Origin of the sequence: Bradyrhizobium acaciae, from assembly GCF_020889785.1 — a bacterium.
GTDB classification, from domain to species: Bacteria; Pseudomonadota; Alphaproteobacteria; order Rhizobiales; family Xanthobacteraceae; genus Bradyrhizobium; species Bradyrhizobium acaciae.
The window spans coordinates 1-41,553 of the sequence record NZ_JACMYK010000061.1; the positions used below are offsets into that span (position 1 = coordinate 1).

Annotated in this window: 35 protein-coding genes; 16 read left to right on the top strand and 19 right to left on the bottom strand. The window is 65.3% G+C overall.

Going from position 1 to position 41,553, the window contains the following annotated elements:
- Positions 1-693: 693 nt before the first annotated feature.
- Together H8A92_RS22305 and H8A92_RS22310 are read left to right on the top strand one after the other, a co-directional pair.
- On the top strand, positions 694-1,425 hold the full coding sequence (locus H8A92_RS22305; protein WP_229197742.1) for a cytochrome c biogenesis CcdA family protein: 732 nt from the start codon (positions 694-696) through the stop codon (positions 1,423-1,425).
- 97 nt (positions 1,426-1,522) lie between these two features.
- Complete coding sequence (locus H8A92_RS22310) at positions 1,523-3,211, top strand: SulP family inorganic anion transporter (RefSeq protein ID WP_229197743.1); 1,689 nt, start codon at positions 1,523-1,525, stop codon at positions 3,209-3,211.
- A 318-nt stretch (positions 3,212-3,529) separates the two neighbouring features.
- Here the strand turns inward: H8A92_RS22310 and H8A92_RS22315 are convergent, their stop codons facing one another.
- Positions 3,530-3,949 (bottom strand): hypothetical protein, encoded by a 420-nt coding sequence (locus H8A92_RS22315; RefSeq protein ID WP_420831353.1) that lies wholly within the window; start codon positions 3,947-3,949, stop codon positions 3,530-3,532.
- A 171-nt stretch (positions 3,950-4,120) separates the two neighbouring features.
- Positions 4,121-5,545 carry an FAD-binding oxidoreductase gene (locus H8A92_RS22320; protein WP_229197744.1) on the bottom strand — a complete coding sequence of 475 codons (1,425 nt, stop codon included), beginning with the start codon at positions 5,543-5,545 and terminating at the stop codon, positions 4,121-4,123.
- A gap of 134 nt (positions 5,546-5,679) precedes the next feature.
- Between H8A92_RS22320 and H8A92_RS22325 the strand changes: the two genes are divergently transcribed.
- Positions 5,680-6,171 carry a thioesterase family protein gene (locus tag H8A92_RS22325; RefSeq protein ID WP_229197780.1) on the top strand — a complete coding sequence of 164 codons (492 nt, stop codon included), beginning with the start codon at positions 5,680-5,682 and terminating at the stop codon, positions 6,169-6,171.
- Between the two features lie 15 nt (positions 6,172-6,186).
- On the opposite strand, the gene H8A92_RS22330 is transcribed toward H8A92_RS22325, so the two are convergent.
- Positions 6,187-6,360 carry a DUF1328 domain-containing protein gene (locus H8A92_RS22330; RefSeq protein WP_021077209.1) on the bottom strand — a complete coding sequence of 58 codons (174 nt, stop codon included), beginning with the start codon at positions 6,358-6,360 and terminating at the stop codon, positions 6,187-6,189.
- 293 nt (positions 6,361-6,653) lie between these two features.
- Here H8A92_RS22330 and H8A92_RS22335 point away from each other — a divergent pair, with 293 nt between their 5' ends.
- The 5 genes from H8A92_RS22335 to H8A92_RS22355 all read left to right on the top strand — a co-directional run bounded on the left by H8A92_RS22335 (position 6,654) and on the right by H8A92_RS22355 (position 12,343).
- Positions 6,654-9,188, top strand: coding sequence for an ATP-dependent helicase (locus tag H8A92_RS22335; RefSeq protein WP_229197745.1), 2,535 nt, complete (start codon positions 6,654-6,656; stop codon positions 9,186-9,188).
- A 63-nt stretch (positions 9,189-9,251) separates the two neighbouring features.
- On the top strand, positions 9,252-9,665 hold the full coding sequence (locus H8A92_RS22340; protein WP_338026595.1) for a hypothetical protein: 414 nt from the start codon (positions 9,252-9,254) through the stop codon (positions 9,663-9,665).
- A complete protein-coding gene (locus H8A92_RS22345) occupies positions 9,662-10,348 on the top strand; it encodes an OmpA family protein (protein ID WP_229197748.1) in 687 nt (228 codons plus the stop codon). The genes H8A92_RS22340 and H8A92_RS22345 overlap by 4 nt, the downstream gene beginning before the upstream one ends.
- Before the next feature lie 150 nt (positions 10,349-10,498).
- On the top strand, positions 10,499-11,422 hold the full coding sequence (locus tag H8A92_RS22350) for an ABC transporter ATP-binding protein (RefSeq protein ID WP_229197750.1): 924 nt from the start codon (positions 10,499-10,501) through the stop codon (positions 11,420-11,422).
- A 159-nt stretch (positions 11,423-11,581) separates the two neighbouring features.
- Positions 11,582-12,343 carry an ABC transporter permease gene (locus tag H8A92_RS22355; protein WP_229197752.1) on the top strand — a complete coding sequence of 254 codons (762 nt, stop codon included), beginning with the start codon at positions 11,582-11,584 and terminating at the stop codon, positions 12,341-12,343.
- Positions 12,344-12,402: 59 nt separating this feature from the next.
- Here the strand turns inward: H8A92_RS22355 and H8A92_RS22360 are convergent, their stop codons facing one another.
- Complete coding sequence (locus tag H8A92_RS22360) at positions 12,403-12,672, bottom strand: hypothetical protein (protein WP_229197782.1); 270 nt, start codon at positions 12,670-12,672, stop codon at positions 12,403-12,405.
- Between the two features lie 348 nt (positions 12,673-13,020).
- Here H8A92_RS22360 and H8A92_RS22365 point away from each other — a divergent pair, with 348 nt between their 5' ends.
- Together H8A92_RS22365 and H8A92_RS22370 are read left to right on the top strand one after the other, a co-directional pair.
- Positions 13,021-13,821, top strand: coding sequence for a L,D-transpeptidase (locus H8A92_RS22365; protein ID WP_229197754.1), 801 nt, complete (start codon positions 13,021-13,023; stop codon positions 13,819-13,821).
- A gap of 257 nt (positions 13,822-14,078) precedes the next feature.
- Complete coding sequence (locus tag H8A92_RS22370) at positions 14,079-14,927, top strand: alpha/beta hydrolase family protein (protein ID WP_229197756.1); 849 nt, start codon at positions 14,079-14,081, stop codon at positions 14,925-14,927.
- Between the two features lie 13 nt (positions 14,928-14,940).
- Here the strand turns inward: H8A92_RS22370 and H8A92_RS22375 are convergent, their stop codons facing one another.
- Complete coding sequence (locus H8A92_RS22375; protein ID WP_229197758.1) at positions 14,941-15,498, bottom strand: DUF308 domain-containing protein; 558 nt, start codon at positions 15,496-15,498, stop codon at positions 14,941-14,943.
- Between the two features lie 140 nt (positions 15,499-15,638).
- Between H8A92_RS22375 and H8A92_RS22380 the strand changes: the two genes are divergently transcribed.
- The gene (locus H8A92_RS22380; protein WP_229197760.1) at positions 15,639-16,226 is read left to right on the top strand and encodes a TetR/AcrR family transcriptional regulator; all 588 of its coding nucleotides are present in this window, start codon (positions 15,639-15,641) and stop codon (positions 16,224-16,226) included.
- Positions 16,227-16,251: 25 nt separating this feature from the next.
- Here H8A92_RS22380 and H8A92_RS22385 read toward each other — a convergent pair whose 3' ends face one another.
- Positions 16,252-18,516 (bottom strand): fused MFS/spermidine synthase, encoded by a 2,265-nt coding sequence (locus tag H8A92_RS22385; RefSeq protein WP_229197761.1) that lies wholly within the window; start codon positions 18,514-18,516, stop codon positions 16,252-16,254.
- Positions 18,517-18,753: 237 nt separating this feature from the next.
- Between H8A92_RS22385 and H8A92_RS22390 the strand changes: the two genes are divergently transcribed.
- Positions 18,754-20,355: a phytoene desaturase family protein gene (locus tag H8A92_RS22390; protein WP_229197762.1), complete on the top strand. Its 1,602-nt coding sequence runs from the start codon at positions 18,754-18,756 to the stop codon at positions 20,353-20,355.
- Positions 20,356-20,626: 271 nt separating this feature from the next.
- On the opposite strand, the gene H8A92_RS22395 is transcribed toward H8A92_RS22390, so the two are convergent.
- Entirely contained in the window at positions 20,627-20,791 is a 165-nt protein-coding gene (locus H8A92_RS22395; RefSeq protein ID WP_229197763.1) for a Flp family type IVb pilin, read from the bottom strand.
- Positions 20,792-20,962: 171 nt separating this feature from the next.
- Between H8A92_RS22395 and H8A92_RS22400 the strand changes: the two genes are divergently transcribed.
- Both H8A92_RS22400 and H8A92_RS22405 read left to right on the top strand, forming a co-directional pair.
- Positions 20,963-21,847, top strand: a complete 885-nt coding sequence (locus tag H8A92_RS22400) for a 50S ribosomal protein L11 methyltransferase (RefSeq protein ID WP_229197764.1) — start codon at positions 20,963-20,965, stop codon at positions 21,845-21,847.
- An 86-nt stretch (positions 21,848-21,933) separates the two neighbouring features.
- Positions 21,934-22,440 (top strand): YkgJ family cysteine cluster protein, encoded by a 507-nt coding sequence (locus H8A92_RS22405; protein ID WP_229197765.1) that lies wholly within the window; start codon positions 21,934-21,936, stop codon positions 22,438-22,440.
- A gap of 18 nt (positions 22,441-22,458) precedes the next feature.
- Here the strand turns inward: H8A92_RS22405 and H8A92_RS22410 are convergent, their stop codons facing one another.
- Positions 22,459-22,644 carry a hypothetical protein gene (locus H8A92_RS22410; protein WP_163151870.1) on the bottom strand — a complete coding sequence of 62 codons (186 nt, stop codon included), beginning with the start codon at positions 22,642-22,644 and terminating at the stop codon, positions 22,459-22,461.
- A 191-nt stretch (positions 22,645-22,835) separates the two neighbouring features.
- On the opposite strand from H8A92_RS22410, the gene H8A92_RS22415 reads away from it, so the two are divergent.
- Positions 22,836-24,665, top strand: a complete 1,830-nt coding sequence (locus tag H8A92_RS22415; RefSeq protein ID WP_229197766.1) for an aminopeptidase P family protein — start codon at positions 22,836-22,838, stop codon at positions 24,663-24,665.
- A 291-nt stretch (positions 24,666-24,956) separates the two neighbouring features.
- Positions 24,957-26,234: a multidrug effflux MFS transporter gene (locus H8A92_RS22420; protein WP_229197767.1), complete on the top strand. Its 1,278-nt coding sequence runs from the start codon at positions 24,957-24,959 to the stop codon at positions 26,232-26,234.
- A gap of 150 nt (positions 26,235-26,384) precedes the next feature.
- Here H8A92_RS22420 and ligA read toward each other — a convergent pair whose 3' ends face one another.
- The 11 genes from ligA to H8A92_RS22475 all read right to left on the bottom strand — a co-directional run.
- The gene (ligA, locus tag H8A92_RS22425) at positions 26,385-28,532 is read right to left on the bottom strand and encodes an NAD-dependent DNA ligase LigA (RefSeq protein ID WP_229197768.1); all 2,148 of its coding nucleotides are present in this window, start codon (positions 28,530-28,532) and stop codon (positions 26,385-26,387) included.
- A gap of 7 nt (positions 28,533-28,539) precedes the next feature.
- Positions 28,540-30,210 carry a DNA repair protein RecN gene (gene recN / locus H8A92_RS22430; protein WP_229197769.1) on the bottom strand — a complete coding sequence of 557 codons (1,671 nt, stop codon included), beginning with the start codon at positions 30,208-30,210 and terminating at the stop codon, positions 28,540-28,542.
- 13 nt (positions 30,211-30,223) lie between these two features.
- Complete coding sequence (locus H8A92_RS22435; RefSeq protein WP_229197770.1) at positions 30,224-31,132, bottom strand: outer membrane protein assembly factor BamD; 909 nt, start codon at positions 31,130-31,132, stop codon at positions 30,224-30,226.
- A 259-nt stretch (positions 31,133-31,391) separates the two neighbouring features.
- Complete coding sequence (gene lpxC, locus H8A92_RS22440; protein ID WP_229197771.1) at positions 31,392-32,354, bottom strand: UDP-3-O-acyl-N-acetylglucosamine deacetylase; 963 nt, start codon at positions 32,352-32,354, stop codon at positions 31,392-31,394.
- Between the two features lie 349 nt (positions 32,355-32,703).
- The gene (gene ftsZ, locus H8A92_RS22445; protein WP_229197772.1) at positions 32,704-34,491 is read right to left on the bottom strand and encodes a cell division protein FtsZ; all 1,788 of its coding nucleotides are present in this window, start codon (positions 34,489-34,491) and stop codon (positions 32,704-32,706) included.
- Positions 34,492-34,580: 89 nt separating this feature from the next.
- Entirely contained in the window at positions 34,581-35,897 is a 1,317-nt protein-coding gene (ftsA, locus tag H8A92_RS22450) for a cell division protein FtsA (RefSeq protein ID WP_229197774.1), read from the bottom strand.
- Positions 35,894-36,904 (bottom strand): cell division protein FtsQ/DivIB, encoded by a 1,011-nt coding sequence (locus H8A92_RS22455; protein WP_229197775.1) that lies wholly within the window; start codon positions 36,902-36,904, stop codon positions 35,894-35,896. Before H8A92_RS22455 ends, ftsA begins: the two co-directional genes overlap by 4 nt.
- 330 nt (positions 36,905-37,234) lie before the next feature.
- Complete coding sequence (locus H8A92_RS22460) at positions 37,235-38,221, bottom strand: D-alanine--D-alanine ligase family protein (RefSeq protein WP_229197776.1); 987 nt, start codon at positions 38,219-38,221, stop codon at positions 37,235-37,237.
- Positions 38,221-39,138, bottom strand: coding sequence for a UDP-N-acetylmuramate dehydrogenase (gene murB, locus H8A92_RS22465; protein WP_229197777.1), 918 nt, complete (start codon positions 39,136-39,138; stop codon positions 38,221-38,223). The genes H8A92_RS22460 and murB overlap by 1 nt, the downstream gene beginning before the upstream one ends.
- Before the next feature lie 271 nt (positions 39,139-39,409).
- Entirely contained in the window at positions 39,410-40,813 is a 1,404-nt protein-coding gene (gene murC, locus H8A92_RS22470) for a UDP-N-acetylmuramate--L-alanine ligase (protein WP_229197778.1), read from the bottom strand.
- 120 nt (positions 40,814-40,933) lie between these two features.
- On the bottom strand, positions 40,934-41,553 hold a 620-nt coding region (locus H8A92_RS22475), incomplete at its 5' end, for a glycosyltransferase (protein WP_274613446.1).

Consider the following 41,553-nt stretch of genomic DNA (forward strand, 5'->3'; position numbering starts at 1 on the left):
CGCAGAGGCCGCGCGCGCGGCCACGGTGGTGCTGTTGGCGCATTCCGCCGACGATCTGGTGCGGATTCGCGGCCGGGAGTTCGAGACGCCGTCGCCACGAGACGCGCGCAAGCGGTAACGAGCGGGCAACTCTCTCGCCGTCGTCGTCCCGGCGAAAGCCGGGACGACCGCGAGGATGGTTTTCGATCCAACGTCTCAAACACGCGGTGTCATCACCCGTGACGGTGCGAACGATCTCTCCGGTATCGTATTCGACCTTCGGATAGGGTTCGGCATGGCGCGAGCTGCGGAGGCTTGGCGCTTTTTTGCTGAATTGCCCGTCGGGCAACTCAATGATCCGTGTGAGGCAACCACCAGCGGCAGGGTTCCCTCCCCCCTTGCGGGGGAGGGTTAGGGAGAGGGGTGCCACACGACGTGCGCTTTCCGTATTCGACACGACGACAAGCGAACAATTTGCGCTGGCGATACACTCATCGATCACCTCGCCCGGGGCCACCCCTCTCCCCTGCCCTCCCCCGCAAGGGGGGAGGGAGCCTCAGCGGCCTGCTCACCTCACCGTCGTTCCTTGCAACCCGCAGCGCCCGCCCCCGCACACGGGCCTGTGACCATAGTTGAAGACCGGGCTGACGAAACTTCTGGATTGTTGGCTGCGTAGACGCCAAGACAGCACGGTAATTCCGCGAAGGTTCTTTGATGCACGACGTCTCGATTCCGGCGGCCCTGATCGCGGGCCTGGTCAGCTTCCTGTCACCTTGCGTGCTGCCGCTGGTGCCGCCCTACCTGATCTATTTGACCGGCGCGACCATCGAGCAGGTCAACCAGGACGGCGACACCGCCGCCTCCAAGCGCGCGGTGATGATGGCGGCGCTCATGTTCGTGCTCGGCTTCTCCACCGTGTTCGTCGCACTCGGCGCCAGTGCGTCCATCGTCGGCGGGTTGGTGCGCGCCTGGTCGGCCGAGTTCTCGATCCTGGCCGGCATCGTCATCATCATCATGGGCCTGCATTTCCTCGGCATCACGCGGATCGGCCTTCTGATGCGCGAGGGGCGACTGACCGCGCCCAAGCCGGTCGGGTTGTGGGGCGCCTACGTCATGGGCCTTGCGTTCGCTTTCGGCTGGACGCCGTGCATCGGGCCGATCCTCGCCGCGATCCTCTCGATCGCGGCCGCGGAGGCCACGGTGACAAAGGGCGCCGGCCTGCTCGCAGTCTATTCCGCCGGGCTCGGCATCCCGTTCCTGCTCGCAGCCTTCCTGGTCGAGCAGTTCTCCTCGCTGTTCGCACGGATGAAGCGTCATCTCGACACCGTCGAGCGCGTGATGGGCGTGCTGATGGTGGTCACCGGCATCGGCTTCCTGACCGGCGCGGTCTCCGGCGTCAGCGTCTGGCTGCTGGAGACCTTCCCGGCGCTGCAGAATATCGGCTAGGCCTTCGCACCTGCACAGGGGCGTGTCCGCTGGCTTTTGGCCAAGCGATAGCGGACTATTTCTGCAAGCATCGCAACCGCCAGGTGAGTCGAGACCGATGGCCGAAGTTCATCCGACACCCGCCAACTGGCCGATCTTCCGTTCGCTCAGGGCGTTCCGGCCGAGCGACCTGCCGGGTGACCTGATCGCCGGATTGACACTTGCCGCGATCGCAATCCCGGAGCAGATGGCGACCGCGCGGCTTGGCGGCTTCTCGCCGCAGATCGGCTTCTTCGCCTTCATGGCCGGCTCGCTCGGCTTTGCGATGTTCGGCGCCAATCGCTTCCTGTCCTGCGGCGCCGACTCCACGATCACGCCGATCTTCGCGGGCGGACTGGCGCTGACGGCGACGGCAGGCTCGCCCGAGTATCAGGCGTTCGCGATGGCGCTGGCGCTGATGGTCGGCGTCATCATGATCGCCGGCGGCCTGTTCAAGCTCGGCTGGATCGCCAATCTGCTGTCGACACCGGTAACGGTCGGCTTCCTCGCCGGCATCTCGGTCCACATCCTGGTCTCGCAACTGCCCGGCGTGCTCGGCCTGACCACGCCGGACGGGCCGACGCTCTACAAGCTCGGGGTGCTCACCGGGAAGATCGGCCAGACCAATCTCTACACGCTGGGGATCGGCCTCGGCGTGCTGGCGCTGGTCGCCGGATCGGAAAAGATCAGCGCGCGGATTCCGGGTGCCCTGATCGGCCTTGTCGCAGCCACCATCGCGGTGATCGCCGGCCATCTCGAAACCCAGGGCGTCAAGGTGGTCGGCACGGTGCCCGGCACGCTGCCGACGCCCTCTTTTCCCGACATCGCGCCGGAGCGATGGGTGAAGCTGCTGTCGCTGGCAATCCTGATTGCCGTCGTCGTCATGGTGCAGACCGCGGCAACGACGCGTTCGTTCCTGTCAGATCCGAACAAGCCGGCCGACGTCGATCGCGACTTTCTCGGCGCCGGCGCCGGCAGCGTTCTGTCGGGGCTGTTCGGCGCCTTTCCCGTCAACGCCAGTCCGCCACGGACCGGCATCGTCTCGGAGACCGGCGGACAAACGCAGCTCTCGGGGCTGTTTGCCGCGGCCATCGTGCTCGCACTGCTCGCCTTCGGCGCGACACTGCTGCAGCACGTGCCTGATGCAGCACTCGGCGGCGTCCTGCTGTTCGTGGCGCTGCGCATCATCCGCGTCAAGCAGATCGTCACGATCTTCCGCCAGTCGTTCTATGAATTCCTGCTGGTGGTGGCGACGGCAGCCGCGATCATCGTGCTGCCGATCGAGCAAGGCGTCGCCGTCGGCATCGCCCTGTCGCTGCTGCACGGCATCTGGACCACGACGCAGGGCCGGCTGGTGGAATTCGTCCACGTGCCCGGCACCACGATCTGGTGGCCGACGGGTCCGCACGTCACCGGCGAACGCAAGCCCGGCATTGCCGTCGTCGGCCTGCAGGCGCCATTGTCATTCCTCAACGCGGAAGGTTTTCACAGCGGCGTGCTCAAGACCATCGGCGGGGCGACCTCCAAGCCGCGGCTACTGGTGATCGAGGCTAGCGGCATGGTGGAGATCGATTTCACGGCGGCGCAGACGCTGCGCGACCTGTTTCGCGAGTGCCGCGATGACGGCGTGACGGTGGCGGTGGCGCGGCTCGAATCCGCCCGCGCGCAGGACGCGTTCGAGCGCTTCGATCTCTACGATGTGCTGCAGCGGGACCGCGTCTTCCACAGCGTCGACGAGGCGGTCCGCACGCTCGGCGGGCAGAGCTAGATTTGATGAAGTCGTGGCCCGGATGAAGCGCAGCGCAATCCGGGATCCTCTCGCACGCCGATGAACACCCCGGACTTCGCGGAGCCTGTCATCGGGCGCGCGTTCGCGCGACCCGTTGGCTCCATCCGGCCGACGGGGACTGGGACGAGCGCGCATCTGCGTGATTTCGGAATACTGGAAAAATATCCGTGAGTTGCCCGACGTGTCAAGTAGCCTGGTCGAACGCCGGCCACCGCCGGCTCCTTTGCATGGGGTTGTTTTCGATATTTTGGCAACGCGCCTCCCCGCAAGCGGGCGAGGCGCGCCGGGTCAACCGACTCAAGCCTGCTCACCCTCCAGCGTCGGATACTCCCTCAGCAGCTCGGCCTTGATCGAGCCCGCGTGGATGGCACGGAACAGCGCCCGCCCCGTCTTGATGTTGTTGGCCTTCATGCAGAGGCCGACGATCTCGCGCACCGCGGAATCCCGCACCAGCTGGTCGGATATCTTCATCGCGGTCTCCATCGCGGCCTTGGCGGCACGCTCGTAGCGATCGCGCTCGATCTGTTGCTGCTTCGGCGAACGCTTGTCGGGTGAGCTGATCGCCTCGGCACAGCCGGCCGCATCGCGGCAGATCGCACGAATCCTGTGCGCAGCCTCGATGTCGCCGAGCGGCTGCTCAGTGGGATCGTCCCAGATGTCCTTGCGCTTGGCCTTGTTGAACAACCACATCGCCGTACCCAAAAGCGGGGCAAGCATAGCTGTCTATGGTGCAACCTGTGAACGGCAGAGTCTGTGCGACGCCGATCAAGCGGCGAACTATGGCGTTGAGGTCACACCAAACCGGCTGCTCCACGCGCAATGTGCGCCCGGAGCGAGGAGCCGCGGTCACACTGCGTCACACACGCCGCGCAGGAAAGTGCTGCGCGCTCAGGCCGCAGGAACGATCTTTCCGGGGTTGAAGATGTTCTGCGGATCGAGCGCGAGCTTCAGCGCCCGCATCGCGTCGAGCGCCTCCGGGCCGAGCTCGGCCTTCAGATATTTCTGCTTGCCCTGGCCGATGCCGTGCTCGCCGGTGCAGGTACCGTCCATCGATTGCGCGCGCTCGACCAGGCGGTGCATGAACTCCTCGCCGCGCGCCATCTCGTCCTCGTTGTTGACGTCGCACAGCAGCGAACAGTGGAAATTGCCGTCGCCGACATGGCCGACGATCGGTGACAGCAGATTGAGCCGCTTCAGGTCGTCCTCGGTCTCGGTGACGCAGTCGGCAAGCCGCGAGATCGGCACGCAGACGTCGGTTGCAACGACGCCGATGCTGTCGCCGGGACGCAGCGCCTTGACCGACCAGTAGGCGTCATGCCGGGCCTGCCACAGCTTGGTCCGGTCTTCCGGCTTGGTGGTCCAGGTGAAGTCGCCGCCGCCGCATTCGGCGGCGATATCGCGGAAGTTCTTCGACTGCTCGGCGACCTCGACCTCGCTGCCGTGGAATTCCAGCAGCAGCAGCGGCGTCTCCGGCAGCGACAGTTTCGAGTAGCTGTTGCAGGCTTTCACCTGCGCGGCATTGAGCAGCTCGATCCGGGCGACCGGAATGCCGGTCTGGATCGCGAGGATGGTGGCCTGACAGGCGCCAGCCACCGTCTCGAACGAACAGGCGGCGGCCGCGATCGTGTCCGGGATGCCGCGCAGGCGGATGGTCAGTTCGGAGATGATGCCGAGCGTACCCTCGGCGCCGACGAACAGATGCGTCAGGTCGTAGCCGGCCGACGACTTCTTGGCGCGCGTGCCGGTCGTGATGATCTCGCCGTCGCCGCGCACCACCTTCAGCGCCAGCACGTTCTCGCGCATGGTGCCGTAGCGCACCGCGTTGGTGCCGGAGGCGCGGGTCGAGGTCATGCCGCCGAGCGAGGCGTCGGCGCCGGGATCGATCGGGAAGAACAGGCCCTGGTCGCGCAGATGCTCGTTCAGCGCCTTCCGCGTCACGCCGGGCTGGATCACACAGTCGAGGTCCTCGGCATGCACCTCGAGCACCTTGTTCATGTCGCGCAGATCGATGCAGACACCGCCCGCGGGCGCGTTGACCTGGCCCTCGAGCGAGGTTCCGGTACCGAACGCGATGACCGGCACGCGATTGGCCGAGCAAATCCGCACCACGTCCTGGATGTCGGCGGTTTCCTGCGCCATCACCACCGCGTCCGGCGGCTGGGTCGGCAGCCACGTGGTGGTATGGGCGTGCTGTTCGCGCACCGCCTGCGACGTGACGAGCCGGTTGCCGAACCGCGCCGCCAGCGCGTCGATCGCGCGCTTCAGGGCCTGCGGCTCAGGTCGCGTCACATTGCTCGAAATCGTTGTCGCCACGTCAAATTTCCTCCCGGCTTTAGCCGACCGTGGCAAAGCTTGTATAAGGGGTCAAGAGAGCCTGACTTGAAAAAAGTTCATGCTCAAGCGCCAACAGACCGGCATGGGAGATGACTTCAGTGACCGCCAGCGAGATGCCTATTCCGGCCGCCCCGTTCAAATCTTCGGTGATGCAGATCGACCCGCAATGGATCGATTACAACGGCCATCTCAACATGGCCTACTACAATGTGATGTTCGACCGCGCCATCGACGAGATGTGGCTGCAGCTCGGCATCGGCCCGGCCTACATGAAGGCGCGGCATTGCTCGACCTTCACCGCCGAGTGCCATGTCCGCTATCTGAGGGAAATTCATCTCGGCGATCCCGTGCAGGTCTCGGTCTTCCTGCTCGGCGCCGACGAGAAGCGGCTACACACATTCGAGGAGCTGCGCCACGCCACCGAGGGCTGGCTGTCGGCGACCTCGGAAAACCTCACGCTGCACATCGACATGGAAGCGCGCAAGGTGGCGCCATTTCCGCCTGATATCCGCGCCCGGGCGCAAACGATCGTGGCGAGCTATGCGGGGGTGCCGCGTCCCGAGGGCATCGGCCGCAACGTGGCGATGCCCTCAACAAAGACGTGACCGAACGAACGTCCGCTACACTCTCGTGCGGCCGCGCGCCAATCCGACCACCGCCGACACCAGGAACAGGATGATGGCGATGAAGAAGATCGCCTTGGCGATTTCGATCGAGGCGCCGGCGATGCCGCCGAAGCCCAAAATGCCCGCAATCAGGGCGATGACCAGGAATGTGACGACCCAGCTCAGCATGATCAAACCTCTGCTTTGTTTCCCTGTCTGCTTTCTTGCGCGGGCCGCTGCCCGACGCCGCACCTGTCGAAACAATCCGGCGGGGAAACGCTGGTTCCTGAGCCCGAAACGGCGAAATTTCCGTCGAGTTTTGGAACCAGGCCGACTGCAAGGCTGCTGCCAAAAGCGTTCCTGCCGACCGCGATAAAACCTGTCAAAACGGCCGGTCAGGCCCTATATGGCCTTCAATCCCTGTTAAGAAGGCTCCCCTTCACCGTCCCACGGTGCCATCGTGGGGCCGAGACGATTCGCCAATGACCGAGCCGAGCAAATTGCCCCATCACGGCGTTCCCGAGCACCAGCCGGTGGCTGGCGGCATCGCCGCGCGTGCGCGGGCAGCCGCAGGTCCGCAATATCTCAACGGCCTCAATCCGGAGCAGCGCGAGGCGGTCGAGACGCTCGACGGTCCCGTGCTGGTGCTCGCCGGCGCCGGCACCGGCAAGACGCGTGTGCTGACCACACGCATCGCGCATATCCTGAGTCAGGGCCGCGCGCGGCCGCAAGAGATCCTGTCGGTGACCTTCACCAACAAGGCGGCGCGCGAGATGAAGCTGCGGCTCGGCCAGATGCTGGGCCAGGCGGTCGAGGGCATGCCGTGGCTCGGCACCTTCCACTCCATCGGCGGCCGCATCCTGCGCATCCATGCCGAGCTCGTGCAGCTCAAATCCAACTTCACGGTGCTCGACGTCGACGACCAGGTGCGGCTTCTGAAGCAATTGCTGCAGGCCGAGAACATCGACGACAAGCGCTGGCCGGCGCGGATGCTGGCCGGCCTGATCGACAGCTGGAAGAACCGCGGGCTGTCGCCGTCGCAGGTGCCCGCGGGCGAGGCCGCTTCATTCGGCAACGGCAAGGGCGGCAAGATCTACGCGACCTATCAGGAGCGGCTGAAGATCCTCAACGCCGCCGATTTCGGCGACCTGCTGCTCGAGAACATCAGGCTGTTCCGCGAGAACCCCGATGTTCTCCGGCAGTACCAGAACCGCTTCAAGTTCATCCTGGTCGACGAATATCAGGACACCAACGTCGCGCAGTATCTGTGGCTGCGCCTGCTGTCGCAGGCGCCGTCGCGGCCGGGTCTTCCGATCTCGGCAATCATTCCCGGAGCGACCGACGCTGAACCGGCGAAGGAAGACGCTACCGCCCAGCCGGCGCTGACTCCGCCTTCCGCTCCTCCCCGAAACATCTGCTGCGTCGGCGACGACGACCAGTCGATCTATGGCTGGCGCGGCGCCGAGGTCGACAACATCCTGCGCTTCGATCATGATTTTCCCGGCGCCAAGGTGATCCGGCTCGAACGCAATTACCGCTCCACCGGCCACATCCTGGCCGCGGCCTCGCATCTGATCGCGCATAACGAAGGCCGGCTCGGCAAGACGCTGCGCACAGAGGATGTCGACGGCGAGAAGGTCACCGTCACCGGCTCCTGGGATTCGGAAGAGGAAGCGCGCGGGATCGGCGAGGAGCTCGAGGAGCTGCAGCGATCGGGCGAGAATCTCAACAACGTCGCCATCCTGGTCCGCGCCTCGTTCCAGATGCGCGAATTTGAAGACCGCTTCGTCACGCTCGGCCTGCCCTATCGCGTGATCGGCGGCCCCCGATTCTATGAGCGCGCCGAAATCCGCGACGCGCTGGCCTATCTGCGCACGATCAATTCGCCGGCCGACGATCTCGCCTTCGAGCGCATCGTCAACGTGCCCAAGCGGGGGCTCGGCGACGCCACCGTGCAGCTGCTGCACGACCATGCCCGCAAGCGCCGCATTCCGCTGTTCGAGGCGGCGCGTGCCGTGGTCGAGACCGACGAGCTGAAGCCGAAGGCGCGCGGCTCCCTGCGCGACCTCGTGATGCAGTTCGACCGCTGGCGCGCCCAGCGCGAGGTCACCTCGCACACGGAGCTCGCCGAGATCGTGCTCGACGAGAGCGGCTATACCGAGATGTGGCAGAAGGACCGCTCGGCCGACGCCGCGGGCCGGCTCGACAACCTCAAGGAACTGGTGCGGTCGATGGAGGAATTCGAGAACCTGCAAGGGTTTCTCGAACATATCTCGCTGGTGATGGACCGCGACGGCGACGCCGGCGACGAGGCGGTGTCGCTGATGACGCTGCATTCGGCCAAGGGCCTGGAGTTCGACAATGTGTTCCTGCCGGGCTGGGAGGAAGGCCTGTTCCCGAGCCAGCGCACGCTCGACGAACAGGGCCGCGCCGGGCTCGAGGAGGAGCGCCGCCTCGCCCATGTCGGGCTCACGCGGGCACGCCGCCGCGCAAAAATCTATTTCGCGACCAACCGCCGCATCCATGGCACCTGGTCGACCACGATCCCCTCGCGCTTCCTCGACGAGCTGCCGGCGCACAATGTCGAGATCACCGAGTCCAAGGGCGGATCGGGCTGGGGCGGCAGCGGCGGCTATGGCGCCTCGCGCTTCGACAACCTCGAATCATTCGGCTCGAGCTATTCGACCCCGGGCTGGCAGCGCGCCCAGGCCAACCGCAACCGTGGCGGCGGGGGACGCAGCGGCGGGTTCGAGGAGCGGCAGTCGTCGTTTACAGGCTCGCGAAGCGATGCCTCTTCCGATAGCTTCGGCCGCACCAAACGCGGCCCCATGGTCATCGAAGGCGAGCTGGTGGCGAAGTCCACGGGCACGACGTCGGAATTTTCGCTGGACGACCGGGTGTTTCACCAGAAATTCGGCTACGGCCATGTGGTGAAGATCGACGGCAACAAGCTGACCATCGCCTTCGAAAAGGCCGGCGAGAAGAAGGTGGTCGACAGCTTTGTGGAACGGGCGTGACAGAGAGGCCTTCTCTGTTCGTAGCTCTTGACCCCAGTTGATTTCATGGGTTGAGATACACCCATGGTCCGGGGCGGGTTTTTCCTTTTTGTCGTTGCGCTCACTGCGCCGTCGCTTGCGGTCGCGGAGACAATGAGCTTTGGCGATTCGGCAGCGCAGCTCGCCAAGGCGTGCGGCGCCGACATCACCGCAAACTGCCGCGGCGTCAATCTCGACTCCAACCGCCTCAAGGAATGCCTGTCGCGCAACCGCGACGTGATATCGCCGCAGTGCAAGGAGAGCTACTTCTCCACCCTCGACGCGATCCAGAAGCGGATCGCGGCGCGCGTCACCGTGGCGAACGCCTGCACCCGCGAGATCGTCAAGGTCTGCGGCGGCTCGACCAAGGAGACCAGCAAGTCGGTCCCCTGCCTCGTCAGCGCCAAGGGCCTCAGCCGCAATTGCGCCCAGGCGATCAACGATGCGGGGTATCAATGATGCGGCCGTCGACGCGAGGCCTGCGCGACATTGGTCTTTTGGGCCTGCTCGGCACGCTGGCCTTGCTGGCGATGCCGACCGCGCATGCGCAGACCGCCATCACGCGCGACGACGTCATCGCCAAGCTGAATCACTACGAGACAGACACCGAAATCGATGTCCCCGCGCTGCGCCAGCAGGCGGCCGAACGATCGAAGTCACGCTCGAAGAACGAGCCGCCGCCCTCGAAGCGCCCGCCGATCGCCCCTGACCTCACCAAGCTGCCGACGTTCAACGCCGACATCCAGTTCGACGTCGACACGCCGATCGTGCTGCCGGACTCCTACCAGACCGTCGGGCGCATCGCCGATGCGCTGACGCAGTCCTCGCTGCTGCCGTACACGTTCCTGATCGTCGGCCACATCGAATCGACCGGACGGCGCGAGAACAACGTGCTGCTGAGCCAGCGGCGGGCCGACGCCATCCGCGACATCCTGATCAACACCTTCAAGATTACGCCGAAGCGCCTGCAATCGGTCGGTCTCGGCGAAGAACAGTTGCTCGACCCCGCCCGGCCCAATGCACCTGTCAACAACCAGGTGCAGATCATGCTGGTCGGCAAGCTCGCCGACACCGCGCCGCCCGCGCATCCTGCGCCAGCGGCCGCCGCCAAGAAGCCGGCGAAACCCGCGAAGAGGCATTAGCGCGGCCTTTCCGCCACACGCAGAACGAATTTTCTGCCCCAGCGGGTGATTGCAGAACGGATTATGCGTCCCTATCTGCGGTTGACCCCGCATCGTGCCGCGCCCGGGCTCCAATCCGCGCGCGCCCTTTCCTCACGCTTCCGATCCTCCATGTCGCCGATCATTTCCGTATCCAATCTTTCGAAGACCTATGGCTCCGGCTTCAAGGCGCTGAAGGGCATCAATCTGGACATCAATCGCGGCGAGATCTTCGCGCTGCTCGGGCCGAACGGCGCCGGCAAGACCACGCTGATCAGCATCATCTGCGGCATTGCCAATCCGAGCGAGGGCCGCGTTGCGATCGGCGGCCACGACATCATCAGGGATTATCGCGCGGCACGGTCGATGATCGGGCTGGTTCCACAGGAACTGCACACCGACGCCTTCGAGTCGGTGTGGGCGACCGTCAGCTTCAGCCGCGGCCTGTTCGGCAAGCCGAAGAACCCCGCCCATATCGAGAAGGTGCTGAAGGACCTGTCGCTGTGGGACAAGAAGGACAACAAGATCATCACGCTGTCCGGCGGCATGAAGCGCCGCGTGATGATCGCCAAGGCGCTGTCGCATGAACCGCAAATCCTGTTCCTCGACGAGCCCACCGCAGGCGTCGACGTCGAACTGCGCAAGGGCATGTGGGAAGTGGTCCGTACGCTGCAGGCCTCTGGCGTCACCATCATCCTGACCACGCACTACATCGAGGAAGCCGAGGAGATGGCCGACCGCATCGGCGTCATCAACAAGGGCGAGATCATCCTGATCGAGGACAAGGCGACCTTGATGCAGAAGCTCGGCAAGAAGCAATTGACGCTGCAATTGCAGAGCAGGCTCGACGCCGTTCCGCTGGCGCTCGCCGCCTACAATCTCGAACTCTCCGACGACGGCCACGCGGTGACCTACGACTACGACACCAAGGGCGATCGCACCGGCATCACCAGCCTGCTCAACGATCTGCGCAATGCCGGCGTCCGGATCTCCGATCTCGATACCAGGCAATCCTCGCTTGAAGATATTTTCGTCAGCCTGGTGCGGCAAGTTTGAAGTTCCTATCAGTTTTGCCGCTCCCTCTTCATAGGAACTTCAAACTCTAATGCCGCACCAGAATCATAAGTTTTCTAGCGCTCCTTCGATTTCGAAGTTCGCATCGGAGGCTCCGCAGAAGCATGCGAACTTCGAAATCAGAGCGCTAGTGAGGGCGCCATGAACTACCGCGCAATCCGGGCGATCTATCTGTTCGAAATGGCGCGCACCTGGCGTACGCTGCTGCAGAGCATCGTCTCGCCCGTGGTCTCGACATCGCTGTATTTCGTGGTGTTCGGCGCAGCGATCGGCTCGCGCATCACCGAGGTCGAGGGCGTCAGCTACGGCACGTTCATCGTGCCCGGGCTCGTGATGCTGTCGGTGCTGACGCAGAGCATTTCCAACGCCTCGTTCGGCATCTACTTCCCGAAATTCGCCGGCACGATCTACGAGATCCTGTCGGCGCCGATCTCCTATTTCGAGATCGTCATCGGCTATGTCGGCGCGGCCGCCACCAAGTCGATCATCCTCGGCCTGATCATCCTGGCGACCGCCGGACTTTTTGTGCCTCTGCACATCCAGCATCCGGTGTGGATGCTGACCTTCCTGGTGCTGACCGCCGTCACCTTCAGCCTGTTCGGTTTCATCATCGGCATCTGGGCCGACGGATTCGAGAAGCTGCAGATGATTCCGATGCTGGTGGTGACGCCGCTGACCTTCCTCGGCGGCAGCTTCTATTCGGTGAACATGCTGCCGTCGGGCTGGCGCACCATCACGCTGTTCAATCCGGTGGTCTATCTGATCTCCGGCTTCCGCTGGAGTTTCTACGAGATCGCCGATGTCAGCGTCGGGCTCAGCCTCGGCATGACTGCGGGCTTTCTGATCGCCTGCATGGTGATCGTGGCCTGGATTTTCAGAACGGGTTACCGGCTCAAGAACTGACTTGCGAAGCAAGTCATTCCGGGGCTCGCCTTAGCGCGAACCCGGACTGACGATCCCGATCAGTAGCAATGGAAATGGCCGTGGCGGTAATAGCCGCGGCAGCGGTGGCCGCGGCGGTAGCCGCGATCCGGGATGCCGAACACGCCCTTCACCGCGCCCATGGCCCCACCAACACCGGCGCCGACGGCGCCGCCAACCACACCGCCTACCGGCCCGGCGACCCGATTGCCCTCATAGGCGCCCTCGTGGGCCCCGCGGACGATGCCCTGGGCCTGGCCGGCATGGGGCACTGCGACCAGCGTCAATGCGAGGGCTGCGGCCGCAAGCAGGAGCGCGCGGAGAGGCCGGCTGGGACGATGGCCGCGGTCTTGACCTTGTAGTTGTTCATTGAGGTTCCTTGATGCGCGGCGCGAATGCGCCGCCGGGCGGGATTTGTGAAACGCCCATGCGGCCAAATGGTTGCCTGTCGATGACCAATTGGCGACGCGGTCGCGCCCTGCTCGCGAAAAAGTCAGCCCACCGTGACGGGCCGGCCCGGCTTCGGCCTTGTTTGCGCCGTGCGCGGGATTAACGATGCCCCGGGTCCGTCACTGGAACCAAATTCGGATTCCGTGCATATTGGTTGCCGGGGACGGAGAGCCGCGGCTTTGCGATCAGGCCTGGAGGCCAAAGGTAAAATGCGTTCGTTCCTCATTGCGTTCACTTCCGTGATGCTTTTCACGGCCGGCGCCGCGCAGGCCAAGGTCGATATCACCATCGACAAGGACAACCAGCAGATGACCGTCGCGGTCGACGGCGTCGCCCGCTATCACTGGCCAGTCTCGACCGGCATCCCTTCGCGCGAGACTCCCAACGGCAGCTTCCGCGCCTTCCGCATGGAAGAGGATCACTACTCCAAGGAATTCGACGACGCGCCGATGCCGCATTCGATCTTCTTCACCAAGATCGGTCACGCGATTCACGGCACCGACTCGGTGAATCGCTTGGGTACCCCGGCCTCGCATGGTTGCGTGCGGCTGTCGCGCGACAACGCGACGACGCTCTACGCGCTGGTCCAGAAGGAAGGCGTGCTCAACACCACGGTGACGCTGACCGGATCGTCCCAGGTCGCGCTGGCGCGCAATCCGCGCGGGCGCAACGCCACGGCTGTCGCTCGCTCTGCGCCGCAGCAATATGACGGGCAGTACGGCACCGCTGCCGCCGGCGACCCTGTCGTGCTGACACCGCAGCCGCGCGAATATCCTGCGCAGGCCCGGGCCGACGACGGCTACATCTATCCGGCCGACGGCAGTTCGACCGACCAGCGCTACCCCGCACCCCCGTCAAGCCGCCGCGTCTACGGCGCGCAGGCCTACGGCCAGCAGCAATATTACGGCAACCAGGGCTACGCGGCGGCACCGCAGGGCTACTATCAGCCGCGGCCTTACTATCAGCAGCAGCAGCGCGGCGGCTTCTACGGCAACAGCTACCAAGACTGAGACGCGCTCCTGATCCACTGACGGCGCCGCAGACAGTGCGCCGTCAGTTCACACGCCCCTCACCCGCTTGTGACCGCCGCAAAGGGCCCGTGCCGCCGCACGCCGTGGCTGGTCGTCACGCCGTCATCTGATTGTAAAATTAGCCCGATATTCGGCGGCAAAAGCGCCCGCCTGGCCTCTGGAGGCCGATTCACGCGGAATGCCCGACGAGATCAGGGCCAAAGCGCGGGTCAGTTAGGGCAAGATCAGAGGTCGAAATGAAACGGGGCATCATTGTCCTATGCCTGTGCGTCGTGACGATGGCCGGCTACTTCACCACGGACAGATGGGCCGTCAGTCACACGACCATGACGTTCCACGACGTGCTGCGCGACGACCGCAACGTCACGGTCGAGGTCGCGGTCCGTCGCGACCGGCAAATGCAGGCGATGGCGGAGATGATCGAGCTGCCGGTCGCGATCCTGAGCCACGGCAACACCGTCAGGAACACGGAGTACTCGTTCCTCACCAATTTGTTCGCATCGCGCGGCTACCTCGTGGTCAGCATCCAGCGCGATCTCGACACCGATGCGCCGATGGTGACCAAGGTCGGCGAGGAATATGTCGGGCGCCGCATGCAGTACAATCGCGGCGTCTTCAACATCATGTATGCGATCGACGAGCTCAAGAAGCGTTATCCGAACGCCAACTATCGCCAGCTGACCTTGATCGGCCACTCCAACGGCGGCGACATCTCGATGTTCTTCGCCAAGCAGCATCCCGACCTGGTCAAGAAGGTCGTGACGCTGGACAATCTGCGCGTGCCCTTCATCACCGACAGCAAGATCAAGATCCTGTCGTTCCGCTCCAAGGACCCGGTGTTCAAGGCCGATCCGGGCGTCGTGCCCGACGACGACACCTGCGCCAAGCTCGGCATCAAGGTGGTCCGGACCGAATTCCATCACAACGACCTCAGCGACCGCGGCCCGGACAGCGCGAAATCATCGATCCAGGCGGGGGTGGAGCAATTCCTCGACGAGGACGCCGGCGAGACGACGCCGACGATGCCGCTGATTGCCGCGTCGGCGCCCACTGCAACGAATGCAGCGCTGCCGGAGAAGAAATAGCCGTCGCGGACGGTTACGCACGCGCGCTGCGATAGGCCGTGGCAAAGAGCCAGATCGCTGACAGCAGGAAATAGAACGCGCCGAAGCCCGCATAGGGAGCGACGTCGAGAATCGTCGGCGCGACGGTGCCGACGGATCGGCTGATCATGTAGCCGCCGGCGAGTGCCGACTGGGCGCCGCTCAGGATCATCGCCCATTGCGCGCCATCAAGGCGCCAGCGCCTGACGCCGGTGGACGATTGCAATACACCCGCGAGGATCGCCCAAATCCCAAACACGCCGAGAACGGCAAAGCTGCTGTGGCTGATCGCCACGATCACGGCGAGTGCCGTTATCGCGCTGACCACGACATTCAATGCCTGGGACGGGTTGGCCTTCAGCCCGCCGCTGACCCGGGCGTCAGCCAGATTGGCGACGGCGTCCCATGCCGGGTAGATCACGAGCAGGAACGCTGCGGGACCGATTTGCCCGCTGAAAACGACGGCGGCGGCAACCCAGGCGATCGAGAAGATCGCGCGCCCGAAATAGTAGGATTGCAGCCAGCTGGATTGGGCCGAAAGTCGGCTTTGCATTGATGAGCTCCTGTGTTTATCTATCTACTAGTAGGTAGACACGCCTCTCGGGTCAATCCGGCGCTCGGACACCTTGTTGTGTCAGACTGGGGTGCCGCGCTGGCTTGACAAGCTACCTACCGGAAGGTAGGCGCGCGAACATGAAACCGGTGGCTTCGACCTCAGAACAGATTCTCGACGTCGCGCAGTCGCTCATCGTCGCGGGGGGCTATAACGGCTTCAGCTATGCCGATATTGCCGATGCGATCGGCATCCGGAAGGCGAGCATCCACCATCACTTCCCGACCAAGGCCGAGCTGGTTTCGGCGCTGGTGGATCGCTACAGGCAGCGGACGGAGCTGGGCCTGAAGTCACTTCGGGAGCAGTCCGCAAGCCCGGCCGCCCAACTGCAGTCTTACGTGGACTTCTGGAAGGCGTGCATTGGAAATGCTTCGCTGCCCTTCTGCGTCTGCGCGATGCTTGCCGGCGAGATACCGATGTTGCCGGACGAGGTCGCATCACGCGTCCGCGGCCATTTCCATCATCTCGCGGAATGGCTGACCTCGGTGCTGCAAGCGGGCGCGAAGCAGCACCTGCTCCGGCTGGACCAGCGGCCGGAACAGGAGGCCCAGATGCTGATGGCGGCGGTTCACGGCGCGATGCTCTCTGCGCGGGCTTTCGACGATCCCGGGCTGTTTGCCGCAATCGTCGAGCCGCAGATCGCCAGGCTGCGGGCACCGGTTCGCTAGAGAAGTCTGGGGCAGCCGCTCGCGCCTACTGTTCGCCGTCGCGCAGGCGCCGGTAGACGGCGCCAAGCACGTTCGAATAGTCGTCGGTCCAGACCCGCTGCTTCTCATCGGCATCGGTCTCGGTCCAGAGGTTTGACGATGCGAGCTTGCCGACATCGGCGTCCTCGCGCGCGGAGACCACGACCGAGGTCGAGAAGATATACTCGTTGTCGCGCCCGGAATCCTCGCTATAGACCCAGCTCTTCATGTCGTTGGCATCGGCGATGCCGACCACGACGCTGGCGAGTTCGAGATGGCGGTTGGAGACGTGCATCACGACCGCGCCCTGCGGCGCCAGCTTCTGCTTGTAGATCGCCATCGCCTCTTCGGTCGCGAGATGGATCGGGATCGCGTCCGACGAATAGGCGTCGACGATGATGAGATCGTAGACCCCGTCCGGCTCCTTGGCGAAGGTCAGCCGCGCGTCGCCAATCACCGGCTTCAGGTTCGGCTCGCAGTTCTGGATGTAGGTGAAGTATTTCGGGTCGCGCGCGGTATCGACCATCGACTGGTCGATCTCGAAGAACTTCCAGTCCTCGCCGGGCGCTGATGAACAGGTCAGCGTCCCCGAGCCGAGCCCGATGACGGCGACCTTCAGCGGCGCGCCCTTGCGCTCGCGGATTGCCGTGATCGCCTGCCCGATGCCGCCGTCCTTGTGGTAGTAGCTGATCGGTTCGGGCCTTCCGGTGACCGGCGTGCCGTTGTCGTTCTTGAACTTCTCGGCGCCGTGGATCGTGGTGCCGTGCATCAGCACGTGATACTGCCCGTTCGACGTCACCACGATCTTGTGCACGCCAAAGAAGCTGCGCACGGTTTCGACGCGGCCCTCGTCGGACGGATAGGCGCGCAGCACCACCAACGCAACCACGACGGTGGCGAAGATCTTCCAGCGATTGGCATTGAGCGCAAGCGCGAGCAGCGCCGAGAGCACGCCGACCGCACCGATCACCCAGACCCGGTGATCGTCGAGCCAGTTGAAGGTGCCGCCGGCCGAATAACTCGGCGCGATCAGCCCAACCGCCAGCACCGCAAGGAACGGCCAGTACCAGGCGCTCCAACGCGGCAACCGCTCCGCGCCGCCGGGCGGACGGCACAGCGCCGCGAGCGCCAGCAGGATCGGATATTCGGCGACCCACGAGAAAGTAAAAGGCGCAATGAGCCCCGCGAACAGGCCGCCGACCATGCCGCCGAACGACAGCGCGACATAGAAGCCGGTGAGATATTTCGCCGCGGGACGGGTGCGCGCGAGTTCGCCATGACATGCCATCGCGATGATGAAGAAGCAGAGCTGATGGCCGCCGAGCGTCAGCAGCAGATTCTGCTCGCCGCCGACTGCGAGCAGGATCACGACGCCGGCGATCGCCAGCGGCTGCGCCCGCAGCATCCATTTGTGCGGCAGCAGCGGCCGCGACTGGAACACCAGCACCCAGGTCAACAGATACAGCGACAGCGGCAGAACCCAGAGCAGCGGCGCGGCGGCGACGTCGGTCGAGATATGCGCGGTCACCGCGATCAGCAGGCCGGACGGCACGGCAGCGAGGAAGATCCAGCGCGCCCGCAGCGACCAGGACGGTGCCGGCGCTTTGGCGTCATCGACCTGCATGTTGAGCGCGCCGGCATTGGCCGGCGACCGCAGCAGCAACAGGCCGCAACCCGCGATCAGCACGATCAGCAGGCCATAGCCGCCGGTCCAGATCAGGTTCTGGGTGCGCAAGGTGAACATCGGCTCGAGCAGCACCGGATAGGACAGCAGCGCCAGGAAGCTGCCGATGTTCGAGGACGCGTAGAGGAAATACGGGTCGGGGCCGTTGGGATGGCCTGATCGCACGAACCAGGCCTGCAGCAGCGGATTGTTAGCGGCGAGCGCGAAGAACGGCAGGCCGATCGAGACCGCGAACAAGCCGAGCAGCCAGACCGCATAGCCCGAATTCGGCGGCTCGCCCCAGCCGCTCCTGATCGACAGCGGCAACGTCAGCAAGGCTATGACGAGCAGCACCAGATGCACCGCGATCGGCACGATGCGGCTGTTCAGCTTCATCAGGAGATGCGCATAGGCATAGCCGCCGAGCAGCAGCGACTGGAAGAACACCATCGCCACCGACCACACCGCCGGCGAACCGCCGAGCCTCGGCAGCACCATCTTGGTGAACAGCGGCTGCACCGAGAACAGCAGCAGTGCACTGACGAAGATCGCAGCGGTGTAGACAACCAGCACCAGCCGGTTTCGCGAGGGGGACGGCTCAGATGTCATGAAAGCTCCGGCATGGACCCGGCGGGCGCCGGAGGCGGACGGTCCGGCGGCACCGCACCGGAGGAATTGAACTGAGCATATGGCAGTATCACGGACAAGAAACCGCGGTCACGTGGACTTGACGACGCGCCGCTGCGGCGCCACAGCACGCTGGATCCTTTCTCGAGCATGATCCTTTCGGAAAACCGGTTTCCACTTTTCCGGGTCATGCTTTAATCACTGCTTCTTGAAGCGGACATGAACGAAACAGACGTCGTCATCATCGGTGCGGGGCACAACGGCCTCACCTGCGCGACCTATCTCGCGATGGCAGGGCTGCGGGTAAAGGTCGTGGAACGCCGCAAGGTGGTCGGCGGTGCCGCCGTCACCGAGGAGTTCTGTCCGGGCTTCCGCAATTCGGTCGCCGCCTACACGGTGAGCCTGCTCAACCCGCAGATCATTTCCGACCTGAAACTTGCCGATCAGGGCCTCAAGATCGTCGAGCGCCGCGCGCAGAACTTCCTCCCCGCACCCGACGGCGGCTACCTCTTGACCGGCGAAGGCCGGACCCAGCAGTCGGTCGCGAAACTCAGCCGGCGCGACGCAACCACAATCGGCGTGTTCTCGGCGGAACTCGAAGCCATCGCCGACGTGCTGCGCCAGTTCGTGCTGCGCGCGCCGCCGAACCTCGTCGAGGGTTTCGGCATCGGCGCGATGAGCGAGGCCTTCAACGCGCTTGGCACCGCCAACATCCTGCGTCGGCTGTCGCTGGAACAGCAACGCAATCTGCTCGACCTGTTCACACGCTCGGCCGGCGAGATGCTCGACGAGCGTTTCGAGAGCGACCTCGTCAAGGCGCTGTTCGGCTTCGATGCCATCGTCGGCAATTACGCCAGCCCCTACGCGGCCGGCTCCGCCTACGTGATGCTGCACCATGCATTCGGCGAGGTGAACGGCAAGAAAGGCGTCTGGGGCCATGCGATCGGCGGCATGGGTGCGATCACCCAGGCGATGGCAAGCGCCGCGCGCAGCCATGGCGTCGAGATCGAAACCGATGCGGGAGTCCGCGAGGTGATCGTCGAGAAGGATCGTGCCACCGGCGTGATCCTCGACAATGGCGAGACGATCCGCGCCAGATATGTTGTCTCGAACATCAATCCGAAGCTGCTGTACACACGCCTGGTGCCGGACGCCGCACTGCCAGGCGAATTCCTCGCGCGCATCTCACGATGGCAGAATGGTTCCGGCACGTTCAGGATGAACGTGGCGCTGAGCGCCCTGCCCTCGTTCACCGCGCTGCCCGGACAGGGCGATCACCTCACCGCGGGCATCATCATCGCCCCAAGTCTCGGTTACATGGATCGCGCCTGGCGCGATGCGCGCGAATTCGGCTGGAGCCGCGCGCCCGTCGTCGAGGTGCTGATCCCCTCGACGCTCGACGACAGCCTGAGCCCGCCGGGCCAGCATGTCGCGAGCCTGTTCTGCCAGCACGTCGCGCCGCAATTACCCGACGGCAAGTCGTGGGACGACCATCGCGAAGAGGTCGCCGATCTGATGATCGCAACCGTGGACCAATACGCCCCCGGCTTCGCAGGTACCGTGCTCGGTCGCCAGATCCTGTCGCCGCTCGATCTCGAGCGGCAGTTCGGCCTGCTCGGCGGCGACATCTTCCATGGCGCGCTGACGCTGAACCAGTTGTTCTCGGCGCGGCCGATGCTGGGCCACGCCGACTACCGCGGACCGCTGCGCGGGCTCTACCATTGCGGATCCGGCGCCCATCCCGGCGGCGGCGTCACCGGTGCCCCCGGCCACAACGCCGCGCGGGCCGTCCTGGCCGACCATCGCGCACTGTTCGCATAGAACGAATACGACGCACATCCTGCCGCGGCACGGCACGCTGTGGACAGGGTTGTGGAGAAGCTGTGGGTCGACCGTGGTCAGAGCTCGTGTCCCATCGCGGGAGAAACGGTGAATATCCCGATGGACTGCCTGTGGAGCAGAGGCTGACAACCGGGGGACAACGCGGTTGATGTCTCGTTGATAAGCCGTCTGGAACTCTGTGGACAACCGGTCAAAAAGAAAGCACCGGGCGTCGTTGCCCGGTGCTTGCCTCAGAACGCGGTTTGCGAAATTACTTGAGCGAGCCGGAAATCGTGCTGAAAGTTCCGCTTAGCGTGGTACCGACACCATTCACCGCAGCGATGATGGCGATGGCGATACCGGTCGCGATCAGTCCGTATTCGATGGCGGTCGCGCCGGATTCATTCCGGAAAAACCTAACAATAAAAGCCTTCATTGTAGCCCTGCCCTCAGTTGTGGTGCCCTTGGAACAACGGCGTTCCCGGTTCCGGAACTGGTACTACTACGGGGAAATCTAAAGTTGCCTTCATCGGGAACCTACCAATTCTCGCGAAATTCAATTGAATCCCGGTTGAAATTTTAACAAAAACCGCGCTACCGGCCTCCGATGACCCCGTCCACACACCGCGCCAGCATCACCCTTTCAGACGAACCGACCGCAAAGCGCGTGGTCGACGCGCTCTCGGAGCTGTTTTTCGAGGACCAGGCGGCGTTTGCGGCCTTCGAGCGGCCCGACGGCCGCTGGGACGTCACCGTCCATTTTGCCGAGCCGCCGGACCAGGCCTTGCTGCGCGAGCTGGTCGGCCAAGTCGTGCGGCCGGATGTCGCATCAACTTTGGTCTTTGATACCGTGGAGGCGAAGGATTGGGTGAAAGCCAGCCTCGAGGACCTCGTCCCGGTCGCGGCCGGCCGCTTCATCGTCCACGGCCAGCATGACCGGCACAGGATCCCCGCCAACAAGCTCGGGATCGAGATCGAGGCGGCGCTCGCCTTCGGCACCGGCCATCACGGCACCACGCGCGGCTGCCTGCTGCTGCTCGACCACGTGCTGAAGGCCTATCAGCCTCGCCGCGTGCTCGATCTCGGCACCGGGACCGGCGTGCTGGGGATCGCCGCCGCCAAGGCGCTGCACGGCAAGGTGCTGGCGAGCGATATCGACGCTCCGTCGGTCAGGGTCGCCGAGGAGAACGCCTGGCTGAACGGCGCTGGACACCTCGTGGATGTGATCCGCGCCACCGGCTTTGCGTCACCACGCTTCGCCGAGGACGGGCCGTTCGATCTCGTGCTCGCCAACATCCTCGCCAATCCGCTCCGGCAACTTGCCGGCCCGATGGCGCGCCACCTCGCTGCGTCGGCGCAGGTCATCCTCTCCGGCCTGCTGACGCACCAGGCACCGGCGGTCATCGCCGCCTATCGCGCCCGCGGGCTGGTGCCGCTGCGGCATCTGAAGATCGAGGGCTGGAGCAGCCTGCTGCTGCGCTCAAGATCATGATGCAAAATCGCATCATGATCTTGTCTTCTTGTCTGAGCATGATCTTTTCGGAAAACCGGTTCCCACTTTTCCGGATCATGCTCTAAATGACCGCCCCCGGCAGACAGTGCGGCGACTGCACGCTCTGCTCCAAGGTGATGGCGATCGAGGAACTGGCGAAGCCCGCCAATACATGGTGTCCGCATTGCAAGCCGGGGCGCGGCTGCCGGATCTACCCAAGCCGGCCGGCGGAGTGCCGCACGTTCAGCTGCGTCTGGCTGCTCAATGAACTGCTGGAGGAGCACTGGAAGCCCTCCAGATCGAAGCTTGTCCTGACCACGTCGGACGACGGTCTCGAGGTCCGATGCGATCCGGGCTTCCCCGACGCCTGGCGCAGGGAGCCGTTTCGCAACGAGCTCAGGGAATGGACCGTATCCGGCGAGACGCTCGACATGACCGTCGTCGTGATCGTCGGCCAGCGCATGACGCTGCTGACGCGAGAGCGCGAATTCGATCTCGGTATCGTCGGCCCCGATGAGCGGATCGTGCGCGAACTCGACGGCACCAGGGTCGTCAATGCGACCGTGGTGAAGGCATCGGACCTCGCGCAGTAGACGCAATCTGCGGACTGGTTATTTGGGCGCACCGGAATCGCGGCCCGCCGCCTCGACCTTGTCCTGACTGGCTGCGCGCCGGGCGCGCGCCTCGGCAAAGCGATCCAGCATCTGGACGATGACGCCACGCGGCTTCTGTTCGACCGGCGCGATCGGGCCGCGGGGGATCGGCGGCGAGATCTTCTCAAACGTGAATGCAGGCATCGTGCATCTCCTCACCGTTGAGTTGAGACACTCCTGGACACTCCCCGTACGCTTGACCATCGACGTGCAGTGGACATCGTCCGGTCAGGTCTACTATGCCATGTTTCAAGCAGAAGTTATGCCAAAAATATGGTCACGCTTGACTGCGCTTGCGCGAAGCTCATGCTCGACCCGAAGAGAGTACGACAGCGATGTTCGAAGCCCATTTCCAGACGTTCGAAGAACCCGAAGGCGGCGTGGCGCTCACCGCACGGCTGAGCGCGCTGCGCGAGGAACTGGCGCGGCGCAAGCTGACGGGATTTGTGGTTCCCCGCGCCGATCAGCAGCAGAATGAATATGTTGCCGCGTCCGAGGAGCGGCTCGCCTGGCTCACAGGTTTCACCGGATCGGCCGGGCTCGCGATCGTGCTGAGCAAGGAAGCCGCCCTGTTCGTCGACGGCCGCTACACGTTGCAGGCCGCCAAGCAGGTCGACCGCAAGGCCTGGCAGGTCGAGCCGCTGGTCGAGCCGCCGCCGGAGCACTGGCTGACCCGGCATCTGGCGGCCGGGGACCGCCTAGGATTTGACCCCTGGCTGCACACTTCTGCGGCAGCCGAACGGCTGGCGGCAGCCTGCACCAAGGCGGGCGCCGAGCTGGTCGCCGTCGACGGCAACCCGATCGATACGATCTGGCACGAACGTCCGGCACCGCCGCTCGGCCCGGTCTCTATTCACGGCGCGCAGTTTTCCGGCGAGATCGAAGCCGAGAAGCTCAAGCGCATCCGGCTCGAGATCAACAAGCTCGGCGTCGATGCGCTGGTGCTCTCCGACAGCCACGCGGTGGCCTGGGCCTTCAATATCCGCGGCGCCGACGTCTCGCACACGCCACTGCCGCTGTCCTACGCGCTGGTGCCGAAGGACGGCCGGCCGCTGGTGTTCATCGATCACCGCAAGCTGTCCAACGCGACCCGCGACCATCTCGAACAGTCGGCCGATGTCGAGGAGCCGGCGGCGCTGACACCGAAGCTCACCGAGCTCGCCAGGCGCGGCGCCTCGATCGCACTCGACAGCGCAACCGCCGCGGACGCCCTGAGCCGCCTGATCTCGGGCGCCGGCGGCAAGCCGGTGCGCGGCAACGATCCGGTCAGCCTGCTGAAGGCGGTCAAGAACATCACCGAGATCGAGGGCACGCGCACGGCGCATCAGCGCGACGCGGTGGCGCTGACCCGCTTCCTCGCCTGGATCGACCGCGAGGCGCCGTCCGGCGCCCTTACCGAGATCGACACCGTCGAGGCGCTGGAGACGTTCCGCCGCCAGACCGGCGCGCTGAAGGACGTTTCGTTCCCGACCATCGCCGGCACCGGGCCGAACGGCGCCATCGTGCATTACCGCGTGACGCGCAAGAGCAACCGCCGCATCGAGCCCGGCGACTTGCTGCTGATCGATTCCGGCGCGCAATATCAGGACGGCACCACCGACGTCACCCGCACCATCGCCATCGGCCAGCCGACCGACGAGATGCGCGACCGCTTCACCCGCGTGCTGCGCGGCCACATCGCAATCGCCCGCGCGATCTTCCCCGACGGCACCACCGGCGCGCAGCTCGATACGCTGGCGCGGCAATATCTCTGGCAGGCCGGGATCGATTTCGAGCACGGCACCGGCCACGGCGTCGGCAGCTATCTCAGCGTCCATGAAGGCCCGGCGCGGATCTCGAAGCTCGGCACCACGCCGCTGAAGCGCGGCATGATCCTGTCCAACGAGCCCGGCTACTACAAGACCGACGCCTATGGCATCCGGATCGAGAACCTCGAACTTGTGATCGGCACCGACATTGCCGGCGCCGAGAAGCCGGTCAACGCCTTCGAGACGCTGACCCTGGCGCCGATCGATCGCCGCCTGATCGAGGTGAGCATGCTGAGCGCCGGCGAACTGGCCTGGCTCAACGACTACCACGCCCGCGTCGCGCGCACGGTGCGCCCGCATCTCGACGACAACGCCACCAAGCTGTGGCTCGACGAGGCCACGGCGGCGCTGAAGTAGCGACGTCGAGTTTTACGTTCACCCTCCGCACGTTCAGTGTCATCCCCCGCGAAAGCGGGGGATCCAGTACGCCGCGGCCCATCGGCTCAACAACGACGGCCTCTGGAATACTGGGTCCCCCGCTTTCGCGGAGGACGACAGCAGAATGTAAGGGGACGTCGCCTGCCTAATTGCGCGTGACGAAACATCAACCGCGGCGTCTCCCGAAATCGCATGGGCGTATGCCGAAACACCGGTATTCCCCGCGAGGGACCACGCTACAGTCATTCCACAATGCTGGATCGGACCTGAATGCACGGCGTGATGGGCAAGCCGCCCGGCGCGCCCACAAACAACATCGCGACATCGAAGGTCATGCTGCTGATGCTCGTCGTGATGACGGGCGTCGCGCCGATCTCGCTCTACATGCTGGTCCCGGCGCTGCCGGTGCTGGCGACCACTTTCGGCCGCGACATCGGCATCGCGCAGATGACCGTGTCGCTCTACATGGTCGGCATTGCGCTCTCGCAGCTCATCATGGGTCCGCTGTCCGACAAGTTCGGCCGCCGCCCGGTGCTGCTCGCAGGCCTCGGCCTGATGGTGGTGGCGGGCATCGGCTCTGTGTTCGCCGAGACCCTGCCGCAGCTGATCGCCGCTCGCTTCTTCCAGGCGCTCGGCGGCGCCAGCGGCATGGTGATCAGCCGCGCCATCATCCGCGACCTCTATCCGCGCGAGCGGGTCGGCGCCATGATCAGCCTCGTCGTCGCCGCGCTGATGATCGCGCAGATGGTCAGCCCGTTGACCGGCGGCCTTCTGGAAACCGCATTCGGCTGGCGCGCGATCCTCTATCTCGTCACCGCGGCGTCGCTGACCGTCACGATCTTCATCGCATTGGCGCTGCCCGAGACCCGCCGCGACCGCGCCGACAGTTCGAGCTTTCGCGGCGACCTCGGCGGACTGCTGCGCAGCCGCGCCTTCGTCGGCTATCTCATGTGCCAGGTGCTGGCGTCGCAGATCATCTTCGCCTTCGCCGGCGGCGGCCCCTACATCGTGGTGACCCAGATGGGCCGCAGCAGCGCCGAGTACGGCGCGTGGTTCGCGATGACGGGGTTCGGCTACTTCATCGGCAACCTGCTCTGCGTGCGGTTCGCGCCGCGGCACTCGCTGGAGAAACTGATCTGGTTCGGCCTCGCGCTGCAGCTCGGCGGCAGCCTGTTGAACCTGATCTGGAGTTTCACTGGCGTAAACCAGGCCCCGATCTGGCTGTTCGGCACCCAGATGATCGTGATGGTCGCCAATGCCTTCGTGATGGCCAATTCCGCCGCCGGCGCGATCAGCATCCGGCCCGAGGCGGCCGGCACCGCCTCCGGCGCCATGGGCTTCCTGCAGCAGGGCATCGGTTCGCTGATCTCGCAATTCGGCGCCTATCTCGGCGGCCACTCCACTACCACGCTGCCGCTGACCTCGGCGATCTTCGCGATCTCGATCGCATGTGCCTGCACCATGATCTTCGTGGTGCCGCGGCGGAACGTGGTGGTGAGCGAGGAGCTGATCGCGCAGGCGGAGGAGGATGAGCAGGGGATGATGTGAGGCGCGCGAATGCGTCACATCCTCACCTCGTCATCCCCCGCGAAAGCGAGGGATCCAGTACGCCGCGGCCTATCGGGTAAATCACTGCGGCCTCTGGAATACTGGGTCCCCCGCTTTCGCGGAGGACGACAGTGGCAACTGCGGCAACACCTACTCCCCAATCAGCTTCAGCCACTCATCTTCGGTGAGCACCTGCACGCCGTGCTTCTGGGCCTCGGCGAGCTTCGAGCCGGCGCCCGGCCCGGCGACGACGTAGTCGGTCTTCTTCGACACCGAACCGGCCGCCTTGGCGCCCAGCCGCTCGGCCGTCGCCTTGGCCTCGTCGCGCGTCATCTTTTCCAGCGAGCCGGTGAACACCACGGTCTTGCCGGCCACCGCCGAATTGCTCTTCGGTTTCTCGGCATCGACGATCTCGTCGAGCTCTTTGGTCAGCCGCTCGACGATGCCGCGATTGTGGCTCTCGCCAAAATAGTCCGCGATGCTCTTGATCACGGTGTCGCCGATCTGGTCGAGCGCATCCATCTCGGCGATCGCCTCCTCATCGCCCTTGGCGACCTTGAGGCAGGCGTCGTGGAACGCGTCCCATGAACCGTAGCCGCGCGCCAGCGCCAGCGCGGTGGTCTCGCCGACATGGCGCATGCCGAGCGCATAGATGAAGCGTTCCAGACCGATCCGGCGGCGGCTGTCGATGGCGGCGAACAGATTGCGCACGGAGGTCTCGCCGTAACCCTCGATGTCCTCGAGCTTCAGCTTCGCGTTGCGCTTCGGCAGCGTGAAGATGTCGGCGGGCTCCTTGACCCAGCCCGCGTCGAAGAAATATTGCAGCTGCTTCACGCCGAGGCCGTCGATGTCGAAGGCGCGGCGCGACACGAACAGGATCAGATGCTCGACCTTCTGGAACGGACAGGCGAACTCGCCGCTGCAGCGCAGCCGCGAGCCCTCTTCGCCGGTCGCGGTCTCCTCGCGCACCACGTCGGTGTGCAGCGGGCATGGGCACTTCTTCGGGAAATGGAATTCCTTCGCGCTCTTCGGCCGCTTGTCGATCACGACGTCGACCACCTGCGGGATCACGTCGCCGGCGCGCTGGATCACCACAGTGTCGCCAATCCTGATGTCGCGTCCCTCGCGCAGCACCTCGCCCTTGTTGCCGATGCCCTTGATGTAGTCCTCATTGTGCAGCGTGACGTTCTGCACGATCACGCCGCCGACGCCGACCGGCTCGAGCTTGCCGACCGGCGTGAACGAGCCGGTGCGCCCGACCTGGATCTCGATGTCGCGCAGCACGGTCATGGCGCGCTCGGCCGGGAATTTGTGCGCGATCGCCCAGCGCGGCGTGCGCGACACGAAGCCGAGCCGCTCCTGCCAGTCGATGCGATCGACCTTGTAGACGACGCCGTCGATGTCGTAGTCGAGCTCGGCGCGCTGCTCCTCGATCTTGCGATGGAAGGCGATCAGCTCCTCGACCGAGTGACACAGCTTGGTCAGCGGATTGGTCTTGAAGCCGCAGCGCTCGAACCAGTGGATCATGCCGGTCTGGGTATCCTCCGGCATCGCGCTCATCTCGCCCCAGGCATAGGCGAAGAAACCAAGCGGCCGCGAAGCGGTGATGCCAGGATCCTTCTGCCGCAGCGAGCCGGCCGCCGAATTGCGCGGATTGGCGAAGATGGTGTCGCCGGCGGCCTTCTGCCGCTCGTTGAGCGCCAGGAACGCCTTCTTGGTCATGTAGACCTCGCCGCGCACCTCGCAGATCTCGGGCACATTGCGGCCCTTGAGCTTCTGCGGCACATCCTCCAGCGTGCGGATGTTGGCGGTGACGTCCTCGCCCTCGGCGCCGTCGCCGCGGGTCGCCGCAGTGACGAGCTCGCCACCCTCGTAGCGCAGCGACATCGAGAGGCCGTCGATTTTCGGCTCGGCCGAGAAATCGATCTTGTCGTCCGGCAGCTTGAGGAAGCGCGTGATGCGCCCAACGAAGTCGACCACGTCGGCTTCCGCAAACGCGTTGTCGAGCGACAGCATCGGGACGGAATGGCGGACCTTCCTGAAGCGCCCCGACGGTGCGGCGCCGACCTTCTGCGACGGCGATTCCGCCGTGACGAATTCGGGGAAGCGCTTCTCGATCGCGTTGTAACGCTGCCGCAGCGCGTCGTATTCGGCATCGGTAACGCTGGGCGCGTCGTCCTGGTAGTAGCGCTTGTCGTGGCCTTCGAGCTCGAGCGCAAGCCGTATCAACTCGACCTTGGCCTGCGCCTTGGTGAGCTTGTCGACGTCGACCAGCGCTTTCTTCGTTTTGGTGGCCATCGGCGAACTAACTCGCCGCCCGCAGCAGCCGTTCCGCGGCCGCCCTCGCCTCCGCGGTGATCTCGGCGCCGGCCAGCATGCGCGCGATCTCCTCACGGCGATGGTCGGCGGCGAGCGCGTTGACGCGGGTGGCAACGCGCTTGCCCTTGTCGAGCGCATCCTTGGAGATCAGCAGATGCTGGCTGGCGCGGGCCGCGACCTGCGGCGCATGCGTCACCGCCATCACCTGCACCTTGCCGGCGAGACGCGCCAGCCGCGAACCGATCGCATCCGCCACCGCGCCGCCGACACCGGTGTCGATTTCGTCGAACACCAGGGTCGGCGCCGAGCCGCGATCGGCCAGCACGACCTTCAGCGCCAGCAGGAAGCGCGACAGCTCGCCGCCGGAGGCGACCTTCATCATCGGTCCCGGCTTGGTGCCGGGATTGGTCTGGACCCAAAACTCGACGCGGTCGATGCCCTGCGGACCCGGCGCGGCCGCGTTGCTCTCGACCTGGGTCATGAATTTCGCGCGCTCGAGCTTGAGCGGTGCGAGCTCGGCATTGACGGCCTTGTTGAGCTTCTCAGCCGCCTTGCTGCGCGCCGCCGACAGCTTTGTCGCCGCAGCAGCATAGCGCTTGTCGGCTTCGGCAGCGGCCGCCTCCAGCTTCTTCAACTGATCGGCGCCGGCATCGATCAGCGCGACGTCGCCGGCATATTGCGCGGCCAGCGCGGCCAGCAGATCCACCGGCGTCGAATATTTGCGCGAGGCCGCGCGCAGCGCGAACAGCCGCTCCTCGATGCGCTCGAGCTCGGCCGGATCGAAATCGGTCGCGGCCAGCGCGGCGTGGAGGTGCTGGTCGGCCTCTTCCAGCGCGTTGATCGCAATGTCGATCGCCTTCACCGCCGGCTCGATCAGGCCGGGCGCATTGGCGGCGCGCCGCTCCAGCCGCCGTACCGCCGCGGACAGGGCCGACACCGGCGAATGCGGGCCGCCGATCGCTTCCTGCGCCTCGCGCAGATCGGTCGCGACCTTCTCGCCCTGCATCATGGTGGTGCGGCGGTTGGCGAGCTCGGTCTCCTCGCCCTCCTTCGGCGCCAGCGCCTTCAGCTCCTGGGACGCGTGGCGCAGATAGTCGGCCTCGCGGGCGGCGCGCTCCATGCCGGCGCGATGCTCGTCTAGCGCGGTGCCGGCGGTGCGCCTGACATCCCACAGCGCTTCCAGCGCCGCGACATCCTTCTCGTGGCCGGCGAAGGCATCAAGCAGCTGGCGGTGGGTGGAGGCATCGACCAGAGCGCGCTCGTCGTGCTGGCCGTGGATCTCGACCAGAACGGCGCCGACCGCCTTCAGGGTCTGCACGCTGATCGCCTGGTCGTTGATGAAGGCACGGGTGCGGCCGTCGGCAAGCTGCACGCGGCGCAGGATCATCTCACCGGTGTCGTCGAGGCCGTTCTCGGCCAGGATCCTGGCCGCCGGATGCCCCTTCGGGACATCGAACGTGGCGGTGACCTGGCCCTGTTCGGCGCCGTGGCGCACGAGGCCGGCGTCACCGCGGCCGCCGAGCGCCAGCGCAAAGGCATCAAGCAGGATCGATTTGCCGGCGCCGGTTTCGCCGGTCAGCACCGCCAGGCCACGGGAAAATTCGATATCGAGCCGTTCGATCAGGACGATGTCACGGATCGACAGACGGGCCAGCATGCGAGGACAATTCCTAGCCGAGACCTATCTTCTTGAAGGTCCTGCTGATCCAGGATCCCTGATTCTCGCTCGGCTCGAGACCGCCGGACTTTACTAGATTATATGCGTCCTTGTACCAGCGGCTGTCCGGAAAATTGTGGCCGAGCACGGCGGCAGCGGTCTGCGCCTCGCCGACGATGCCGATCGCCATATAGGCCTCGGTAAGCCGGTAGAGCGCCTCTTCGACATGGCGCGTGGTCTGGTACTGCGTAACCACGGTCTTGAAGCGATTGATCGCGGCGGTGTAGTCGCGCTTCTCGACGTAGTAGCGGCCGACCGCCATCTCCTTGCCGGCGAGCTGGTCGCGCGCGGCCTGGATCTTGTTCTTGGCCTGGGTGGCGTATTCCGAGGTCGGATATTTCCGCACCACCTCTTCGAGCGCCGCGATCGCCTTCTCGGTGCGGCCCTGGTCGCGCGAGATGTCCGGGATCTGGTCGAAATGCGATGCCGCAATCAGGTACTGGGCGTAGGCGGCGTCCGGGCTGCCGGGATGCAGCGTGACGTAGCGGGTGGCGGAGCCGATGCAGCTGTCGTAGTCCCCGGCCTGGTAATACGAATAGGCCGACATCAGCAGCGACTTGCGCGCCCAATCCGAATAGGGATGCTGACGGTCGACTTCCTCGAACTTCTTCGAAGCGGCCTTCAGATCCTTCTTCTCGTTCATCATGTACAAGCCCTCATTGTAGAGCTTGTCCGCGGGCTCATCGACGAACGTGTCGTCCTTGGCCATGAACTTGTCCCACAGCGCGCCGGTGCCGCAGCCTGAGAGCGGCATTGCCAGCACGATCAGGCCCGCCGCAAAGCGCAGCGTGCGCACGGCCTTCGTCAGGCCGGAGACGTCAGAAGGAGAGCGTGGTTCGAGCGCCATACGCATTGCCGACATGAATTGTAAAACCTGACGCCTTTGATGCGGTTAACGGCGACCCCACTCCACCCATGAACCGCGATCATGGATGCAATATCTCTGGTGCCGTTGGCGCCATGTTGGGCAACCGCGGGCCTGTTTAACCGAAAAATGACCGTGGACCAACCGAATACGGAGCCATTCCGCCGGGAATAAGGCGACCCAACGATGCTCACAGCCTGCTGTGGTTATTACGGAAATTGGGCCCGACCGGCTAGGCGATCAGGACCTGCGGCGATCAGGACACGTCCGGGCCGTAGGCTGGGGCGACGAGACCGCCCACGGTGCCTGCACCGGCTTCGACATGGCCGCGGACCGGCCGCCGAGCGGTGTCCGATTCGACCACGCGCCAGGCGCTGCGGTCGGCCAGCAGCGCCTTCAGCACTGCGTTGTTGAGCTTGTGACCGCCGCATACCGAACGATAGCTGCCGAGCAGCGGCAGGCCGGCCAGCGCGAGGTCGCCGATCACGTCGAGCACCTTGTGGCGGGCGCATTCGTTGGCGTAGCGCAGGCCCTCAGCGTTGAGCAGGCGGGCCTCGTCGAACACCACCGTGTTGTCGAAGGAGGCACCGAGTGCGAAGCCTGCGCCCCACAGCCGCGCCACGTCGTTCATGCAGCCGAAGGTGCGGGCACGCGCAACCTCGCGGCGGAAGCCTTCCGGCGAAAGATCAAAGGAGAAGGTCTGCTGGCCGATCACCTTGTTGGTGAAATCGATCTCGACTTCGACGCGGAAACCGCCGGCGAACGGACGCAGCTCGCCCATCGCATCGCCGATCTTGACCTGCACCGGCTTCAGCACCTGGATGAAGCGGCGAACACCGGGCTGGGTCACGATGCCGGCCTGATCGATCGCTGCCACAAACGCCGCGGCGCTGCCGTCCATGATCGGAACTTCGGCGCCATCGACTTCGATCGTGGCGTTGTCGACGCCCATGCCGCGCAGCGCCGCGAGCACGTGCTCGGCAGTCGAGACCAGCGGCCCTTCGCGGTCACCCAGCACCGTCGCAAATTCGGTTGCGATCACGGCGTCGGCGGTGGCCGTGACTTCGCGGTCAGCACCATCGAGACCGGTGCGGACAAAAATAAAACCTGCATCAACAGGTGCAGGTCCCAACGTGAGACTGACAGGAAGACCGGAATGAACGCCTACGCCAGTCACGGTGGCTTGCGACCGAAGCGTTGTTTGACGGCTGAATTTCATTCGATAATGCCCACTACCCGACTTCACTCAATTCAAGTGGCCAAACTTCCCCAAGGCCGACTCGCTTGAGCTCCCCAAGTCACGGGAGACCATAGTGATTTCCTAAACCGCGCCAACTCACGCTTCTTTACCGATTGTTACCCCATCTCCGCCGCATTCACGCCCAAGGTTAACCAAATTGCGGCAGCGAAAACGGTCCTCGGCGGACGATCATCTGACCACCGAAAGAATAATTAATGATTTAAAATCAGTTGCTTGTTTACCGGCCGCAACCACGGACCCGCCAAATGGAGAAGGCCCCGGCGGTTCCCCGCCGAGGCCTTCTTGGTGGTCAAGGTTGTAACAAACTTCAGTTTGCCTGCCGGCGCAGGAAGGCCGGGATATCAAGATGGTCGTCGCCCTGTGGCGCCGGGGCAACAGGCGCCTGACGGCCATGAGCGTCCAATCCCTGCGGTGCCGGGCGCTTCGCATATTCCGATACCGGCGATTCGTTCGCCGAGATCTGCTGGGCGACGCTACGGGCCGGCTTGCGCTCGGGCAGCGGCGGCATCGTCGGCATGGCCGGACCGGAGGCGCGAGCCGCGATCGGCGGCTCGGTCTCTTCGTCGCGGCGGCCGAGGCCGACATTGGCCAGCCGCTGCAACAGCGACAGCCGGGTCTTCTGCGGGTGCTCCGTCTCGCCGTCACCGCTGGCCTGGCGGATTTCCGCCTGCGCCGGCATCGGCAGATCCTCGAACTTCGGCATCCGCGGGGCACGGACCGGCGAACGCTCGGCCGCCTGCGGGATGAAGGTCTCGGGCGGCATCGGCTCGTGCTGCTCGGCCCGGGCTGCCTCGTGGTCCGGGAACAGCGATGGCTTCTGGGCGATCGGCCGCACGGTGACGTCACCGTAGGAGGCCGGCTGCAGCGGCGCCTGGGCAGCCGGTGCGCTGTCCGGGGCAACTGCGGCCGCGATCGCCGCGAGCGCGGCGCGCTCGACGGCCGGACGCTGCTGGGCTGCGGCCGGAGCCGCAATCGGCGCAACGGTCACACCGGTCGGCGGTTCCAGCTTCTGGGCCCGCTCAGCCATGCGCTGATTGTCGGCACGCAGGCGGGCGGTGAGATCGGCCAGCCGGCTCTCCGGCGAACCACCCGACTGCTGCGCGGGCGCCTGGGCACGGGACGCGATCGCGGCCTGCTCGATGCCGGTTGCGACCACAGAGACGCGAATGATGCCATCGAGCGATTCGTCGAAGGTGGCGCCGACGATGATGTTGGCGTCGGCATCGACTTCTTCGCGGATGCGGGTTGCGGCTTCGTCGACCTCGAACAGGGTGAGGTCCTTGCCGCCCGTGATCGAGATCAGGAGGCCGCGGGCGCCCTTCATCGAGCTGTCGTCGATCAGCGGGTTGGCGATCGCGGCTTCCGCGGCGGTCAGCGCACGCTTCTCGCCGGTGGCCTCGCCGGTGCCCATCATCGCCTTGCCCATCTCCCGCATCACGGCGCGGACGTCGGCGAAGTCGAGGTTGATCAGGCCTTCCTTGACCATCAGGTCGGTGATGCAGGCGACGCCCGAGTACAGCACCTGATCGGCCATCGCGAACGCGTCGGCGAAGGTGGTCTTCTCGTTGGCGACCCGGAACAGGTTCTGGTTCGGGATGATCAGCAGCGTGTCGACCACCTTGTGGAGCTCGGAAATACCGTGCTCGGCGGTGCGCATGCGGCGCTGACCTTCGAAGTGGAACGGCTTGGTAACCACGCCGACGGTGAGGATACCCATTTCGCGGGCCGCCTTGGCGATCACGGGCGCAGCACCCGTGCCGGTGCCGCCGCCCATGCCGGCGGTGACGAACACCATGTTGGCGCCGGTGAGATGATCGCGCAGCTCGTCCATGACTTCCTGCGCCGCCGCAGCACCGACATCGGGCTGCGAACCGGCGCCGAGGCCCTGGGTGACCTGGGTGCCCATCTGGACGATGCGCTGGGCCTTCGACATGGTCAGCGCCTGCGCGTCGGTGTTGGCGACGACGAAGTCGACGCCCTGCAACCCGGCGGTGATCATGTTGTTGACGGCATTACCACCCGCGCCGCCGACGCCGAAGACGGTGATCCGCGGTTTCAGCTCGCTGATGTCAGGGGGTGTCAGATTGAGTGCCATGGTTGCCTCTCTCGATTATGCGCGCGTTGGTTCGTCCCGGCCGCTGGCCGCGGGAGCTGGTGAAAATGCAGTGAGCCGGGGTGCGGTCATCAGAAGCCCTCGCGAAGCCATCGTCCGACCTTTCCGAAGTAACCGTCTGTCCCTGTCCTGAGCTGCCGCGTGCGCCGCGGTTCGACATGTTCAAGATGTGCGTATTGCGGATAGACCAAGAGGCCCGTCGGCACCGAGAACGAGGCGCCCTTCGCCTCGTTCGGCAGCCGGCCGAAACCGAGCGGGCGGCCGATGCGGACCTGACGGTTCAGGATACGGGCGGCAAGCTCGACGGTGCCGGTGAGCTGCGATGCGCCGCCGCTCAGCACGACGCGCGCCCTCGGCTCTGCCGCAAAGGGGGAATCCGCGAGCCGGTCACGGACCATTTCGAAAATCTCCTCGGCGCGATGCCGGACAATGTTCGCGATCGTGGCGCGGGACACGATTTGCGGTGTCTCCCGATCATCGCCCGCAGTGGGAACGGACATCAGCTCACGCGAGTCCGAACCGCCGGTCAGCACTGTGCCGTATAAAGTCTTGATTCGCTCGGCATCCGCAATGCATGCGCCGATGCCGCGCGCAAGATCCATCGTGATGTGTTGCCCACCGAGCGCAAATCCGGATGCGTGCACGAGGCGGCCGCCGGAGTAAGTCGCGATCGTGGTCGAGCCCGCGCCCATCTCGACGACGGCAGCGCCGAGATCGGCCTCGTCATCGGTCAGCACCGAGAGGCCCGCGACATAGGGGCTCGACGCCATGGCTTCGACATTGAGATGGCAGCGCTCGACCACCAGCATCAGGTTCTTGGCAACCGTCGCATCCGACGTCACCACGTTCATGTCGACGCCGAACTGGCGCGCCACCATGCCCCGGGGATCGCGGATGCCCTTGACGCCGTCGAGCGCGTAGCCGACCGGCAGCGCGTGCAGCACGGTGCGGCCGGCGCCGGCGGCGTGGCGCATGCCGGCCGAGGTGACGCGGCTGATGTCGTCCGAGGTGACCGAGCCGCCGCGGATATCGGCCGCGGCTTCAACCAGTTGGCCATGCTGCCTGCCGCCGGAGACCGACAACAGGACGGATTCGACGCGGACCTTGGCCATGCGCTCGGCCAGCGCCACGGCGTGGCGCACCGCCTTCTCGCATTCGGCGAGATCGACGACGGAGCCGGCCTTGACGCCGCGCGACTGGATCTGGCTGTAGCCGATCAGCTCGACCGCATGGGTGCGCCCGCGCAGCGCCTCGTTCGGCGGCGACGGCCGGAGCCGTGCGATCATGCAGGCGATCTTGCTGGAGCCGATATCGAGCGAAGCCACCATCGCGGTGCGCTTCTGCATCGGGCGGGTCTTCGGGGTCAGATTGCGATCGAGGCCGGTCATGCGGAGTCACCGGCCTTCTTCTTGGACTTCTTGTCCTTGAGCAATTCGTCGCGCGCCTTGCCGGCGTCCTCCGACAATTGCACGATCAGGCGATCGGGCAGCCGCATGTCGACGGCGACGATGTCGCGCGAGAACAGCTTCTCGTCCTTGTCGAGCCTGGAGAGCGCGGCGAGCGCGTTGCCGACGTCGTTCTCCGGCAGCCGGACGTCGAGGCCGTCCTTCAGGCGCAGGTTCCAGCGCCGTTCGCCGACGAAGATCGCGGCCTTGGTCACCGCGCGCACCTGCGGGTAACGGTCGAGCAGCGCGAGGAAGTCCTGGGCGCGGGTATCCGCTCCCTTGCCCACCACCAGCGGCAGATTGAGGAAGCGGCGCGTGACGTAGGGCTCGAGCACGGCGCCGTCGGAGGCGATCACCGACAGGCGACCGTTCTGCTGCCACAGCGCGAAGGCGGTGCGCTCGACAATGTCGATCTGCAACCGGCCCGGATAGAGCTTGAGGATCGTGGCGTCCGCGATCCAGGGATTGGCCTTCAACTTGGCGCGCACGGTATCGGCGTCGAGGAACAGCAGCGAGGAGCGGCCGTTGACGCCGCCGATCGCAAGCACCTCATCCTGGCTCAGCTGCCTGCGGCCGTTGATGCCGACGGTGGTGATGCGGAAGCCTGCGGAATTGGCCAGCGCGTTGCGGGTGTCGCTGAGCGCCGTGGTGAACTCTTCGAGGTGGCCGCCCTTGACGATGCCGAAGCCCAGGCTGCCGAACAGGATCGCGAGCGTCGCGACCAGGCCGATGCGGCGCGGCAGATAGCGTTCGACCATCTGGATGTAGCGATTCGGCGGCTCGCGATCGATCACCTGTGGCCGCTTTGCGGAACGCGCGCGACGGCGGCGAGCGAGATGGGCGCCGACATACTCGCGCAGCAGCACTGCCGCTCCAATAGCGGCTGCTCTCAGGTCAGCTTGAGGCCCCAGCGATCGCAGCGATCGAGTGAGGCGTCCTGCACCATCCATTGCACGAACTCGTCACGTGTTGCGCCCGCAAACCCCGCGGGTCTCGGCACAAATCACGTCTCGGCAGACCGGTGGGATTAGAGTGGCCCCCTGTTCCCTGGTTGCGATCCTCGAAGCGGTATTCCGCGACAGCTCACGCCCCGGCAGCCAAGCGCTACTGCGCCGCCAGCGTTAACCTTCGGGCTTCCTGGTAAACAAACGGTAAATGAGTTCGGCCTGGAGCGTATTTTGATCAACGCTGTGAGTACTTTGCCGCGTACCCGTTAGCATTTTAGCAACAGCGCCCGGGTTCCATCCGGCCGAGTCGGGCGGGTTCCCGCCCGATCGGCCTTAACTTCTGGCGCGGCGGCGGGCGAGCTCGATCTGGTCGTCGAGGAAGTCGGCAAAAGCGATCCCCTGTGCTTTCAAGGCCTTAGGATACAACGATGCCGCGGTGAGGCCCGGCAGCGTGTTGGTCTCGAGGTAGACCGGGCCATTGGCCGATACGATGAAATCGCTGCGCGAGTACCCGGCGCAGGACAACGCGCGATGCGCCTTCAACGCGTGGTCCATGATCGCGGCACTGACCTCGGGCGCGAAGCGGCCGGGACAAATCTCCTGGGTCGACTTCAGAAGGTATTTGGCTGTGTAGTCGAAGGCTCCCTCCCCGGGCACGATCTCGATCGGCGGCAGCGCCAACACCGTGCCGTCGGATTGCTCGAGCACCCCGCAGGTCGCCTCCACGCCCGCGACGTACGGCTCGATCAGATAGTCTTCATGCCTGGCGGCATTGCGGACCGCGACGAGATCCTGCTGTGCGTTGACGAAGATCAGCCCGTAGCTCGATCCGTCCTTGGCCGGCTTTGCGATCAGCCTGCCATGTTGCGCGAAGGCCTCGTCGAGCTGTGCGACGGTGATGCCCTGCGGTGCGTTGAGGCCGGCGATCGCCGCGAAGCGCTTGGCCGACGGCTTGTCGAACGCCAGATGCGACGACGCCGAGCCGGAGCCGGTGAACGCAACGCCGCGCAACTCGCACATCGCCTGCAACTCGCCATTCTCGGCGCGGCCGCCGTGCAGGCCGAGCACCAGCACGCGCTGCTCGGCGCGTGCTTTGTCGAGCGCCTGGTCGAGCGCGATGCCGCGCCCGTCGGGCTTGAAATCGACCTCGAAGGGCCGCGCATGGCCAAGCAGCTTCTCGGACGTCACCGCATGCACGGTGTCGTCAACGTCCCAGAACCAGAGGTCCGCGTCGGGCAACGCGCGGTGCAGCGCCTGCGTGCTCGCGACCGAGACCAGCCGCTCCTTGTTGGTGCCGCCGAACAGAATGGTCACCTGCATCAGCTTTTTCCGATCCGCTTGATTTCCCAGTGAAGCTCAATTCCGCTGGTTTGCTTGACCCGCTCGCGCACCGTCTCGCCGAGCGTCTCGATGTCGTGCCCGGTGGCGTTGCCGGTGTTGATCAGGAAATTGCAGTGCATCTCCGACACCTGCGCACCGCCGACCTTGAGGCCGCGGCAGCCGGCCGCGTCGATCAGCTTCCAGGCGCTGTTGCCGGGCGGATTCTTGAAGGTCGAGCCACCGGTCTTTTCGCGGATCGGCTGCGCGGTCTCGCGATGGGCCTGCACCTCGTTCATGCGGGCACGGATCGCATCCGCATCGGTGATCGTGCCGCGCAAGCGCGCCGAGGTGAAGACGATGGACGGATCGACGCCCGAATTGCGGTAGACGAACTTCATGTCGGCATTGCCGAACGTGTGCTTCGTGCCGTCGCGGCCGATGCCGGTCGCTTCCACCAGCACATCCTTGGTCTCGCCGCCATTGGCGCCGGCGTTCATGCGCAACGCGCCGCCGACCGTGCCGGGAATGCCGAAGAGGAATTCCATGCCGCCGATTCCAGCTGCCGCCGCCGTCTCGGCGACGCGCTTGTCGAGCGCCGCAGCACCGGCAGTGACGACATCGCCAGCCGCGCTGGTTTCGCCGAACGCGCGCGGCGCCAGCCGGATCACGACACCAGGCATACCGCCGTCGCGCACGATCAGGTTGGAGCCGACGCCGACGACGTAGACCGGCAATTCCCGCGGCAGGCGCTTCAGGAAGTAGGCGAGATCGTCTTCATCGGCGGGCGTGAACAGCACCTGCGCCGGACCGCCGACGCGAAACCAGGTCAGCTCGGCCAGCGACTGGTTCGCCAGCAGCCGCCCGCGCAACTCAGGCATCGCGGCTTTCAGGTCGGGCGTAATGTCGGGGAAGGTCATGACGCGGTGAACGATGTGCGAGCTAGATTAGGATGGCGCCGCATTGCATCTGCAGTCGCCACCCGGGGCTTACCCCTCTCCCCAGCCCTCCCCCGCAAGGGGGGAGGGAGTCTGACGATCCTGCTCACCTCACTTGGCGCCACAACCGCATTCTGATTCGTTGCACGAGTCAGGGAGGCACCGGCGGAAGGGTTCCCTCCCCCCTTGCGGGGGAGGGCTAGGGAGAGGGGTGAGCCGCACGGGCGGTGCTGATCGCTGGCAACGAACATCATTACCCCAGCGCCTTCAATTCGCCGGGCAGTGCGTAGGCCCATTGCGTGATGTTGCCGGCGCCGAGACAGACCACGAGGTCGCCAGACTTGGCGAGGCCATGAACGATCTTTGCGAGCTCGCCCGCGTTCGACAGCGGGACGACGTTGCGATGACCGTGGGCGCGCAGGCCGGCGGCGAAATGATCGCGATCGATGCCTGCGATCGGCGTCTCGCCGGCCGGATACACTTCGGCAACCACGACCGCATCGGCATCGTTGAAGCAGGTGCAGAACTCCTCGAACAGCGACTGCAGGCGGGTGTAGCGATGCGGCTGCACCACGGCAATGATCTTGCCGTGGGTGGATTCCCGCGCCGCCTTCAGCACGGCCGCGATCTCGACTGGATGATGACCGTAATCGTCGATCACGGTGATGCCGTTGGTCTCGCCGGTCTTGGTGAAGCGCCGCTTGACGCCGCCGAAGCCGGCCATGGCCTGGCGGATCACGTCGTCGGACACGCCGAGCTCGTGCGCGACCGCGATCGCCGCCGTCGCGTTGGATGCGTTGTGGCGTCCCGGCATCGGCAGCATGATATCGGCGATCTCATGGATCGCGCCGGACTTGCGATCGCGGATTGCGACCTTGAATTTCGAGCCGCCGCCCATCGGCGTGAGATCCAACAGCTGCGCATCGGCCTGCGGATTTTGGCCATAGGTGATGATGCGGCGATCCTCGATCTTGCCGACCAGGGTCTGCACCACGGGGTGGTCGGTGCACATCACGGCGAAGCCGTAGAACGGAACGTTCTCGACGAAATTGCGGAACGCGTCCTGGATCGCCTCGAAGGTCTTGAAGTGATCGAGATGTTCGGGATCGATATTGGTGACGATGACGACATCGGACGGCAGCTTCAGGAAGGTGCCGTCGCTCTCGTCGGCCTCGACCACCATCCAGTCGCCGGCGCCTAACCGCGCGTTGGAGCCGTAGGCATTGATGATGCCGCCGTTGATGACGGTCGGGTCGAGCCCGCCGGCATCGAGCAAGGTCGCGACCATCGTGGTGGTGGTGGTCTTGCCGTGGGTGCCGGCGATCGCGACGCAGCTCTTCAGCCGCATCAATTCCGCCAGCATCTCGGCTCGCCGCACCACCGGAATGCGCCGTTCGCGCGCCGCCATCAGCTCGGGATTGTCGCGCTTGATCGCGGTCGAGACCACGACGACATCGGCGCCGTCGACATTCTCGGCGACGTGGCCGACCGAGACCTTGGCGCCCTTCTTGCGCAGCCGATCGAGATTGTAATTGTCCGACGCGTCGGAGCCTTGCACGGTGTAGCCGAGATTGATCAGCACCTCGGCGATGCCGCTCATGCCGATGCCGCCGATCCCGACGAAGTGAATGGGTCCGATCTCGCGCGGCAGTCTCATCTTGCTAGCACCTTCATCGTGTCCTGGCTCACCCGGCAGTCCTCCGACTTATGGAAGACTGACATGGCCGTAACAAGCCCGTCAGTGGCATTCCATAGACGAAAAATCCACGAAAGCGGCCTAAATACCCGCCACTTTCGCCACCAGATCGGCGAGCCGCTCGGCGGCATCGAGCCGGCCGACACTGCGCGCGGCAGCCGCCATCGCGGTCAGCCTCGAGGGCTCTGCGGCAAACGCCGTGATCTCGGCCGCCAGCCGCTCGGGCGTGAAGTCGCTCTGTGCGATACGCAGCGCGCCGTTCGCCTGCGACAGCACCCCGGCATTGGCGAACTGGTCCTGATCGATCGCGCCCGGCAGCGGCACCAGGATCGAGGGCCGCCCGATCGCGGCGAGCTCGGCGACCGTGCCGGCGCCGGAACGCGAGATCACGAGCTGGCTCGACGCGAGCCGTGCCGGCAAATCAGCGAAGAACGGCGCGAGTTCGGCGTTGATCTTGAGCCGATCATAGACCTCGCGCACCCTGGTCATGTCCTCGTCGCGCACCTGCTGGGTGATGATCAGGCGGCCCCACAGCGCAGGCGCGAGCTTCTCGATCGCAGGCGGCACGATGTCGCTCATCACCCGCGCGCCCTGGCTGCCGCCGACGACGAGCAGGCGCAGTGGCCCGTCCACTTCGGGCGGCGTGTATTTCACCGCGGCCGCCGCAAGGATCGCCGGGCGCATCGGCGTGCCGACGGTGG

Excerpts from the sequence above, each read along its gene's own strand:
- H8A92_RS22340 (WP_338026595.1), top strand. The coding sequence starts at position 9,252 with ATGGTCCGGGGCGGGTTTTTCCTTTTTGTCGTTGCGCTCACTGCGCCG.
- H8A92_RS22330 (WP_021077209.1), bottom strand. The coding sequence starts at position 6,360 with ATGCTGAGCTGGGTCGTCACATTCCTGGTCATCGCCCTGATTGCGGGC.
- H8A92_RS22375 (WP_229197758.1), bottom strand. The coding sequence starts at position 15,498 with ATGCAAAGCCGACTTTCGGCCCAATCCAGCTGGCTGCAATCCTACTAT.
- H8A92_RS22420 (WP_229197767.1), top strand. The coding sequence starts at position 24,957 with ATGCACGGCGTGATGGGCAAGCCGCCCGGCGCGCCCACAAACAACATC.
- H8A92_RS22305 (WP_229197742.1), top strand. The coding sequence starts at position 694 with ATGCACGACGTCTCGATTCCGGCGGCCCTGATCGCGGGCCTGGTCAGC.
- H8A92_RS22435 (WP_229197770.1), bottom strand. The coding sequence starts at position 31,132 with ATGTCGGCAATGCGTATGGCGCTCGAACCACGCTCTCCTTCTGACGTC.
- lpxC (WP_229197771.1), bottom strand. The coding sequence starts at position 32,354 with ATGAAATTCAGCCGTCAAACAACGCTTCGGTCGCAAGCCACCGTGACT.
- H8A92_RS22345 (WP_229197748.1), top strand. The coding sequence starts at position 9,662 with ATGATGCGGCCGTCGACGCGAGGCCTGCGCGACATTGGTCTTTTGGGC.
- ligA (WP_229197768.1), bottom strand. The coding sequence starts at position 28,532 with ATGGCCACCAAAACGAAGAAAGCGCTGGTCGACGTCGACAAGCTCACC.
- H8A92_RS22415 (WP_229197766.1), top strand. The coding sequence starts at position 22,836 with ATGTTCGAAGCCCATTTCCAGACGTTCGAAGAACCCGAAGGCGGCGTG.
- H8A92_RS22455 (WP_229197775.1), bottom strand. The coding sequence starts at position 36,904 with ATGGATGGTGCAGGACGCCTCACTCGATCGCTGCGATCGCTGGGGCCT.
- H8A92_RS22380 (WP_229197760.1), top strand. The coding sequence starts at position 15,639 with ATGAAACCGGTGGCTTCGACCTCAGAACAGATTCTCGACGTCGCGCAG.
- H8A92_RS22325 (WP_229197780.1), top strand. The coding sequence starts at position 5,680 with ATGCCTATTCCGGCCGCCCCGTTCAAATCTTCGGTGATGCAGATCGAC.
- H8A92_RS22370 (WP_229197756.1), top strand. The coding sequence starts at position 14,079 with ATGAAACGGGGCATCATTGTCCTATGCCTGTGCGTCGTGACGATGGCC.
- ftsZ (WP_229197772.1), bottom strand. The coding sequence starts at position 34,491 with ATGGCACTCAATCTGACACCCCCTGACATCAGCGAGCTGAAACCGCGG.
- murC (WP_229197778.1), bottom strand. The coding sequence starts at position 40,813 with ATGAGACTGCCGCGCGAGATCGGACCCATTCACTTCGTCGGGATCGGC.
- H8A92_RS22350 (WP_229197750.1), top strand. The coding sequence starts at position 10,499 with ATGTCGCCGATCATTTCCGTATCCAATCTTTCGAAGACCTATGGCTCC.
- H8A92_RS22355 (WP_229197752.1), top strand. The coding sequence starts at position 11,582 with ATGAACTACCGCGCAATCCGGGCGATCTATCTGTTCGAAATGGCGCGC.
- ftsA (WP_229197774.1), bottom strand. The coding sequence starts at position 35,897 with ATGACCGGCCTCGATCGCAATCTGACCCCGAAGACCCGCCCGATGCAG.
- H8A92_RS22385 (WP_229197761.1), bottom strand. The coding sequence starts at position 18,516 with ATGACATCTGAGCCGTCCCCCTCGCGAAACCGGCTGGTGCTGGTTGTC.
- H8A92_RS22335 (WP_229197745.1), top strand. The coding sequence starts at position 6,654 with ATGACCGAGCCGAGCAAATTGCCCCATCACGGCGTTCCCGAGCACCAG.
- H8A92_RS22310 (WP_229197743.1), top strand. The coding sequence starts at position 1,523 with ATGGCCGAAGTTCATCCGACACCCGCCAACTGGCCGATCTTCCGTTCG.
- H8A92_RS22395 (WP_229197763.1), bottom strand. The coding sequence starts at position 20,791 with ATGAAGGCTTTTATTGTTAGGTTTTTCCGGAATGAATCCGGCGCGACC.
- H8A92_RS22400 (WP_229197764.1), top strand. The coding sequence starts at position 20,963 with ATGACCCCGTCCACACACCGCGCCAGCATCACCCTTTCAGACGAACCG.
- H8A92_RS22315 (WP_420831353.1), bottom strand. The coding sequence starts at position 3,949 with ATGCTTGCCCCGCTTTTGGGTACGGCGATGTGGTTGTTCAACAAGGCC.
- murB (WP_229197777.1), bottom strand. The coding sequence starts at position 39,138 with ATGACCTTCCCCGACATTACGCCCGACCTGAAAGCCGCGATGCCTGAG.
- H8A92_RS22365 (WP_229197754.1), top strand. The coding sequence starts at position 13,021 with ATGCGTTCGTTCCTCATTGCGTTCACTTCCGTGATGCTTTTCACGGCC.
- H8A92_RS22390 (WP_229197762.1), top strand. The coding sequence starts at position 18,754 with ATGAACGAAACAGACGTCGTCATCATCGGTGCGGGGCACAACGGCCTC.
- H8A92_RS22405 (WP_229197765.1), top strand. The coding sequence starts at position 21,934 with ATGACCGCCCCCGGCAGACAGTGCGGCGACTGCACGCTCTGCTCCAAG.
- H8A92_RS22410 (WP_163151870.1), bottom strand. The coding sequence starts at position 22,644 with ATGCCTGCATTCACGTTTGAGAAGATCTCGCCGCCGATCCCCCGCGGC.
- H8A92_RS22460 (WP_229197776.1), bottom strand. The coding sequence starts at position 38,221 with ATGCAGGTGACCATTCTGTTCGGCGGCACCAACAAGGAGCGGCTGGTC.
- recN (WP_229197769.1), bottom strand. The coding sequence starts at position 30,210 with ATGCTGGCCCGTCTGTCGATCCGTGACATCGTCCTGATCGAACGGCTC.